Raw genomic sequence first — 48,135 nt, 5'->3', positions numbered from 1 at the left:
GGTTCGGGCAGCGGCTCGGGCTCGGGCTCGGGCGGAGGCTCGGGCTCGGGGGGCGGCGGCGCGTCCGGCGGCGGCTTCGACTCGGCGATCGCGGGCGCCGCGGATGCGGCCGGCTCGGTCAGCCTCGCGCCCGGCATGATCGTTCGCGACGCCAGCGGCCGAGTCATCGGCCGCGTGAGCGATTTCCAGGCGGCCGCCAACGGCCTCATCGAGACCGTTCTGGTCCGCGTCGGCGACCGCATCGCCGCCTTGCCGGCGAGCAACTTCACCGTCTCCGGCGATGCGCTCGTCTCGACGATGAGCCGCGGCGAGGTGCGCCGCGAGGCGGCGGAGCAGCAGCCCGCGGAGTGAGTTGAGCTCCGGCGCCCTCGCCCTCCACCCCAACGGCGCCGGCTCACGCCCGCCCGGCCGCTCCCCGCGCGGCCGGGCGGGTCATCGTTAAAGCAGGGTTTACCAGATCTGTGCGATACGCTTCCCGGGGACGAAGAGATGGGGGCACGGTGGCCAGCCATTCGATATTGAAGCTGATCGGCGAAGGCGGCGAGAGCCGCCGCCGATCGATCCGCAACCGCGTGCTGATGGTGGCGACCCTGCACACCTCATCGCGCGAAATCGCCGTTCGACTTCGCGACGTGTCGGCGACCGGCGCCCGGATCGAAGGCGCCGAGCTGCCGCGGCCGGGCGCGGACGTGATCCTGAAAAGAGGCGCGTTCGAAGGATTTGCGCGGGTGGTGTGGACGAGCGGCAATGTCGCCGGCATCGAGTTCGATGAACCGATCGAGGAGACCGAGCTGATGCTCCGGCTCAACGGACTGCCACCGGCGAGTGCGCCCGACCCGGACCAGTTCCGTCGCCCGGGCTTCGGCCACAAGCAGCAACATCCGTCGCTGTCCAACGGCCGCGGCTGGGTCGGCGCGCCGAGGCGCGTCTAGCCTCACCCCTTTCCCGTCGCGCCTTGCCTGTGTACCCGTCGCGTCCCGGATGATGTCTGGCGCGAAAGGGCGATGAGGTGCACGGACAGGAAAGCGAAGACGGCGACCTTGTCGGCGAACCGCGCGACATCGCGATTCCGGCCGACGTGCTGGAGGCGGTGCGCACGCTGATCCGTTGGGCGGGCGACGATCCCGACCGCGAGGGCCTGCTCGACACGCCCGGCCGGGTCGCCCGCGCCTGGCGCGAATATGCCAAGGGCTATGCCGAGGATCCCGGCGCTCACCTCGCGCGCACCTTCGAGGAGGTCGGCGGCTATGACGAGATCGTGCTGCTGAAGGAGATCCCATTCCAGTCGCATTGCGAGCATCACATGGCGCCGATCATCGGCAAGGCGCACATCGCCTACCTGCCCAACGACCGCGTCGTCGGCATCTCCAAGCTCGCCCGCGTCCTCCACGGCTATGCGCGCCGCCTGCAGGTGCAGGAGCGTCTCACCGCCGAAGTCGCCGATTCGATCTGGGAGCATCTTCAGCCGCAGGGCGTTGCGGTGGTGATCGAGGCTTCCCACGCTTGCATGACCGCGCGCGGGGTGAGGACTCCGGGAGTGATGATGACGACGAGCCGAATGATGGGAGTCTTCCGCAAGGATGAGCGCAGCCGCCGCGAAGTGCTCGCCCTGATGGGATTCTAGCCTTGCGAGCGTGGCGTTCGGGCGCATTCGGCGCCCTGTTGATCCTCGCGGCGTGTGGCCCCTCCCAGCAGGACAGGGGCCTCACCGAGGAGGAGATCAACGCGCTCGGCCTCGGCGCCAACAAGAGCGTAGCGGCGGAGCCGACGCCCGCTACGATCGGCCTCGAGACGGTCGAGCCCGCGGACCTCGCCGCGGCGAATCTCCGCCCCATCTGCATGCTTCGGATCGGCGGTGAGCCGGTGCTCGCGACGGAGCAATATCGCGCCCTGGCGCACCGCCATGGCCGGACCGTCGAGCTTCGCGTCGAGGGGCCGGTCGGCGCCACCGGCGGCTTCTTCCAGAATGACGCGATCAGCATCAGCGTCGGCCGGCCCTACGACCGCGCCGAGCCCGACGGGGTCGCCACCGGCCCGGCCCGCGCCCGTCTCAACGACCGGCAGCGCGGCACCTCGACCGAGGTCGACGCCGACTGGAGCTGCGGGACCTGAAAGAAAAAGGGCGGATCCTTTCGGACCCGCCCTCTTGTCTCAGGCTTCGCTGGTCTCCGCCGGGGCTTCCTCGCCCTCGGCCTCGGTGGCCTCCGGAGCGATCTCGCCGGGCTCGAGGCCCTCGACCCGCTCCTCGGTGAAGCCGGCGACGTCCTTCTCGAACATCTGCGCCATCACGTCGACGCCCTGCGCCTGGAGCTCGGCCTCTTCCGGCGAGCGGGCGACGTTGACGTGGATGGTGACGCTGACCTCCGGGTGCAGGGCGATCTTCACGTCCTGCATGCCGATCGCCTTGATCGGGCGGTCGAGCACGATCTGGTTCTTGGCGACCTTGTGACCCTCGGCCTCGAGCAGCTCCGCGAGGTCGCGGGCCGACACCGAACCGTAGAGCTGGCCGGTGTTGGAAGCCTGACGGATCAGCTGCACGGTGGTGCCGTCGATCGTCTTGGATTCCTTCTCGGCAGCCGAACGGCGCTCGGCGTTCTGCGCCTCGATCCGCTCGCGGTTGGCCTCGAAGACCTTCTTGTTGGACTCGTTGGCGCGAAGCGCCTTGCCGCGCGGAAGGAGGAAGTTGCGGGCGTAGCCGTTCTTCACCTTCACCACGTCGCCGATGGCGCCGAGCTTCTCGATGCGCTCAAGCAGGATGACGTCCATGCTCTAAGCTCCTTATTTCACGACGTAGGGGAGAAGGCCGAGATGGCGCGCGCGCTTGATCGCCTGGGCGAGCTCGCGCTGCTTCTTGGCCGACACCGCGGTGATGCGGCTGGGGACGATCTTGCCACGCTCGGACACGAAGCCCTGGAGCAGACGGACGTCCTTGTAATCGATGCGGGGCGCATCCTTGCCCGAGAAGGGGCAGGACTTGCGGCGACGGAAAAACGGGCGTGCCATGGATTAAGCCTCCACTTCTTCTTCGCGGGCGCGGCGCGGGCCGCGATCGCCGCGGTCACCACGATCGCCGCGGTCGCCACGCTCGCCGTCACGGTCGCGGCCGCGCTCGCGGTCACGCTCGCCGCGGCGCATCATGACCGAGGGACCAGCTTCATGCTCGTCGACCTTCAGGGTCATGTAGCGGATGACGTCTTCGTTGATCTGGGTCTGGCGCTCGAGCTCGGCGACGACCGGGGCCGGGGCCTCGAAGTCGAGCAGAACGTAGTGCGCCTTGCGGTTCTTGGCGATCCGATAGGCAATGTTGCGGAGACCCCAGGTCTCGGTCTTCACGACCTTGCCGCCATTGTCCTCGATGATCTTGGTGGCGGATTCCGCCAGCGCGTCGACCTGGCCCTGGGCCAGGTCCTGACGCGCGAGAAATACATGCTCGTAGAGCGGCATGTTCGCGTCTTCCTTGTCTTGGCCGATCGCTGACGCCGCCCAATGCGGACGCCCCTCCGGCTGTCGTCTCAAAGCAAAACCGGGGCGCAAAGGCATGAGCCTCGCCCCGGATGCGCGGCACATGGCCGGAATGGCGCGAAGAATCAAGTCTCCAGAGACGATGGTTGGACGGGAATGGCCCGGTAGACGGTCCTCGCACCCGCCGTCAGCGCCGAAAAGCGAGCCTGAAGCTCCACCACAGCAAGGCCAGGATCGCCGCGCTGATGGCCGCGCCCCAAAACCAGTAGGGCAGAAGCAGGGCATCCGCGATGGCGCCCGTGTCCGATCGTTGAAGCTGGCCGCCGACGCTTCCCCCCGGGTTGAACAGATAGTCGAACTGTCTCCACACGCTGATGCACGCCTGCACGCCGAGGAGCTGGATGAAGAAGGCCTGCCAGGATCGAGATCCGCGCAGCGCGAGCAGGACGATCGCCAGTCCCAGCGCCGGGAGGACCAGCCAGCCGGTGAGCGACCGCACCCAGATGAGTGTCGACAGGATCAGGGCGACACCGAGAACCGCCAGGGCGTTGCGCGTCGCGGTTGGCGAGCGCGAGGAGACGATCAGCAGCGCTCCGGCGACCGCCGGCCCGAGGGGTCCGCTTGCCGCGACCAGCGCATCGGTCAGCCCGTAGCCGTCGGCGGGGCGAAGCGACTCGGCAACTCCGGAACCGTCGGCGAAAATCAGCAGGCGTTCGAACCCCCGGCCGGTGAGCATCGCGGCGATGCCATGGCCCATTTCGTGAAACCATGTCGCCAGGATCGTGAACGGATAGAGCAGCAGGCTGCCGAGAGCGGTCTGCCACAGCAGGATCGAGGCGAGCGCGATGCCCGCCAGCACCGCGACGCGCTGTCTGTGCTCCTGGTCGGCGAGGCTGCTGGACATCGAGGACTCCCCTGTTCCCGATCTCAAAGCAACCGGCGGCGCTCGTCAACCTTCAGAGATGCTCAGAAGCGCCGGGAAGCGAATGGGCGCAAACCCGTCGTAATCCCCATGCGCTTGCGCCTCGCGGCCGGCCTGCCTACCAGCCGCGCGAAACAGGAGGCTCGAGACATGCGCGCATTCATTTTCCCCGGGCAGGGTAGCCAGGCCGTCGGCATGGGCAAGGCGCTCGCCGAAGCGAGTCCCGCGGCCCGCGCGGTGTTCGAGGAGGTGGACGAGGCGCTCGGGCAGAAGCTCAGCGCGCTGATGGCCGAGGGGCCGCAGGAGGAGCTGACGCTCACTACCAATGCCCAGCCGGCGATCATGGCCAACGCCATCGCGACCCTGCGCGCCTCCGGCATCGACCTTGCCGCCAAGGCGGATTTCGTCGCCGGCCACAGCCTCGGCGAATATAGCGCTTTGTGCGGCGCGGGGGCGTTCGATCTCGCCACCACCGCGCGGCTGCTCAAACTGCGCGGCCAGGCGATGCAGGAAGCGGTGCCGGTGGGCGAGGGGGCGATGGCGGCCCTGCTCGGCGCCGACCTCGCGCTCGCCCAGGCGATCGCCGATGCAGCCGCGGAAGGCGAGGTGTGCACCGTCGCCAACGACAACGATCCAAGCCAGGTCGTCATCTCCGGCCACCGCGGCGCGGTCGAGCGCGCGCTCGGAATCGCCAAGGAGAAGGGTGCCAAGCGCGCCGTGCTGCTGCCGGTCTCGGCACCGTTCCACTGCCCGCTAATGCAGCCCGCCGCCGACCGCATGGCGCAGGCACTTGGCGACGTCGCCATCGCCGCGCCGGCGGTGCCGGTCTACGCCAACGTCACCGCGGCGCCGGTCAGCGACCCGGCCGAGATCCGCCGCCTGCTCGTCGAGCAGGTCACCGGAATGGTCCGCTGGCGGGAAAGCGTCGCGGCGATGGCCGCGGCCGGAGTCACCCATTTCGTCGAGCTGGGCGGCAAGGTCCTCGGCCCCATGGTCAAGCGCATCGCCCCCGACGTCACGGTTACCAGCGTCATCACGATGGACGACATCGACGCCCTGGTCGGCGAGATCTGAATTCAGGAGAGAAAAACATGTTCGATCTTTCTGGTATGACCGCTCTCGTCACCGGTGCGTCCGGGGGCATTGGTTCGGCGATCGCCAAGGCGCTGGCGGGGCAGGGGGCGCGGGTGGCGCTTTCGGGCACGCGCGAGGACGCGCTGAAGGCGGTCGCGGCGGAGCTCGGCGCCGATCATGCGATCCTGCCGTGCAACCTGTCCGACGCGGCCGCGGTCGACGCGCTGGTGCCGGCGGCGGTCGAGCAGCTCGGCCAGCTCGACATCCTCGTCAACAATGCCGGCGTGACTCGCGACAACCTCGCCATGCGCATGAAGGACGAGGAGTGGGACCAGGTCATCCGGGTCAACCTCGAGGCGGCGTTCCGCCTGTGCCGCGCGGCCATGAAGCCGATGATGCGCGCCAAGTTCGGCCGAATCATCTCGATCACCTCGGTCGTCGGAGTGACCGGCAACCCGGGGCAGGCCAATTATGCCGCGTCCAAGGCCGGCCTCATCGGCATGTCCAAGGCGCTCGCCCAGGAAGTCGCCAGCCGCAACATCACCGTCAACGCGATCGCCCCCGGCTTCATCGCCTCGGCGATGACCGATGCTCTGCCGGACGCGCAGAAGGAGGCGCTGCTCGGCCGCATCCCGGTCGGCAAGCTCGGCGCCGGCAGCGACATCGCCGCGGCGGCCGTTTACCTCGCCAGCCGCGAGGCGGGCTACGTCACCGGCCAGACCCTGCACGTCAACGGCGGCATGGCGATGATCTGAGAAAGGCCTAAGCTCTCCCTGGCAGCCGAGTCGCGGCTGCCGGAGGGGAGAGGCCGATGCTCGTCGCAGCCGTTGCGCTTTTCGCGGCCGCCCAGGCGGAACCGCTCGATCCCGATCTCGCCTGCATCGTCGACCGGATCCCGGCGGCGACCCGGGCGGCGACGATCGCCGAGGCGATGTCCGGCACCGGCGGTCGAGTCCGCGACGCCTTCCGGCAGGCCACCGACGCCTGCGCCCGCGACCGCGCCTGGGCTGCGGACTATGCGGCCGCGGCCGGGCGGATCGCGATGGCGCTCGTTCTCGGCGAAGAGGCGGAGGCGGTCCTGCGCCAGAACGAGATCCCGCCCGACCTCATTCACAACTGGTTCGCGGCGCAATCGGCGGATGTCCGGCGAAGCGAACCCAGCGACGAGATCGGGACGGCGCTGATCGAGCATGTGCAGGCGCAGGGCATTCCGCTTGCGCGGCTGCAGGCGCAAGGAACCATCATCGGCGTCATGCTCGGCGCCCTCAACAAGATCGAACGGATCGGCGCCGGCCTCGAATGAGGTTGAGCCGCCACATTCTCGCCCCACTTGCGCACCGCCCGGCACAGCGGCTAGGGCGGGGGCAACAAAGCACAAGCTGGAGGAAGGCTGGTTATGAGTGACACCCCCGACCGCGTGAAGAAGATCGTGGTGGAGCACCTGGGCGTCGACGCCGACAAGGTGACCGAAGAAGCGAGCTTCATCGACGATCTGGGCGCCGACAGCCTCGACATCGTCGAGCTGGTCATGGCGTTCGAAGAGGAATTTGGGGTCGAGATCCCCGACGACGCGGCCGAGAAGATCACGACGGTCAAGGACGCGATCGACTATATCGAGCAGAACAAGGGCTGAACGCCTCGGCGGGCCGCCTCCGGCCCGCTCTGCACGATTTTAAGAACGGCTCTCCGTCCTTGTGCCGGGGAGCCGTTTGCCTATTTGGGGCGTGTTCGTAGATCGCCCGCTGGCCCAGCAGCCAGCATAGCTGATTAGACAAAAGGGAGTTCGGCATGCGCCGTGTGGTCGTAACCGGTCTTGGTCTCGTGACGCCGCTGGGCGGCGACGTGGAGACGAGCTGGCGCAACATCCTGGCGAGCAAGAGCGGCGCCGATCGGATCACCAAGTTCGATCCCGAGGATTATGCCTGCAAGATCGCCTGCGAGGTGAAGCCGGCCGACCATGAATATGGCTTCGACCCCAACAAGCGCGTCGATCACAAGATCCAGCGCCAGGTCGATCCGTTCATCGTCTACGGAATCGACGCCGCCGGCCAGGCGCTGGAAGATGCCGGCCTCACCGACATGAGCGAGGAAGAGCGCTACCGCGCCGGCGTGTCGATCGGATCGGGCATCGGCGGCCTTCCCGGAATCGAAAAGGAATCGCTGGTCCTCCACGAGAAGGGCCCGCGCCGGGTCTCGCCCCACTTCGTCCACGGCCGACTGATCAACCTCATCTCCGGCCAGGTCTCGATCAAATATGGCTTGATGGGGCCCAACCACGCCGTCGTCACCGCCTGCTCGACCGGCGCCCACTCGATCGGCGACGCCGCGCGCATGATCGCGATGGACGATGCCGACGTGATGCTCGCGGGCGGCGCCGAGATGGCGATCTGCCCGATCGGAATCGCCGGCTTCGCGCAGGCACGCGCGCTGTCGACCCAATTCAACGACGAGCCCGAGCGCGCTTCGCGTCCCTATGACAAGGACCGCGACGGCTTCGTCATGGGCGACGGCGCCGGAGTCATCGTCCTCGAGGAATATGAGCGGGCCAAGGCGCGCGGCGCCAACATCTACGCCGAAGTCGTCGGCTACGGCATGTCGGGCGACGCGTATCACGTCACCGCGCCGCACCCCGAGGGCGCCGGCGGCTTCCGCGCCATGCAGGTCGCGATGAAGCGCTCCGGCCTCGATCTCGGTGACATCGACTATATCAACGCCCACGGCACCTCGACCCCGCTCGGCGACGAGCTCGAGCTGGGCGCGGTCCGCCGACTGTTCGGCAACCATATCGGCGACCTGTCGATGAGCTCCACCAAGTCGGCGATCGGCCACCTGCTCGGCGGCGCCGGAGCGGTCGAATCGATCTTCTGCATCCTCGCGCTTCGGGACCAGGTCGTCCCGCCGACGCTCAATCTCGACAATCCGAGCGAGGGCACGGCGGGAGTCGACCTCGTCCCTCACGTCGCCAAGGAGCGCAAGGTGAAGGCGGTGCTGAACAACAGCTTCGGCTTCGGCGGCACCAATGCCAGCCTGGTGATGAAGGCGGTCTGAGCCCGGCGCCAAGCCGATGAACGAGGATCCGCCGCCGGCCCCGCCCGAGCCGCCCGCGCCGCCGCCGGCTCCGGCCGCGCCGTCGGGCACGTCTCTTCGCGACCGAGTCGAACGGGGCGGTAGCGCTTCGCCGCGGCCGCGCCGCAAGGGCCGGCGCGTCCTCGCCTTCGCCATCCTCGCGGCCGTCATCGGCGTCCTGATCGCCGGCGGCCTGCTCATCGGCGGGTGGAGCGCCGGCGGCCCCGCGCGCGCCGCGACTCCGGTGATGATCGCCCAGGGCTCCAGCGTGGCCGGCGCGGCGGAGACGCTGGAGCAGGCCGGCGTGATCGGCTCGGCGCGCATGTTCCGCCTGCGCGCGCGCCTGCTCGGCGGCGGCGCGCCGATTCAGGCGGGCGAATATGAGATTCCGGCGGGTGCCAGCGAAGCGGCGATCATGAACCTGCTTCAGAGCGGGCGGACGCTTCAGCGCTTCATCGTCGTGCCCGAAGGCATGCCCTCGGTGATGGTCCACGACCGGCTCATGGCCGCCGACGTCCTGACTGGCGACGTGCCGGTGCCGGAGGAAGGCTCGATCCTCCCCGACACCTATTCCTATCAGCGCGGCGAGAGCCGCGCCGCGGTGGTCGCGCGGATGCAGGAGGCGATGCGTCGGACCTTGGCGCGGCTCTGGCAGCAGCGCGGCGCCAACAGCGTCGTCACCAGTCCGCGCGAGGCGATCATCCTCGCCTCGATCGTCGAGAAGGAGACCGGCAAGCCGAGCGAGCGCCGCGCCGTCGCGGGGGTCTATTCAAACCGCCTGCGCCAGGGGATGAAGCTCGATGCCGACCCGACGGTGATCTACCCGGTCACCCGCGGCCGCCCATTGGGCCGCCGAATCCTGCGCTCGGAGCTCCAGGCCGACAACGGCTACAACACCTATGCCCGGGCCGGCCTGCCGATCGGCCCGATCGCCAATCCCGGTCGCGAGTCGATCGCCGCCGTGCTCAACCCCGAGCCGCACCGCTATCTCTATTTCGTCGCCGACGGCACCGGCGGCCACATCTTCGCCGAGACCCTCCAGCAGCATAACGCCAACGTCCAGCGCTGGTACGCCATCAGGCGCGCCCGCGGGGAGATGTAGAGTACTTTCCCTCCCGCTTGCGGGGGATTGAGGGGTGGGGATGTCGGGACCACTACGGGGCTGGTAGAACAGCCCCACCCACAGCGCCTCCCGCAAGCGGGAGGGGAGCTTAGCCCTCGACCCGCCTTCTGACGCTGTCGCCCGCGTGCCGGGCCTCGACCACCGCGACCGGCTCCACCGTCACCTTGCCGGTCGAGCGGCAGGCGTGGATCAGCATGAGGTCGTCGATCATCACGCCGCCCTCGTCGCCGGCGATGACGATGTCGCCGCGCGTCAGCGGGCCGGTAACCGCGACGCCGATGTCGCGCTGCATGTCGAGGTCGCGCGGCGCTCGGACGCCGCACGGGGTGAGCGCGAGCTGGATCAGGCCCGACGCGTCGACTCCGGCATGACTGCGCCCGCCGGCGAGATAGGGCGCATGCAGGAGCTTCATCGCGACGGCGGCGGGGTCGCATTCGGCCTCGTCGACCCGGCGCAGATGGCTCAAGGGCACGCAGCCCATCTCGCTCATCAGGCAGGCGCCTTCCTCATGGCCGGTCAGGCGCGCGCCCATCGGCATGCAGGCGAGGCGAGTCGCCTCGATGTTGCTGTCGGCAAAGACCGGGACCTTGGCCTCGCACACGACATGAGTCGCCTCATGGGGCTCGACCAGCTCGATCGTCTCGACATAGCCGACGCGATAGTCGGCGGCGCAATAGCCCCACGCCCAATGCTCGGAATATTCGAGGACGTGGAAGCCTTCGCCGGGCAGCAGCTCCGAAACGGCCTCGCCCTCGGCCGACGGCTGCGGCCACACCATCGTCGGGCGCGATCCGCAGGCGCGGGGCAGCGCTCGGGCATAATGGGAGGAGATCACCTTCCCAGCGAGAGCGATGTCGGCGATGTCGCGGCGGTAGCCATGAACGCGCGGGTCGAGCCGGAGCGAGCGTCCCTCGAGGCCGAAATGGAGCTTTTCGACCTTCGTTCCAGCGTCAGTGCTGGAGGATGAGCCCGCGTTCCTTGGCAGCTCGGCTTCGGGCGGCGCTGCTGTGGTCCTGCTCGAGGTTGCGTTGGAAGCGCTCAAGGAATTCCTGTCCAGTGCTGGTTTTCGCGACGAATACGTTGCGCCGATCGGTCTCGTCGCGAACGCGGCGCAGATAGCCGAGCGACCCCAGCGTGTTCAAGGCGCGCGTGATGACCGGCTTGGACACTCCGAGGATATTGGCGAGCCCGCGGACCGTATGGGGCCCGGGGGTCTCATAGACCAGCAACATCAGCGCCATCTGCCGGTTGGTCAGATCTGGCTGGCCTGAGCGCACGTAGTTGATGAGCGTGCTCATCCAGTTGGTGAGGGCTTGATTGGGCACTTGAACTGACTCCGAAACGGCGTCGCGTCACCTTTGACCTAGAAAACCAAAGAGCGTCCGTTTCGTTTCCAACTCAAAGTAATTCAGTTCGTTACGCCTCCGTATCGCTTCCTCAGCGCCTCCCATGCGGCGCGCAGCCCGAGCGCCTCGCCGCCCTTCGGCCGACCCGGTTTGGCCGACGGCCGCCAGGCGAAGGTGTCGAAGTGAGCCCAGGCGATTTTGTCGCCGACGAACTTCTGCAGGAACAGGGCCGCGGTGACCGATCCTGCGAACGGCGTGTCGCCGGCGTTGGAGAGGTCGGCGACGTCCGAAGAGAACAATTCCTCATAGGCCTTCCACAAAGGCATCCGCCACAGCGGGTCGGTGACCGCCTCGCCGCCGGCGAGAAGGTCGGCGGCCAGCTTGTCGTCATTGGCGAACAGGGCAGGGAGGTCAGGGCCGAGCGCGACCCGCGCCGCGCCGGTGAGGGTGGCGAAGTCGATGACCAGCTCGGGCTTGTCCTCGCAGGCGCGGGTGAGCGCGTCCGCCAGGATCAGTCGCCCCTCGGCGTCGGTGTTGCCGATCTCGACGCTGAGCCCCTGGCGGCTGCGCAGGATGTCGCCGGGACGGGTCGCCGCCGCCGACACCGCATTCTCGACCGCCGGAATGAGCAGATGAAGTCGGACCGGCAAATTGGCGGCGATGATCAACTGCGCAAGCGCAAGCGCATGGGCCGCGCCGCCCATGTCCTTCTTCATCAACCGCATTCCGGACGATGGCTTGATGTCGAGCCCGCCGGTGTCAAAGCACACGCCCTTGCCGACGATGGCGATTCGGGGATGGCGCTGGTCGCCCCACTCCAGCTCGATCAGCCGCGGCGCGCGCTCATCGGTCGCGGCGGCGCCGACCGCGTGGATCATCGGATAGTGCTCGGCCAGTTCCTTGCCGCTGGTGACCTTGAGCTTGACCCCTCCCGCCGCGGCGACGGGCTCGGCCGCCGCCTCCAGTTCCGCCGGGCCGAGATCGCCGGCCGGCAGGTTGACGAGATCGCGCACCAGATGGGTCGCCTCGGCGATCCGAACCGTCTCCTCGATCCGCGCCGGCTCGCCGCTGAGCAGGACTCGCGGCCCCTTGGTCTGCTTCTCTTTCTTGAAGCGGTCGAAACGATATTGAGCGAGCAGCCAGCCGAGCACCGCCGGCCCCGGCGACCCTTCCGCGAGCCTGTAGGTCCCCTCGGGTAGGCTCTCGGCGGCCTTGGCGAGGCACCATTCGCTGAGGGACTCGCGGTTGGCGACTCCGAGCAAAGCCGACCAGTCGTCGCGCTCGCCGGGCAGGATGGCGATCTGGAAGCCGTCGCCTTTGAACCCCTGCGCCTTGGTCGCCTGGCGAACCCGCTCCGGCTGGCCCTTGAGCCAGTCGTCGAAGCTCTTCTTGTCGGTGAGGTGGAGGGCGATTGCGGCCTGCCCGCGGTCGGGCTGGAGAAGCGAAGCGAGATCGGTCATCCGTACCGATTAGCGGCTCAGCGGCACTCCGAACAGGTCGTGCTCGTCGGCGTCCTCGACGAGGACCTTCACGATATCGCCCTGCTTGAGCGCGCCGGCGTCACGCAGGTGGACCTCGCCGTCGATCTCGGGGGCGTCGGCCTTGGAGCGGCCGGTTGCGCCGCCCTCGTCACCGACGGCGTCGATGATCACGTCGATCTCGCGGCCGACCTTGGCGGCGAGCTTGGCGGCCGAGATGGCCGCGCTCTTCGCCATGAAGCGGGCGTAGCGCTCCTGCTTCACGTCCTCGGGCACCGCGCCCGGAAGCACGTTGGCCGCCGCGCCCTCGACGGGCTCGAACGGGAAGGCGCCGACGCGGTCGAGCTGCGCTTCGTCGAGCCAGTCCAGCAGATACTGGAAATCCTCCTCGGTCTCGCCGGGGAAGCCAGTGATGAAGGTCGAGCGGATGGCGATGTCGGGGCAAATGGCCCGCCACGAGCGGATCCGCTCGAGCACCTTCGCCTCGTTGGCCGGCCGCCGCATCGCCTTGAGGACGTTGCGGCTGGCATGCTGGAACGGGATGTCGAGATAGGGGAGCACAAGCCCGTCGGCCATCAGCGGGATGACCTGATCGACGTGGGGATAGGGGTAGACGTAGTGGAGCCGCACCCAAGGCGCGATCTTGCCGAGCTCGCGGACGAGGTCGGTCATGTGGGCGCGGGCCTCGCCGCCCTTCCACGGCCAGCTCTTGTGCTTGAGGTCGACGCCATAGGCCGAGGTGTCCTGGCTGATGACCAGGAGCTCGTTCGTGCCCGCCGCGACCAGCTTCTCCGCCTCGCGAAGGATGGCGTCGGGGCGGCGGCTGACGAGGTCGCCGCGAAGGCTCGGGATGATGCAGAAGGCGCAGCGGTGGTTGCAGCCCTCGGAAATCTTCAAATAGCTGTAATGGCGCGGCGTCAGCTTCAGCCCGGCATCCGGAACGAGGTTGAGGAAGGCGTCCGGCGGCACCGGCGCCGCCTCGTGGACCGCTCCGACCACTTCCTCATATTGGTGGGCGCCGGTCACCGCGAGCACGTTGGGGAACTTGGCGCGGATCATCTCCGCTTCCTTGCCCATGCAGCCGGTGACGATGACCCGGCCGTTCTCGGCGATGGCCTCGCCAATCGCCTCGAGGCTCTCTTCCTTGGCGGAATCGAGGAAGCCGCAGGTGTTGACCAGCACCACGTCGGCGCCGGCATAGTCCGCGGACATGGCATAGCCGTCCGAGCGGAGCTTGGTGAGGATGCGCTCGGAATCGACGAGGTTCTTGGGACAGCCAAGCGAAACCATGCCGACTTTCGGCGGAGAAGGGAGCACGCGTGCCATGAAGGCGCGCGACATAGGCGCGGCGGGCGGAAATTACCAGAGCCGCGAATCGATCATCGCCATTCCCGCGAAATCGGGAATCCAGCTTGGTTTCAGCCTCTTAGGCGATAGAGTGGCGTCGGGGGACATGGCCATGGCTGGACAAACAAGCTACCGGGACACGCCGCTGTGGCAGGCGCTCGCCGCGATGCGGATCGAGCGGGAAGGCGCCGCAGCCACCTTCGCGCGCCGCCTCGGCCGCAAGCAGGGCTGGGGCAAGCGCCACACCTATGCGGTGATCGAGGAATATCGCCGCTTCCTCTATCTCGCCGCGACCGGGGACCGGCCGGTCACACCGTCGGACGACGTCGACGCGGCATGGCACCTCCATCTCACCTACACCCGCCATTATTGGGACGAATTGTGCGGCCGCATCCTCGGCAGGCCGCTTCACCACGATCCGACCGAGGGAGGCGCCGCGCAACAGCAGCATTTCATCGAGCAATATGCCGCGACGCTGGACCGCTACGAACGCGTATTCGGCGTGCCGCCGCGCGGCGACGTATGGCGGCCACCGAACGATGCATCGGGAGGCGACCGGCTCTGGCTGCGTCTGTTCCGCTAGCCCGCCCGATGGACGCGCGCGGCTGATCTGCTAATCGCGGTGGAAACAAGAAAGGAAACCGCTTGAATCAGTCGCCTTCCGCGCCCTTCCTGGACGACCTCGCCGACCGTTACGCCCGCTCCACGGAGAATTTGCGCGAGGCTCTGCGCAATTTCATCCAGCACGGGACGAGGCCCGATCCGGAATGGCGCGCGTCCGGCGCGTTCACCTACCCGGAGCTGCGCATCCATTATGCCGGCGATCCGGCCAAGTCGAAGACCGGCCGAGCCTGGGGGCGCCTGGGTGAAGCCGGCAGCTATGCGGTCAGCGTCACCCAGCCGGCGCTGTTCCGCGACTATCTTGCCGAGCAGCTCGACTTCCTGCTGAGCAATTACGACATCCGCATCGAGATCGGACAGAGCGCCCAGGAGATTCCGTTCGCCTACGTGCTCGGCGACGGCGTCGACGTTGCCGATGTCATGGCATCCGACCTCGTCCGCTCCTTCCCGGCGCCAGAACTCGCCCATATCGGCGACGAGGTTGCGGACGGCGTGTGGATCCCCAAGGCGGGCGAGCACCACCCGCTCGCCTTGTTCGACGCGCTGCGCACCGACTTCAGCCTCGCGCGCCTGCGCCACTATACCGGCACGGCGCCTGAGCATTTCCAGCGCTACATCCTGTTCACCAACTACCAGCGCTACGTCGACCATTTCATCCGCTGGGGCGTCGGGCAGGTGCAGGATCCCGAGAGCCGCTTCACCGGCCTCGCCGGCGCCGGCGGCATGATGATCACCGGCGACTATGGCGACGCCGAGGGCGCGGTCGCCGACAGCACCTTCAAGCGCTTCCAGATGCCTGCCTATCACCTGATCGGCGAGGGCGGCACCGGTATCACGCTGGTCAATATCGGCGTCGGTCCGTCCAACGCGAAGACGATCACCGACCATCTCGGCGTGCTTCGTCCCGAGGCGTGGATGATGATCGGCCATTGCGGGGGCTTGAGGAGTTCGCAGAAGATCGGCGACTATGTCCTCGCCCACGCCTATCTGCGCGACGACCATATCCTCGACGCGGTGCTTCCGGCCGCAGTGCCGATCCCACCCATCGCCGAGGTCCAGCAGGCGCTGCAGCAGGCCGCGCTGACGATCTCGGGCGAGGACGAGGAGGCGCTCAAGGAAAGGCTGCGCACCGGCACCGTCGTCACCACCGGCGACCGCAACTGGGAGCTGCGCTATTCATCGTCGGCGCTGCTGTTCAACCAGAGCCGCGCCGTCGCGATCGACATGGAGAGCGCGACCATCGCCGCCCAGGGCTACCGCTTTCGGGTGCCTTACGGCACCCTGCTGTGCATCTCCGACAAGCCGCTCCACGGCGAGATCAAGCTGCCCGGCCAGGCCAACCGCTTCTACGAGCGGGCGATCGAGGAGCATGTCCGAATCGCCATCCTCGCCTGCGACCTGATGCGCCAGAACAGCCGCCGGCTTCACAGCCGCAAGCTCCGCGCCTTCAACGAGCCGGCGTTCAGGTAGGGCGGCCCGCGGGAATGACGTCCGGATGCTTGTCGGCCTCGCGGAAGCAGGTCGGCACGATCTCTACGATGATGTCGCCGGGGCACAGCATCCTCGCGCCTTCTTCCCAGAAGCCGACCGGAAGCCCGTCGCGCACGATGCGCACGCCCAGCCCCGGTTCGAGGTCGCCGAGCGATTTGCCGAGCTCCGAGTCACGCACCTCGCGCTCGACGAGCTGAACCCGTCCCGACATGCTGGCGAGGTCGGCGATATAATCGTGGACCACCGGGCCCTCCGCCGAGCCGGCGAGGAGAAGGCCGGCGAAGCTCACCGGATTGACCACGGTGGTGGCGCCGGCCTGCCGGGCGAGCAGCTCGTTGTCGGTATTGCGTACCTTCACCGTGATCTTGAGCTTGGGCGCGATGTGGCGGGCGGTCAGGGTGACCAGGATCGACGTGTCGTCGCTGCCCGCGGATACGATCAGCGCCTTCGCCTGCTCGATCCGAACCGCCTGCAGAACCTTGTCGCGAGTCGCGTCGGCCTTCAGAACGGCGCAGCCCAATTCCTCCGCGTCCTGGAGCGCCGCTTCGTCACAATCGATCACGACGATCCCCCGCAGATCGGTCCCGCGCGCGATGAGCTCCTTCACCGCCTCGGTGCCGCTCACACCATAGCCGACCACGACGACGTGGTCCCGAAGGGCGTTCTGAATCCGCTGCATGAGCCATTTGCTCCAAACGCGTTTGATGACGAAGGTATAGGCGGTGCCGGCCAGGATCAGGATGAAGAACACCCGGATCGGCGTCACGATCAGCGCATCGAACAGCCGCGCCTGGTCGGTGACCGGCACGATGTCGCCATAGCCGGTCGTGGTCGCGCTGATCATCGTGAAATAGATGATGTCGCTGAAGCTGACATGGCCGTCGAGATTGTCTCTGAGGCTCTCGCGCTCGATCCAGTGGAAGCCGATGATGAAGGCGAGCAGGAACAGCATCGCCGCGACCCGGATGCCGAACTGGGCCCAGGGGCCAAGCGAAGACTGCCGCCGCAGCGTCATGTGCCGCAGGTCCTGTCCGCGGCGGCCAAGCATCAGCTGTACAGGCTCCCCAGCGCGGCCAGCGAGGGCTCGTGGGTGAGGTCGAGGTGGAGCGGCGACACCGCGACATAGCCGTCGGCGACCGCCTCGAGGTCGCTCTGGTGGCCCGGAGTCTGCTCCATCGGCGCGAGGCCGAACCAGTAATAGCGGTAGCCGCGCGGGTCCTGGCGTTCGACGATGCGCAGCCGTCCATAATCGCGGAAGCCCTGGCGAACGACGCGCACGCCGCGCACCTGCTCGGGCGGCAGGGCCGGGAAGTTGACGTTGATCAGGGTGCGGTGGTCCATCGGCCGGCCGATGATCGGACGCAGCACGCGCTCGGCCCAGGCCTCGGCCGCGCCGAACGGCACGGAATCGCCCATGCCTTCGCGCGAATAGACCTGGCTCAGGGCGATCGACGGAATGCCGGCCAGCGCGCCCTCCATCGCCGCCGACACCGTGCCCGAATAGGTGACGTCCTCGCCCAGGTTCGCGCCGCGGTTGACGCCGGACAGGATCAGGTCGGGCGGATTGTCCTTCATGATGTGGGCGATCGCCATCATCACCGAGTCTGTCGGCGTGCCGGTCACGCAGAAGCGGCGCTCGCCCAGCTTCCTCAGCCGCACCGGCACGGTCAGCGTCAGCGAATGGCCGGCACCCGATTGCTCCTCGGTCGGCGCGACCACCCAGATGTCGTCGGAGAAGAGAGCGGCGATCCGCTCCAGAACCTTGAGGCCCGGCGCGTTCACGCCGTCGTCGTTGGTGAGCAGGATGCGCATCGGCGTCAGGCTATGGCGGGTCGTCCCTTCGAGGGCAACCATGCGCGCCCTCCCGGCGTTCGTCCGCAAAGTCAGGAGGAGATCAGATGCAAATCCCCCATAACGCCCATGTGCTCGTGGCCGACGGCCGCAAGCTGCTCTTCTTTCGCAACGAGGGCGACGGACAATATCCCAACCTGCAGGTCGAGCGCGAGGAGCATCACGATGATCGCGAGGCCCGCGAGCATGGCACCGACCGGCCCGGCCGCGCTTTCGCCGCCGCTGGCCGCCCGCCCAGCGAAGGCGGACCGATGATGGGCGCGGCTAACCGCAGCGCTTATTCCGAGACCGACTTCAAGCAGCTGGAGGAGGACCGATTCGCGCACGAGGCGGCGGACCTCTTGAAGAAGAAGGCACTCAACCACGAGATCGAGCATCTCATCGTCGTCGCCCCGCCCAAGACCCTGGGCGAGATGCGCAAACATTATCACAAGGAAGTCGAGCAGCGGATCGCCGGCGAGATCCCCAAGGACCTCACCAACATGCCGGTCCCCGACATCGAGCGGGTCATCCAGGAATCGTGAAACCGGTCCCGGCGCATGCTGGGACCTGTCTATTCAATCAGCCAATGAGACCGGCTTAGGCTTCGGCTGTATCCGGGCCGCGCCTGGCCAGCCGGCGGCGGGCGACCAGAGCCGCGGCGGCCGCGCCGAACAGCAGGACCATCGGCGGCGCCGGGACCGGCACGCCGCCGGTCGAGGTCGAGGTCGAGCCGCCGCTCGACGTCGATGAGCTGCTGCTGGAACTGCTGCTCGAACTGGAGCTGGAACTGCTCGACGTCGAGGTTGAGCTGCCGCCGAAGCTCGACGAACTCGTCGAGGAGCTGGTCGACACGCTGCCGCTCGACGAGGAGGTTGACGACACGCTCCCCGATGAGGTCGAGGTCGAGCTGCCGCCGGTCGAGGTTGAGGTCGAGCTGCCGCCGGTCGAACTGCCGCCGGTCGAGGTCGAGGTCGAGCCGCCGGTGCTGGTCGACGACACGATGACGTTGTTGTTGTTGCCGCTGCGCGCGTTCGCGAAGGCGCTGGAGAACAGGCTCGCCGAGAAGAAGCCGTTGGCGAACGCCCCCGCATTGCTGTCCGCTGCGACCACCACCGGCACCTGCGCGAAGCCCGACGACGACGGCACCATCGGCGGCATCGGCGGCGGCGGGACCGGAATCGGGATCGGCGGAGTCTGGGCGATGGTCCGAGTGGTCACCGCCGGCGCGGGCGCCGCGACGCAGGCGGCGCGGCGCACCGTGCGGCGGACGACTCGGCGCTGCACGGTACGGCGCTGCTGGACCGCCGGCGCCTTGGTGCGCTGGACGACAGCCGGGCGCTCGGGCGGGTTCTGCTGCACGTGAACGGCGCCGCCGCCAATGATCGCGCCGCCGCAGGTGCATGCGCAAAGTTTCGCAAGGGCCATCCGAACAGACATATCTGCCTCTCTTCTCGTCCGCCGTCCGGGCTGGGGTCGCCCGTCCGTGGTCGTATGAGTGGAGATGCAAATAGGCGCTTAAGTGCAAGCGGATTAACCCTTTTCGGGCTTCCGCAGGGCCTCTGGGGGCGAATCCGTCCCGTTACCGGACGCTTGCGTTTGGCTGGTGAACGGCGCGAACGATTCGAACATGGATTAGAGCGCGTTCACCATTCGGGATCGTCGCCCGAGTCGCGCCTGTATCGGCAAGAATTTCTCCACAATAATGCGATGAATAGATTTTAATCGACATTAGAGTGACTTGCCGCGCACCCCCGGCGCGCGTATAGGCGCGCTGGGGTGGGAGGGCGAAAAGCCAAATAAACGTCAGCCCCTGCTGCCTCAGGTTCGTAGCGCCGGTCCGTTGACCGGTCGACGAGGAGTGGAGGGGTATGGCGACTGCTCATAGTGACGCGTTTGCGCGGTACAGTACGGCCTATCGGCCGACGGCCAACGAAGAGTTCATGAACCCGGACCAGCTGGCCTATTTCAGGACCAAGCTGCTCGGCTGGAAGGAGGACATTCTGCGCGAGGCCGCGGAGACGATGACCCAGCTCAAGGACGGCCCGATCCAGGAGGCCGACCTCAACGACCGGGCATCGAGCGAGACGGATTGGGGTATCCATCTCCGCACCCGCGACCGCCAGCGCAAGCTCATCGCCAAGATCGACAGCGCTCTGCGCCGCATCGAGACCGGTGAGTATGGTTTCTGCGAGGTGACCGGCGAGCCGATCTCGCTGGCGCGACTCGAGGCCCGGCCGATCGCGACGATGACGGTCGAGGCGCAGGAACGCCACGAGCGCAACGAACGCGTCTCGCGCGACGATTGAAGCGGAAGGGCCGGGCAACCGGCCCTTTTGTTTTGGGATTATGGGCGGCCGAGCTGTGAGGCCGCTCTGAGGCCGCTCGCCTTCATTCGTCCCGTCACCCCCGCGGATGCGGGGGCCCGGCTTCCTGCTTCGGATTTCGTCTGAAGCGAGCTGGATTCCCGCTTCCGCGGGAAGACAGGATGTCGTTCGACTCGGGCCTAGTGGCCGGTCATCTCGTCCCTGAGCCTCAGCTTTTCCTTCTTGAGTCGGGCGAGCGTGGTGTCGTCTGGATGTGGGCGGAGGTTTTCCTCCATGATGCGCGCGTCGAGGTTGGCATGCTTTGACATCAAAGCGTCCATGTGCGCGTTCTGCATTCCCATCTCCTTTTTCCTCTGTGGGACCCGGCCATGATAATGCGCCGGCGCGCCTTCTGTCTCGCACGATCCGACAAATATGTGTTTAAGTGCGGTGATCCGTTGACGCCCATTTTGGGAGTCGGGCGAGGCGTGGGAGCGGCGCGATGAACGACCGGGACGAACCGACGCAGCAGGATGCGGCGTTGCGGCTGGAGACGCTGAAGATGGAGCATCGCGACCTCGATGCCGCGATCGAGGCGCTTCGGGTCTCGGTCGCCGCGGACCAGCTCCAGCTCGCCCGGCTCAAGAAGCGCAAGCTCAGGCTGCGCGACGAGATCGCACTGCTCGAGGACATGGCCGTCCCCGACATCATCGCGTAATTGCGGGGCCACCCGACACGACTGTGTGCCAGCTTGATCCGCACTCTGGTTAATTTGGCCGAATGAGGACTTCGCGCGTTGGCGACCCTATGGCAGCGTCCAGATCCATGACCGAGAACCTTCGCCGCACGGAGCTCACGCCCAAGCTCGTCGACTCGCTTTACACCGAGGCGATGGTGCTGGCCGACGAGGCCCGCTCCTATTTCGACATCAACGACGATGCCGGCCGAATCGAGCTCGATCCGCTGACCCGCGTCGGCTTCGCCTGCGAGTCGCTCAAGGTGACGACCCGGCTGATGCACGTCATCGCCTGGCTGCTGACCCAGCGCGCGGTTCGGGCCGGCGAGCTGACCCCGGTCGAGGCGCACACGCCCGACCGCCGCCTCGGCGACGCGCCGCAGACCGACCATATCCTCTCGCGGAAATTCCCCGAGACCGCGCGCATGCTGATCCGCCAGAGCGAGGAGCTGTTCGAGCGGGTCCGCCGACTCGATTTCGTCACCGCGGCGCCCGAGCAGGACGGAAGCCCCGCGCGAAGCCTGATGAGCCGCCTCGAACGCTCGATCTGAGTCGCGGCGCCGGGTTCAATTTGCCTCATCGCGGATGTAGGCCGGGGGCATGGCCCCGTTCGCCTTCACTTATGGCCCGCGCCTGATCGCCGGCCCCGGCCGCTCGGCCGAGCTCGGCTCGCTGCTCCCGCCCGGCTGCTGCCTGTTCGTTACCGATGCGACGGTGCGCGAGCTGGGCTTGGCGGATGCCGCGCTCGCCACGCTCGATGAAGCCGGGATCGAGACGGTCATCTTCGACGCCGTCGAGCAGGATCCGTCGCTTGCCACGCTCAATGCGGCGGTCGAGGCCGGGCAGGGCTGCGCGTCCGTCGTCGGCTTCGGCGGCGGCAGCCCGATGGATGTCGCCAAGCTCGCCTCCTACCTGATCGCCACCGGCGAGGACGTCGACACATTATGGGGCGTGGGCAAGGCCATTGGGACGCGACTCCCGCTGGTTCAGGTGCCGACCACCGCGGGCACCGGATCGGAGGCGACCGCGGTCACCGTCATCACCGTCGGCGGAAGCGAGAAAAGGGGCGTCAACAGCCCGAGCCTGCTCGCCGACTGGGCGATCCTCGACGCGTCTCTCACCCTGTCGATGCCGCGCGGAGTTACCGCCGCGACGGGCATCGACGCGATGGTCCACGCGATCGAGGCCTATACCTCGGCGCGCCTCAAGAACCCGATGTCGGACCTGCTCGCGCGCGACGCGCTGCGGCTGCTGGGCGGCAACCTGCTCCGCGTCTGCGAGTCGCCCGACGACCTCGACGCCCGCGCGGCGATGCTGCTCGGCGCCCATCTCGCCGGAGTCGCTTTCGCCAACGCGCCGGTCGCCGGGGTGCATGCGCTCGCCTATCCGCTCGGCGGCCACTTCCACGTGCCGCACGGCGCCTCGAATGCGCTGATGCTGACTCATGTGCTCGGCCACAACATGCACGCCGCGATGCCGCTCTATGCCGAGCTCGGCCCGATCATCGACCCGTCGCTGGAGAGCCTCGGCCAGCAAGGCCGGGCCGCTGGCTTCGTCGACACGCTCGCCCGCCTGTCGAGCGAGGCCGGCGTGCCGCAGCGCTTGTCGCAGGTTGGGGTCGGCGCCGAGCATCTCGACCTGCTCGCGTCGGAGGCGATGAAGCAGGAGCGGCTGCTCATCAACAATCCATGCCCGATCACCGAGGCCGACGCCCGCCGCCTCTACGAGGCCGCGCTTTGAGCCGCGAGCCGCTGAAGGGCAGGGACGCTTATCGCGTGTGGCGCGAGATCGGCACGCGCTGGGCCGACAACGACGCCTACGGCCACGTGAACAACACCGTGTACTACACGTGGTTCGACACCGCGGTGAACGCCTGGCTGATCGAGGCCGGGCTGCTCGATATCGGCAAGGGCGATCCGATCGGCCTCGTCGTCGAGACCGGCTGCCGCTACGCCGCGCCGCTCGCCTATCCCGAGCCGGTCGAGGTCGGCCTTGCCGTCGAGCATCTCGGGCGCTCGAGCGTGCGCTACCGGCTGGGCGTGTTCGCCAGGGGCACGGCCGAGGCCGCCGCCGAGGGCCATTTCGTCCATGTCTATGTCGGCCGCGCCGACCGTCGTCCCTCGACGCTTCCCGCCGCCTGGCGCGAGAAGCTGGAGGCGATCGCGGCGCCAGCCGAACCCATCAAGGAGGAACAAGATGCCCGACCGGATGGACGGCGGCTGCGTGTGCGGCCGGATCCGCTACTCGGCGCGGATCGAGACTGACGAGGCCTATCTGTGCCACTGCCGGATGTGCCAGCGCGCCACCGGCAGCGTCTCGATCGCCTTCAAAAACCTGAAGAAGGCCGACGTCGACTGGGTCCATGAGCCCGACTGGTATGCGAGTTCGCCGATCGCCCAGCGGCCCTATTGCCGCGAGTGCGGCACCTCGTTGGGCTTCGCCTTCCCGGACAGCGAGAATATCGACCTTACCGTCGCCTCGTTCGACGATCCGTCGCGCTTCCGGCCCAAGCACCATTTCGGCGCCGAGAGCATCCACCGCGCCTGGCTCAACACCGAAGGCCTGCCCGAATATGCGACTAAGGACTATCAGCCACTGGTCGACCGCTGGGTGAAGGCGACGGGAAAGATGCCGGAGTGACGATGCAAGCCACCAACCACCATTTCACCGCTCCCGACGGCCAGTCGATCGCCTGGCACGAAATGGGCGATCCGGACGGGCATCCGGTCGTCCTGCTCCACGGCCTGTTCTCCAACGCCTTCACCAACTGGATTCGCTACGGCCATGCCGAGGCGATCGCGGCGCAGGGGCTGCGGGCGATCATGCCGGACCACCGCGCTCATGGCGACAGCGCCAAGCCGCACGATCCCGCCGCTTACCCGAAGGACGTGCTCACCAGCGACGCGCTCGCCCTCGTCAATCATCTCGGCCTCACCGACTATGACCTCGTCGGCTATTCGCTCGGCGCCCGCACCGCGACCCGGATGGTCGCGCGCGGCGCCAAACCCCGGCGGCTCGTCCTCGCGGGCATGGGCCTCGAAGGCCTGCTCGGCACGACCGGACGCGCCGACCATTTCCGCGACATCCTCACCAACCTCGGCAAGCACGAGCGCGGCTCGCCCAAATGGATGGCCGAGGCATTCCTCAAGACCACAAAAGGCGACCCGCAGGCTTTGCTGCTCCTCCTCGACACCTGGGAGCATGTCCAGGAAGCCGATCTCGCCAGGCTCACCATGCCGACGTTGGTCGTCGCGGGCGCCGAGGACCAGGATAACGGTTCGGCGCCGGCGCTCGCCGAGCGGCTTCTACACGGCACCTATCAGGAGGTGCCCGGCGGCCACATGAGCAGCGTCACCCGTCCGGAGCTAGGCGCCGCGATCGCAGCTTTTCTCGGCGCTTGACCCGTGCGGCCCGGCGGGAGCAAGGGGCAGTCCATCGCAAAAACATAATCACCTGAACGACAACCCCAATGTCGAGGATGCGTAATATGAAAGCCCAAGCCTCCCTGCTCGCGCTTGCCGCCTCTTTGTGCCTGGCCGGCTGCGCCGCCGCTTCCGCTTCGCAGGAGCCGGCGACGGCCTCCGACGCGCCTGCCGCCCAGCACGCCGCCGCGCCCGCGCAGGAGGCTCCCGCCGCCGCGCCGACCGTCGCCGACGCCGAGACCTTCGTCGCCATGGCCGAGCGCGAGCTGTCGGAGCTGTCGGTGATCGGCGCCCGCGCCGCGTGGGTCAACGCGACCTACATCACCCCCGACACCGACGCGCTCGCCACCCATTTCGGCACGCTCGACACCGAGCTGCGCGTCCGTCTCGCCAACGAGGCGGCGCGCTACGCCAACGTCCCCGGCCTCAGCTACGACACCCAGCGCAAGCTCAACATCCTGCGGACCGCGCTCGTCCTTCCCGCGCCGACCACGGAGGGCGCCGCCGCGGAGCTGAACCGCCTGTCCACCGACCTCCAGTCGCAATATGGCCGCGGCCGCGGCACCATGAACGGCGAGACGCTGACCGGCAACGAGATCGAGGCCCGCATGGGCACGGTCCGCAACCCCGCCCATCTCCAGGAGATGTGGACCAGCTGGAACGACAATGTCGGCGCGCCGATGCGCGACGAATATCAGCGGCTGGTCGATATCTCCAACACCGGCGCCCGCGAGCTGGGCTTCGACGACACCGGCGCGATGTGGCGCTCCAAATATGACATGACGCCGGCCGAGTTCGAGCAGCTCACCGAGCGGCTGTGGAACGAGGTGCGTCCGCTCTACGAGGCGCTTCACTGCTTCACCCGCGCCGGCCTCAACCGCCAATATGGCGACCAGGTCCAGCCCGAGAACGGCCCGATCCGCGCCGATCTGCTCGGCAATCTGTGGGCTCAGGAATGGGGCAACATCTACGACGTCGTGGCGCCGCGCGGCGCCTCCGGCCGGCCCGCCTACGACCTCACCCAATTGCTCACCCGCGCCAACTACACGCCCGAGCGGATCGTCCGCCAGGGCGAGAGCTTCTTCTCGTCGCTCGGGTTTGCGCCGCTCCCGGAGAGCTTCTGGGAGCGCTCGATGATCACCCAGCCGCGCGACCGCGAGGTCCAGTGCCACGCCAGCGCGTGGAACGTCGACAATGTCGACGATCTGCGCATCAAGATGTGCACCCGGGTCAACGGCGACGATTTCGTCACCGTCCACCACGAGCTCGGCCACAATTACTACCAGCGCGCCTACAACCAGCAGCCGTTCCTTTACCTCGACAGCGCCAATGACGGCTTCCACGAGGCGATTGGCGACATGATCGCGCTGTCGGTCACCCCGGAATATCTCGTCCAGACCGGCCTGCTCCGCCAGAACCAGCTGCCGACCCCGGAGCAGGACCGCGCGCTTCTGCTTCGCCAGGCGCTCGACAAGATCGCCTTCCTGCCGTTCGGCCTGCTCGTCGACCGCTATCGCTGGGGCATCTTCAACGGCTCGATTACGCCGGCCAACTACCAGCAGGCGTGGGACGCCATGCGCCTGCAATATCAGGGCATCCGCCCGCCGGTCGCGCGGACCGAGCAGAATTTCGACGCCGGCGGCAAATATCACGTGCCGGCGAGCGTGCCCTACACCCGCTACTTCCTCGCCCGAATCCTGCAGTTCCAATTCTACAAGGCGGCGTGCGACCAGGCGGGCTGGACCGGGCCGCTCCACCGCTGCTCCTTCTACGGCAACCGCGAGGTCGGTGAGCGCCTCAACCAGATGCTCGCCATGGGCGCGTCGCGGCCGTGGCCGGAGGCGCTCGAGGCCTTCACCGGCAGCCGCGAGATGTCCGCCCAGCCGATGGTCGAATATTTCCGGCCGCTGCTCGGCTGGCTCGAGGAGCAGAATCGCGGGCGCCAGTGCGGCTGGTAGGCTGATCGGGCGGCGGCAGGCCGCCGCCGCTTGATGCACGGCCAAGTCGCCTGCATGATCCCCCTCTTTCGATAGGGGGAGGGGGATCATGACCATCGGTCTTGGCGCGGCGCTTCTGTTCAGTTTGCAAGGGGTGGTCCTGGCAGGCGGCGCCCATTCCGCGGCCGCCGGGCCGGTCTCGACCCACCCGCTCGCGGTCAACGAGGTCCTGCTCGAGGTCCAGGCGACTGGTACCGCGACCGCGCCGGCCGATCAGGCGATCTTCACCGTCAGTGTCGCGGGCACCGGGGCCGACATGGACGCCGCCAACGCGGCGCTGGAAGCGCAGGTGGCGGCGCTGACCCAACGGGCGGGCCGCCTGGGAGTCGCGCCGGGGGACATCGCTCCGCCGGACTTCCGCACGATGGGCTTCGCCGGGAATACGACCGACACGATGGCGGCCGCGGCGATCGAGGCGGCGGGCGACGTCGACTCGGAAGAAGCGTCCGCCCAGGCGAACCGCACCCTGGCGGTCACGGTTCGGCGCCTCGACAGGCTCGACCAGGTCCGCCAGGCGATCACGACGGGCGGAGCCGTGACGATCGGCAGCGAGGCATATCGTCTGGACGACGACGACTCGGCGCGCAGGCAGGCCCGGCGGCGTGCCATCGTGCAGGCCCGCGCCACCGCGGAAGATCTCGCCGACGCGATGGGCATGCGCCTCGGCCGGCTGGTGCGGGCGAGTGAGCGCGCGGCCCCAGAAGGCGATATGATGCAGGCCTATCGGGCGATGTTGAGCATGATGGCGGGCGCCACCTCCAGCGACCGGGAAGTCGAAGTCGACGTGCCGATGTCCTTCGATTTCGCGCTCGTACCACGTTGAGCTTGAGAGGATCGGCGGCCTCCCCCATGATCCGTCGCTGAATCAGGGGGAGAAACCATGCAGATTCTGTTGCTTGCGGTGCTCGCCGCGACGATCCAGCCCGGCCTTCCGGCAATGCCCAGCGGCGCTTCGAATTCGAGCCCGGTCCCGGTTCAGCCGCTTCGGCCGGGCGAGATTCTTCTCGAGGTGAATGCTGTCGGCAAGGCGACGCAGCGGGCCGACACCGCGCAGATCACGGTCACCGTGACCGGCACCGGTCCCCGGCAGGCCGACGCCCGTGCGGCGGCGGATGCTGAGGTCCAGCGGGTGCGCAGCATGGCGCTCGCCGCGGGGATCGGCGCAGCCGACATCGACGATAGCGGCGCGCCGCCTCCGATGATCATGACCGTCCCGTCCATTCCGCGCGACCCGGCGGCGGGTCCACCTCCGCGGATCGAGCGCCAGCAACGCAGCATCGTCATCCGGACACGCAACGTGGCGGCCGCCGAGGCCCTGGCCGACGCTCTTCGTGAAGATGACGATGCGCGGGTCGTCGGCCCCACCTTCAGCGTCAGCGACGAGACGCCCGCTCAGCGTCGGGCGAGCGCAGACGCCATCGCGGTCGCCCGCGCCGAGGCCGACAATTATGCCGCCGCGCTCGGCATGCGGGTGGAGCGCGTGGTTCGGGTGACGGAGCGAATGGGCTTCGACTTCATGGATCTGTTGATGAGCGAGCGTCAGCGGCGCGGCCCGTCCGCCCTCGGTCGGCTTCCCGAGGAGGACGGCGCCGACATTCCGGTCGTCGCTTATGTCGGCGTCGACTTCGCGCTGGTGCCGCGCTGACGGCGTCGCGACGCTGGTCAGCCCCGCCGCTCCTGATCTATGATCGCGCTCGCTCCGCGCACGGGGGCGCGGGCGAGCGAGGGGGACGGTCATGAGAGGTTCGATCGGGCTCGGGCTGGCGTTGCTGCTCGCGGTCGCGCCGGCCGCGTCGGCGCAGGGACCGGTGGCGACTGTTCCGCTCGCCGCCGGCGAGATGCTGCTGGAGCTGACCAGCATGGGCAGCGCGACCGGGCGCGCCGGTTCCGCCGAGATTGCGATCCAGATCGCGATCTCCGCCGCGGACGATCGCGAGCTTCGCCGCCAATATGACCGGATCGTGACCCGGCTGCGCACCGCCGCGCGCGACGCCGGCGGAGAGATCGAGATCGGCGAGCTGATGTCCTACCGCGACATGATGATGGAGAATGCCGCGGACTACGTCACCAATATGGCCGACTTCGACGTCGCCGGCGAGGGGGAGGCGGCCAGCTCGGGTTCCGCCTCAGCGGTGATCCGCCTTCGCGACCTGGCCCGGATCGCGGCCCTGATGCGCACGCTGGAAGGCATCGAGGGCATTTACAGCGACACCACCTACCGCTCGTCCGACATGTCCGCGGTACGCCGCCAGGCGCGCGACAACGCTATCGCGGCGGCCCGCGCCGAGGCCGATTCCTACGCTGCGTCGCTGGGCATGCGAGTCGCCCGAATCGCGCGGGTGACGGAGCGGGTCGAGGTAGACTTCATGTCGCTGATGATGGGCGGCGACCCGGCCATCGCCAATCTCGCCACGAGCGGCGCGGCGGGGAGCGATCCCAACGTCCCTGCCCATGTCCGGGTCGGGGTCGACTTCATCCTCGCGCCGCGGTGATCCGCGCCGGCGCCATCGCGACGGCAGTGGCGCTCGCTTTGGCTCCGGGCGAGGCGTCGGGGCAGGGGCGGTGGGCTCCCGACTCGGCCGAGAATCGCCAGGTACTGCCCACGTTCAACTATGCGACGGTGGAAAGCGTCCTCGACGAGATCGGCGCTCGGCACGAACGTCGCGGCACGCCTGCGCGGCCGAGTCTGCTCGTCACCTTCGCCAGCGGGCGGCGCGCGGCGATCGTGTTCGGCGCCTGCTCGGGCGACGGCAATGTCTGCCGGGCGATCAGCCTTCAGGGCGGCTGGGAGCGGCCGCAAGGCGCCAGCAGCGAGCGCGCCGCCGCCGCGATTCTCGCCTTCAGCCAGCGTTACGCCTTCTCGCGCGCCTTCATGCTGCCCAACGGCAATCTCGCGCTTCAGCGCTACCTCACCGCCGATTACGGCTTCGTGCGCGGCAACCTCGCCGTGAACCTGCTCGCCTTCGCCGCCCAGATGGACCTGTTTGCCGAGGAAGTGCTGGCGCCGCTGTCGCGATAGTTTCGTCATTGCGAGCGCAGCGAAGCAATCCAGAACCACGCCTGGATTGCTTCGTCGCTGACGCTCCTCGCAATGACGAAGGGGCTTAGAGCTGGCCCAGCATGTGCTCGGCGCCGGAGACGCCGTAGCCGCCCGGCTCCTCGACGTTGAGCTGCTTAACGACGCCGTCGTCGACCACCGCCGACCAGCGCTGGCCGCGCGTTCCCATTCCGAATTTCGAGCCGTCCATAGTGAGGCCGAGCGCCTGCGCGAACTCGCCATTGCCGTCGGCGAGCATGGTCACGTCGTCGGCCCCGTTGGCCTTCTGCCAGGCGCCCAGCACGAAGGCGTCGTTTACCGCGGTGCAGGCGATCTCGTCGATGCCCTTGGCCTTCAGCTCGCCGGCCTTTTCGACGAAGCTCGGCAGGTGGCGCGCCGAGCAGGTCGGCGTGAACGCGCCGGGCACCGAGAACAGGGCCACCTTGCGGCCGGCGAAATAATCGTCGGTCTGCACCGGCTGCGGCCCTTCCGCCGTCGCCTTGACGAGGGTCATGCTGGGAATGCGGTCGCCGACTTGAATGGCCATGTGTCTCGCTCCTGTGCTTCGAGTCTCGGGCGCCCTAGCAAGCGCTCCCCGTCTCGGCCAGTGGCGCCGCCATCGACCGCGGCCTATATCGGGCGGATGGAGACGCCCCGCTTCGTCACCGGCCAGTTCCTGCTCGCCATGCCCGGCATCGGCGATGCGCGCTTCGAGCGCTCGGTGATCGCGATGTGCGCCCATGACGAGGACGGCGCCCTCGGTATCGGCCTCGGCCGGATCATCCCGCGCCTCGGTTTCCACGACCTGCTCGGGCAGCTCGACATCGATCCGGGCGTCGCGCCCAACGCGCCGATCCATCTCGGCGGCCCGGTCGAGCCGTCGCGCGGCTTCGTCATCCACAGCCGCGACTGGGGCGGCCAGGAGAGCATCGACGTCGCCGGACGCTGGACATTGAGCCCGACCATCGACGTGCTGCAGGCGATCGCGGCGGGGAAGGGGCCGACCCGCTGGGTCGCCGCTCTCGGCTATGCCGGCTGGGGCGGCGGACAGCTCGAGGAGGAGCTCACCCGCCACGGCTGGTTCGTCGCGCCGGGCGACGACGACCTGCTGTTCGAGGGCACGGCCGAGAGCCGCTGGAACCAGGGCTTCAAGGCCGCCGGCATCGATCCCCGCCTGCTCGCCTCGGACTACGGCACCGCCTGAGCGGGGGGCGCTGGTTAACAAGCCGCTAACCCAGTCCGGTCAAGCGACTTTATCTAACTCTCCCTCATTAGCCTAGGAGCGGCCCGCAAAACGGGTCGGCCAGGAGCGCATATGGCTATGCGTGAGGGACCGAGAGTGACGGACCAGCCGATCGGCGGCGGCGTGCTGCGCCGGCTTGCCAGGGACAAGAAGGGCAACACGCTCGCCATCGTCGGCGCAGCCCTCGTTCCGCTCACCGCGATGATCGGGTCGGGCGTCGACATGAGCCGCGCCTATATGGCCAAGGCGCGCCTGCAGAGCGCCTGCGACGCGGCGGCGCTCGCCGGGCGGCGGGTGATGACCGGCGACCAGATGAGCACCGCGGTCAACGACGAGGCGCAGCGCTTCTTCAATTTCAACTTCCGCCAGGGCCAGTATCAGACCGCCGCCTTCACTCCGGTGGTGGCGCGCTCGGGCCCGGGCACGATCCGGGTGACCGCGGCGACGACCATCCCGACCACGATCATGCGGTTGTTCGGCTACACGACGCTGCCGCTCAACGTCACCTGCGACGCTTCGCTGAATTTCGTCAACACCGACGTCATGCTGGTGCTCGACACCACCGGCTCGATGCTGTGCACGCCGGAAGAGAGCGGCAATTGCGGCCGCACCTCCGAGATCACGACGTCGCGAATCCGCGCGCTGCGGGAGGCGGTCCTCGCGCTCTACGACGCGCTCGCGCCGACCCAGGCCCAGCTCGAGGCCGCGGGCATGCGGCTTCGGTTCGGAATCGTGCCTTATTCCAGCACGGTCAATGTCGGCAGCCTGCTCAACCCGGGCCATGTCGCCAGCAGCGTCGAATATCAGACCCGCGTGCCGATCTACGTCCAGTCGCAGAGCACTCAGACGATCAACAACGTCAACTCCGGCACCTGCAACAGCTACCGGCAGGATCCACCGGTCGAGGATGTGACGTTCCCGGTGACGGGCCGGACGGTCTCCCATTCCAACGGGACCTGCACGGTCACGACCCGGCAATATGACCGACCCGCGACCGCCACGTTCGGCTTCTGGTATTATGAGCGCTCGGCGCAGGACACGTCCGGCTACAAGACGTTCGCCAACAATGTCGCGCTGCCGACGCGCACGCCCGGCACCAACCAGACTGCCGACGTGTGGAACGGCTGCATCGAGGAACGCGCGACGACGTCGGCGATCAATCCCAATTCGGGCATGGCGATCCCCGGCCAGGCGGCCGATCTCAACATCAACCTGGTGCCCAATTCGGAAGAGACTCGGTGGCGCCCGCAATGGGCGGAGGTCGAATATTTCCGCGGCGACGCCGGCGGCAACCTGACCAACCGGCCGTCGCGGGTCGGCGCGCGCTACGACCAGATCGCCGGCGAGCCCGCTTGCCCGGCCTCCGCGCGCCGGCTGCAGGCGTGGACGCGCACCAACATCCAGAATTACGTCAACGGCCTGCGCGCCGAAGGAAGCACCTACCATGACGTCGGCATGATCTGGGGCGCTCGGATGATCTCCAATGCCGGCGTGTTCGCCGACAGCCCGGACACGCACGCGAACATGCCGGTCGCGCGCCACATCATCTTCATGACCGACGGTGAGCTTGCGCCGAGCAACCTCGCTTATTCGGCCTATGGCATCGAATATATGGACCAGCGGATCACCGGGAACGGCGCCGCCAACGCCCAGCACGGGCGCCACATGCAGCGCTTCCGGATGATCTGCAACGCGGCGCGAAGCCTCAACGCGCAGATCTGGGTGATCGCCTTCGGCACCAACCTCACCGCCGAGCTGCGCCAGTGCGCGAGCAGCAACGACCATGCGTCGACGTCGGGAAATCGCGCCCAACTCATCCAGCGCTTCACCGAGATCGGCCAGAATATCGGTTCGCTGAGGCTGACCCGGTGATCCTGCCCAGGTCCTTCCGCAGGCTCGCGCGCGACGAGCAGGGCGCGACGATCATCGAGTTCGCGATGATCCTGCCGGCTTTGTGCCTGATCCTGATGGGCACGTTCGAGCTCGGCTACCGCATGTATGTCTCGTCGGTGCTTCAGGGCGCGCTTCACGAGGCGGCTCGCCTCGCCACCGTCGGCACGATGAGCACGACCCAGGTCGACGCGCATGTGAAGCAGCGGCTTCACTCGTTCAGCCATGCCGCGACGATCACCACCTCGGTCGACAGCTATGACGAGTTCACCCAGGTGAGCGTGCCGGAGCGCATCTCCCAGGACACTGTCCCGCTCGGCCAATATAATGCCGGCGACTGCTACGAGGACTACAACAACAACCAGCGTTACGACCTCGATCGCGGCCGCGCGGGCATGGGCCAGGCCGACGACATCGTCCGCTACCGGGTGAGCATCAGCTATCCGCGCATGTTCCCGGTTGCCGGCTTCTTCGGCTGGAGCGACATCGATACGGTCGCCGCCGATACCGTTCTGCGCAACCAGCCCTTCGCCGGGCGGACCATTCCAACCCCCGTGGTACGCTGCTCATGACCGACGCCACACGCACTCCTGGCCGCCGGCGCGCGCTGCCGCGCGACCTGCGCAACTGCAACAGTGGCCTCGCGCTGACCGAGTTCGCCCTGTCGCTGCCGATCCTGCTGGCGCTCAGCCTCTACGGCTTCGAGACCGCCAACCTGGCGATCGCCCATTTGCGGGTCAGCAACATCGCGACTCTGACCGCGGACAACGCCGCGCGCGTCCGCGACAGCATCGACGAGGCCAATATCGTCGAGCTGATGACCGGTGCGAAGATGACCGGGTCCGGAATCGACTTCGCGGCCAACGGGCGGATCATCCTCAGCGACTTCGAGCGCACCCAGAACAACCGCCAGTGGATCCGCTGGCAGCGCTGCGACGGCGCGCTCAACGTCAATTCCAGCTACGGGCGGCCGAAGAACGCCAACAATGGCGACATCACCAACGGCACCGAGAATCTGGGCGCCGACCGGGTGACTCCGTCGACCGCTCCGAGCAGTCCCAATCACGCCACGCTGACCGAGATCGGGCCTGCCGGTCGTCAGATCTCGGCTTCGCCCGGCACCGCGGTGATGGTCGTCGAAGTGGTCTACAATTATCAGCCGATTGTGTCCGAGCGGCTCTTCGGCCCCCGGCAGATCCGCTACGAGAGCGCCTACAACGTGCGCCAGCGCAACGATCATTCGCTGCGTAACGCTGGCCGCGTCACGCCGCGCAGCTGCAACACCTTCCAGGCCTGATCGTCGGGCGGGCAGGGCCGCCCGTCTATCCGGTCGGCTGCTGCTCGGTTGCGGGCGCGGTGGCCGGCTGAGCCGGCGCCGCTGGAGCGGGGCTCGCCGGCGCGACTCCAGCCTGGACCCCCCAGCCGGTCCCCGAGGATTGCCCCTGGCCCCCCCAACTGCTGCCCGAAGCGGCGGATTGCCCGCCCCAGCTGCTGCCGGACTGGGCGGGCGGCGGAGGCGCCATGACCGGCACGTTTGCGGGCGCGGCGCCGGCGGCGGCCGTGCCGGGTTGGAAGGCGGCCTGAGCGCGCGCCTGGACCGCGGAGTCCAGCTGCTCGCCTTCCGTCGTCCGGTTCGCGAGCGGCGGCATGGCCGCGGCTCCCGGCGCCGTTGCGTCGCCGAACTGGGAAGGCGCGGAGGATGACCCTTGCGCGGTGACCGGAGTTGCTTCGGTCGGGGAGGGAGCCGCGCTGCCGTCCCCCGACGCCCAGCCGATGGCGAGGCCGCCGACGATGACTGCAGCAAGAAGGCCGACGTCCCTGAACTCCATATCTCGTACCTCCGCGAGCGGCGAGGGTAGGGGAGTACGGTTAAGGAGCGGTTTTCAGCCGGCACCCGAACCGCGCGGGCGCTTCCCCTGGAAACATATAAAGATATCTTTATATTTGAAATTCGGTCGCGCCCGCGCTAGGGCGCGCGTCACAACCGCCCATTTTTCGCACATTCAGGAGCAGTCCCTTGGCCACGCAGCCCAAGTCCAACTTTGACGACTATGTCATCCGCGACCTCAGCCTCGCCGATTTCGGCCGCAAGGAGATCGAGATCGCCGAGACCGAGATGCCCGGCCTGATGGCGCTGCGCGACGAGTTCGGCGCGTCGAAGCCCTTGAAGGGCGCGCGCATCACCGGCTCGCTCCACATGACGATCCAGACCGCGGTGCTGATCGAGACTCTGGCTGCTCTGGGCGCCGAGCTGCGCTGGGCGACCTGCAACATCTTCTCGACCCAGGACCATGCCGCCGCCGCCATCGCCGCGTCGGGCGTGCCGGTCTTCGCCGTGAAGGGCGAGACGCTCGAGGAATATTGGGATTACGTGATCCGCATCTTCGACTGGGGTCAGGACCAGACCTGCAACATGATCCTCGACGACGGCGGCGATGCCACCATGTTCGCCCTGTGGGGCGCGCGCGTCGAGGCCGGCGAGACCCTGTTCACGCCGTCCAACGAGGAAGAGGAAATCTTCGTCGCGACCCTGAACCGCTTCCTGAAGGAGCGCCCCGGCTACCTCACCAAGACGGTCGAGGCGATCAAGGGCGTGTCGGAAGAGACCACCACGGGCGTCCATCGCCTCTATGAGCTGGCCAAGAAGGGAAAGCTCCCGTTCCCGGCGATCAACGTCAACGACAGCGTGACGAAGTCGAAGTTCGACAACCTCTACGGCTGCAAGGAGTCGCTGGTAGACGCGATCCGCCGCGCCACCGACGTGATGCTCGCCGGCAAGGTCGCCGTGGTCGCCGGCTTCGGCGACGTCGGCAAGGGCTCGGCCGCCTCGCTCCGCAACGGCGGCGCCCGCGTCCTCGTCACCGAGATCGATCCGATCTGCGCCCTGCAGGCGGCGATGGAGGGCTATGAGGTCGTCACCATGGAGGATGCCGCGGCCCGCGCCGACATCTTCGTCACCGCGACCGGCAACATGGACGTGCTGACGCTCGACCACATGCGCGCGATGAAGAACATGGCGATCGTGTGCAACATCGGCCACTTCGACAGCGAGATTCAGATTTCGGCGCTCAACAACATGAAGTGGACCGAGATCAAGCCGCAGGTCGACGAGGTCGAGTTCCCGGACGGCAAGAAGATCATCGTCCTCGCCAAGGGCCGCCTCGTGAACCTCGGCTGCGCCACCGGCCACCCGAGCTTCGTCATGAGCTCGTCCTTCACCAACCAGGTGCTGGCGCAGATCGAGCTGTGGACCAAGGCCGAGACCTACGAGAACAAGGTCTACGTCCTGCCGAAGCATCTCGACGAGAAGGTCGCGGCGCTCCACCTCGACAAGCTCGGCGTGAAGATGACCACGCTCAGCCAGAAGCAGGCCGACTATATCGGCGTTCCGGTCGAGGGCCCGTTCAAGCCCGAGCATTACCGCTACTAAGGCTTCGAGCGAGACGAACGAGAAAGGGGCGGCGCGCAGGCACCGCCCCTTTTTTTGTGCAGCGTCCGTCGGCGCTAGCGGCCGTAGGAGTCGATCGCCTCGAACAGGGCGGTGACCGCCCGGCGCTCGGCGGCATCCAGCTCGGGCCGCCATACGTCGAAGATGAGGATGATGCGGTCCTCGCCGCTGTCGTTCCACGCCTCGTGCTCGACCGTATCGTCGAACACGAGCAGCTTGCCGGGCTCCCATTGGCGCGTCTCGCCGCCGACGCGGAAGCCGCAGCCCTCCGGCACGATCAGCGGCAGGTGGCAGATCAGGCGCGCGTTGAGCATGCCATGATGGGGCGGGATGCGCGCGCCGGGGCCGAGCCGGGAAAACAGGACCGAAGGCGCACGGACCGTGATGTGCGGAAGCGCGAGCTTCTCGACCGCGGCCAGCGTGCGCGTGAAATGCGGCGCGAGGCCCGCCACGGACGCGCCTTTCTCCCAGATATAGAGCGTGCTCCAGGCCGGGTTGTCGAGAAGCCCGTGGAAGTCGCTGCGCGGCCGGCTCGGGTCATTGACCAGATAAGGCGTGAAGCCCTCCGTGCCGCGCGCCAGCCAGGCGTCGAGCTCGCCGCGGATCACGCTTGTCGCGGCCTCGATCTCCGCGGCCCAAGGAAGCTCTGACCGCTCATAATAGCGCCGCTGCGGAAGCCCCGGATAATAATAAGCCGACGGCTGCTGCAGCTGCAGGTTCGTGGTGCGGCGCCCGGTGAGAAGGTCGAGCGAGTCCTGGAAGCGAGGAGGACGACTGCCGGGCGGCAGGCCGGCGTCGACCAGCGATCGCTCGAGATAGTCCTCGAAGCGCCCCTCCGCCGCCGCGATGCCGCGCTGGGCGCGCTCGATGATCGGCTTGAGAGACATCGGCAGCGGGCCGCCGACGGCCGCGGCTGCGCTCAGCACGGCCTTGTAGAACGCCGCGGCCGCGCGGTCGTCCCCGGCGGCGTGGCGGGCGTCGGCCTTGGCGGCCAGGGCCTCGATGTCGCGGGGATCGGCGGCCAGCCGGCGGTCGATCTCGGCTTCGTCAGCGGTCATCGCGCCTCTCTATCGCACTGGACGGACAAAAAAAGGGCCGCCCGAAGGCGGCCCTCAAAGGGTTGGGTGTGGGGCGACTTAGAAGTCGACCGTGGCACCCGCGTAGAAGTAGCGGCCGATCGGATCGTACGGATCGCCGCCGCCGCCACCGAGCAGCCCGAAGGGCGGCTGGGTGTCGAACAGGTTGTCCACGCCCATGTAGAACTGGAACCGCTCGCTCGGACGGATGTTGAAGCGGATCGCGTGGTAGAAGGTGTCCGGGTACATCAGCTCGTCCGCCGCACGGGCGTCCGGGTTGGTGGCCGGACGGCCCTGGAACTCCTCGAAGTTCGTCGGCGCGGCCGTGTAGGTCTCACCGATGAAGTTGACCGAGTAGCGCAGGTCGAACGGACCGGTGCCGACAGTCGCCGAGAAGTTCGCCGCCCACTGGTGGTCGCCGAGGTTGTCGAGGTTGCGGGTCGCGATGTCCGGATTGGTCGGGCTGATGAAATCGTTCCGCTCAATCACGTAGGTCACGATGGCACGCGTATCGAGGCGCACACCGTTGCCGAACCGGCGACGGTAAGCGACTTCGAAGTCGACGCCTTCCGCTTCGCCGCGGGCGAAGTTGACGCCCGACGACAGAACGCCCGGGGTAGCGAAGAAGAACTGCTCGAGCTCCGGGGTGGTCGGATCGTCGACGCCCCGACGGGTCACCAGGTCGCAGAACTCGTTCGGCTGCGGCAGGTCGAAGCACTGGTTCAGCACCGTCTGAGCACCAACCGTCTCGATGCGGTTCTTGAGCTCGATGCTGTAATAGTCAGCCGTGATCGACAGGCCAGGCACGAAGGACGGGGTGACGACCACACCGAAGGTGTAGCTGTCCGCCTTCTCCTCGGAGAGGAACGGGTTGCCGGAGATCGCGATCTCGGTGGTCTGACTGCGTGCCAGCGTGTTCACGAACGTCGCCGGGATACCGGCTGCGTCGCAATTCGCCTGACGCTGGGTCGGGTTCGCGCCGCCGTTGCGGTTCTGCGCATCGCACGGATCCGCCAGGAACGCGAAGCTCTGGGTCGGCGGCGTGAACAGGTCACCGATCGTCGGCACGCGCACCGCGCGCGAGAAGTTCGCACGGAAGCGCACGTCGCGGACCGGAGCCCAGGTGCCGTTGACGTTCCACGCGAAGGTGGTGTCCGCACCCGTATTGTAGTCCGAGTAGCGGGCCGCACCGGTGACCGTCAGCTCATGAGCGAACGGAACGTCGCGCAGGAGCGGCAGCTCGAGCTCGCCGAAGCCCTCGATGACCTCGAAGGCCGGCGGATCGAACGTCGGGAACGCGTTGAAGAAGGTCGCGCCGGCACGGGACAGCGGGTCCGCCTGCTGGAACGCCTCTTCACGCCGATACTCGCCGCCGAGCACGAAGCGAGCCGGGCCGCCCGGGAACTCGAACAGCTGCGACAGGTCGCCGCCGACAAAGGCAAGCGCGTTGTACTGCGTCGCCGAGCCCTCGAGGGTCGAGGTGTAGGTGACATAGTCGAGCGCCGCCTGGCTCGGACGGCCGAAGCCGAACGGGTTCAGCGGGACGCAAGCCGGGTCGTCGTTGGTCGGATCGGCGTCCGCGTTGACGCGGCAGACGATCTGGCCCGACGCGTTGCGGACGGAGTCCGTGGCGCGCAGAAACGGACCCTGGTCGACGAGGTTGCCGTCGGCGTCGATGTCGAAGATCGCAAGGTCGTTCTGCGCCGACGTGGTCTGTTCGAAGCGACCGTAGTTGAACGAGACTTCGTAGTTCCAGTCGCCGTTGAACTCGCCGCCGATACCGGCGACGGCGCGGAACGTCTCGCGCTCGACGAACTGGCGGCGACCGCCGAAGTCGATGTTGAAGCGCGACAGCGGAATCGTCTCGGTCGAGGCGGCACCGCCAAGGCAGCGGCCGATCGACTGGAGATCAGCGATGTTCGCCGAAGTCAGGAACGGGTTGTCGCAGCGGAAGCCGCGGCCAAAGCCGAAGAACTGCGGGAAGCTCGCCTGGAAGAAGGTCGGCTGACCCTCCTGCAGCGATTCGATGTAGACGTACTTGGCTTCCATGAACGGCTGGAACGCCGGGCTCAGGTCGAAGCGGGCCAGGAAGTTGGCCGTGTAGCGGTCGAGGCCCGGAGCGATCTGGCCGGTCTCGCGAAGGGTGGAGCCGAGGCCGCCGCCGATCGTGTTGGCGCCGCCGAAGATGCGCTGGTCCCGACCCGCGGTGTTGGTGACGACGTTGCCGTTCTGGTCGAACACGACGACGCGCGGAAGACCGTTCGGGGTGCCCGGGTTGATACAGCGGCCGGCAAGCGCCGGATTGGCGAGGATCGCCGGGTCGCGGCAGGTCGCGGCAGTCACGCCGACGGCGGTGAGCAGGCCGCCGGTCGAGATGTTACCGTTGCGGACGCCGCACTGGAAAGTCGTGTCCGGGAAGCCGTTGGTGCCGGTCGGGCCGTCGCCGCCGATCGTCTCGGCCGCTTCGAACTGGCAGCGGCCGGAGGCGGCGCCGGTCAGCGAATCGCGCTGGGCGAAGTAGAGCGCGTCGGCGTGCACATATTCGAGGTTGACCGCGACGTTGAGGCGGTCGTCGAACAGGTTCTCGCCGGCGGTCAGCGACGTGAAGTAGATGCCGCGGTCGCCTTCGGACGAGATGCCGGCCTGCGAACGCAGGCGGATGCCTTCGAAGTCGCGGCGAAGCACGAAGTTCACGACGCCGGCAATGGCGTCAGAACCGTACACGGCCGAGCTGCCGCCCGTCACGACGTCGACGCGCTCGATGAGGTCGCTCGGGATCGTGTTGACGTCGACCAGGAAGTCGCCAACGCTCGACGTGATGTGACGACGGCCGTTGACGAGGACCAGCGTGCGCTGGGTGCCGAGGCCGCGAAGGTCGAGCAGGTTGAGGCCGGTCGTGCCGATGAAGCGGGTCGAGTTGGCCTGGCTGAAGGTCGAGCGCAGCGACGGAAGGTCGTTCAGCGCATCGCCGACGCTGACGTCGCCCTGCGAAGTCAGCTCTTCGGCGCTCACCGAGGTCACCGGAACGTTCGATTCGACGTTCGGGCGACGGATGCGGGTGCCGGTGACTGTGATCGTCGATTCCTGGCCGGCCTGAACGTTGGTGCCGCTCTCGATCTCGACCTCGGACTGACCCGGCTGGCAATCCACATCGGTGGGATCGTTAGGGTCGCAGACCGGCTGCGTCTCGGCGCCCGGCTGGGCGTAGGCCGGCGTCGCGAGCGCGAGCGCCATGCCGATAAACGATGCGGAGCAGAGCGCGCTCCGGCGGAGCGTGACTGTCTGTCTCATAGAATCTGGAATCCTTTCGATTTTCAAAGGGGCAGCCTCAGATTCCGGGAGGCTGGGCGAGCCGAGCGTTGCGATCAAGCAGGATGGTCGTTCCGTTCACAGAAAGTTCAGGACTGTATCACTTCTGCAACATAGCTGAGGCGGGCCTGCCAGGGGCGCGTTTCCCGCCCGCCGGACTCCTTTTCAGCGCCTTTCCGAAACCGCCTTGGCCTGTCTACAAGGGCGGCCGATGGTCACTCTGTCCGCATCCGCCGCCGCCCTGCTGGCCGTGTTCGCCGGCGGCTGGCTGGCGGTCGCCTTGTGGGCGACGTTGCGCGGACGCCGCACTGCTGTGCTCGCAACGTCGCAGCGGCGCGACATCGCCCGGCTCGGCGGCCTGCTCGCGTCGGGGCCGGCGGTGCCGCTGGTCGTGCGGCGCGACGGCACGCTGGAAGGGGGCGAGCGGCTGCCCGCAATGCTCGGCCTGGCGAGCTTGCCGCGTCGGTTCGCCGAGCTGGCCGGAGAGAGCGGCGCGTTCGCTCCCGCCGAGGCCGCCCTGCTGGCGCAGCGCCTTGCCGAGGCGTCGCGGGGCGGCGCCGCCGCCGTCCTCGTCCTGAGGCCGGCCAGGGGCAGCCGAATCCTGCGGTTCGAAATCTCCCCGGCGCCGGCTGGCTTCGGAAGCAACGCCGCAGTGATGTGGGTGGTCGACGTGACCGAGCAGGAGCGCCGCGCCGACGCTCACGCAGCCGAGGCCGAGCGCCAGGCGGCGGCGCTGCAGGCGCTGTCTGGTCTCATCGAAGTTGCGCCGTTCCCGATCTGGCACCGCGGCCCGGACCTCAGGCTGGCGCTCGTCAACAGCGCCTATGTCGCTGCCGTCGAAGGCCGCGACGCGGTCCAGGTCGTCCATGACGGCATCGAGCTGATCGATGAGGCGGGGGGGCGCAACGCGGCGCGCGAGGCGGCCGAGATTCGCGAGCGCGGCGAGCCGGTCCACCGCATCGTTCCGGCCACCATCGCGGGCGAGCGACGCATGATGCATATCGTCGAGCTGCCCGTCGGTCCGTCCGGAGTCGCCGGCTTCGCGATGGACGTCGAGGAGCTGGAGCAGACCCGCGCCGAGCTCGCCCGCTTCGTCCAGGCCCAGCGCGACATGCTCGACCGCCTGTCGGCCGGCGTCGCCCAGTTCGCCAGGGACCGAAGCCTGATCTTCTTCAACCAGCCGTTCGCCCGGCTGTTCGGCCTCGGCGGCGAGTTCCTTGCCGACCGGCCGGAGTTCGACCGGGTGATCGACGCGATGCGCGACGCCCGCAAACTGCCCGAGCCGCGCGACTATCCCGGCTGGAAGGCCGAGCGGCGCGCCTGGTTCACCGAGGGTCTCGCGGCGATCGAGGAGGATTGGGAGCTCCCCGACCGGCGCCACTTGCGCGTCCTCGCCCAGCCGCTTCCCGACGGCGGCCTGCTCGCCATCTTCGAGGACCGCACCCGCCAGATGATGCTCGAATCCGACCGCGAGCGGATGCAGCAGGTCCAGACGACGACGTTCGACAATCTGACCGAGGGCATCGCCGTGTTCGCGTCGAGCCGGCGCCTGAAGCTGTGGAACGACCGCTTCCTCACCTTGTGGGGGCTTGCCGAGGCCGATCTCGCCGAGCGGCCGATGGTCGAGGCGATCGCCGCCCAGATCGGCAAGCTGGTCAAGCGCCCGCGCCAGGCGGTGCTGGTGCGCGACCTGATCCGCGCCGCCATCTCAACGCGGCGTCCGCGCAGCGGCCGCCTGCAGCTCAAGGACGGCCGTGAATATGAGCTCGCCGCCATCCCGATCCCGGCCGACGACGTGCTCTTCACAATCCTCGACGTCACCGACAGCGCGCGCGTCGAGACGGCCCTCAGGGACCGCACCATGGCGCTGGAGGAGGCCGACCGGGTCAAGACCGCCTTCGTGTCCAACATCAGCTACGAATTGCGCACGCCATTGACCTCGATCGCCGGCTTCGCCGAGATGCTCGACGGCGGCTATGCCGGCGAATTGGCGGGGGCGGCCAAGGACTATGTCGGCGCGATAATCGCCAGCGTCGGCCGACTGTCGGCGCTGATCGACGACATTCTCGATCTGACCCAAAGCGACATGGGGAGCCTGCTGCTCGCCGAGGACGAGATCGACCTTGCCGACCTTGGCGAGGCCGTCGCGGCGCAGGCCCGCGACGTCGCGGAGGCCAAGCAGATCGAATTCGATGCGCGGATCGATGCCTCGGCGGGCACGATCACCGGCGACCGCCGCCGCCTCAGCCAGGCGATGCTCAACCTGCTGCGCTACGCGATCCGGTTCACCCCCGCTGACGGCCGCGTCACGCTGGCCGTCCAGGGCGGCGAGTCCGAGGCGCAGCTCATCGTTTCCGACAACGGCCCCGGCATCCCCCCGGCCGAGCAGGCGCGGGTGTTCGATCGCTTCCAGAGCAGCGCGGCGCAGAGCGATGGCGGCATGGGCCTCGGCATGCCGCTCGCCCGCCAGTTCATCGAGGCGCATGGCGGCACAATCAAGATGACGTCGGAACTCGGCGGCGGCACGACTTTCCAGGTGACTCTGCCGCGCACGGAAGGGCAGCGCGCGGCCCATCGCGCGCTGGCCGCTCCGCCGGAGGGCGAAGCGCAGGCATCGGCTTGACCATGATCCATCTTCCCGACGAACAGGCGACCGAGGCGCTGGGGCGACGGATCGCGCCGTTGCTGCGGCCCGGCGACGTCGTCGCTTTGTTCGGCACGCTCGGCGCCGGCAAGACCAGCCTGTCGCGCGGCATCCTCCTCGGGCTCGGCCATGAAGGGGAGGTCGGCAGCCCGACGTTTCCGATCGTGCAAACATACGAGCCGCCGGACGTTTCGCTGCCTGTGTGGCACGTCGATCTCTATCGTATCGAGGACCCGCACGAACTCGAGGAGCTCGGACTGGACGATGCACTGCTCGACTCGGCGCTTCTGATCGAATGGCCCGAACGGCTGCCGCGTCTGTGGCCCGGGACGCTCGGGCTGAATTTGGAGCATGACCCCCGTGGAGGCCGCAACTTGACAGCGTCCGTGCCGACCGCTTGGGAGCGCCGATGGCCTCCACGATGATTCCGCCGGTCCAAGCGCCTGATTTCCTTGCGGCGCATGGCTGGGCCGGCGCTGAAATCCGTCCGCTTGCCGGCGATGCGAGCTTCCGCCGCTATTTCCGCGTGCACCGCGATGGCGAGACCGCCGTGCTGATGGACGCGCCGCCGCCGCACGAGGACCCGCGCCCCTTCGTCGCGGTCGCCGAGTGGCTCGCCCATGCCGGCCTGTCGGCGCCGTGCGTCCTTGCCGTCGACTATGAGCAGGGCCTGCTCCTGCTCGACGATTTCGGCGACCAGCGCCTGCGCGAGACGCTGGACGCGACCCCGGAGCGCGAGCGCGCGCTTTACGCCCAGGCGACGGACCTCCTCGTCCATCTCCACGCCTTGCCATCGATGCCGGGCCTCAAGCCGCACGCGCTGGAGGAATGGCTGGGCGAGATCACCCTGTTCACCGACTGGTATTGCCCGGCGCTCGGGCTGGACGTCGACAAGGACGGCTATCGCGACGCCTGGACCGAGGCGCTCGCGCCGGTCGCCGCCGACGGGCTCGGCCCGGTGACGGTGCTGCGCGACTATCACGCCGAGAACATCATGCTGATCACCGGGCGCGAGGGCATCCGCCATTTCGGCCTGCTGGACTTCCAGGACGCGCTCGCTGGCCACCCGGCCTATGACCTCGTCTCGGTGCTCGAGGACGCCCGCCGAGACGTGACTCCCTCGGTCGAGCGCGAGATGCTGGCGCGCTACCTCGAGGCGACCGGCCACCCGGCCGGCTTCGAGCGGGCCTATTGGGCGCTCGCCGCCCAGCGCAACACCCGAATCCTCGGCGTCTTCACCCGCCTGTGGAAGCGCGACAACAAGCCGCATTACACCAGCTACCAGCCGCGCATGTGGGGCCTGCTCGAGCGCGACCTCGAGCATCCGGGCCTCGCGCCGGTGAAGGCGTGGTTCGACGCCAACGTGCCGCCCGAGAAACGCGCGGCGGCCTGGATTTCGGAATGAACACATATGTGAAGCCGCTGGCGCTTCGGCCCGCCCCGAGCGTCGACGTTCCTGAAGTGGCGATGGTGATGGCCGCCGGCCTCGGCAAGCGCATGCGCCCGCTCACTGCGACCCGGCCCAAGCCGCTGGTCGAGGTCGCCGGCAAGCCGCTCATCGACCATGCCCTCGACCGGCTCGAGGCCGCCGGCGTCAAGAAGGTGGTGGTCAACGTCCATTACCTCGCCGACGCGCTGGAGGCTCATGTCGGCAAGCGCCGCGGGCCGATGAAGATCGTCATCTCCGACGAGCGCGAGCAGCTGCTCGAGACCGGGGGAGGGCTGGTCAAGGCGATGCCCGAGCTCGACGCCGATCCGTTCCTCAGCGTCAATTCCGACAATCTGTGGGTGGACGGCCCGGTCGACAGCATGAAGCTGCTCGCCGCCAATTGGGACGACGCGCGCATGGACGCCCTGCTTCTGCTCGTGCCGCTGGCGCGGGCGCATTGCCATGGCGGCCGCGGCGACTTTCACATGGGCCCGACCGGCGCGCTTCGCCGCCGCCGCGCCAACGGCGTCGCACCGTTCGTGTTCACCGGAATCCAGCTGGTCTCGAAGCGCCTGTTCGAGGGCGAGCTTCCAGAAGGGCCGTTCTCGACCAACATCCTGTGGGACCGGGCGATCGATTCGGGCCGCCTCTACGGCACCGTCCACCAGGGCTTGTGGTTTGACGTCGGCCAGCCGCAGTCGATCCGCCGTGCCGAGGATATTCTGGCGGCGGCATAAGGCTTCGCGCCGACAGCCCTCGACTTCGCTTGCAGCGAGCGGATAGCTTGGCGAGGTGACCCGCCCGAGCCTTTTCACGATCCCGCCTCACCGCTCCTTCTCCGACGCGCTCGCGGCGGGGCTGCTGGCGCGGTTCGGCGGCGAGCCGACCGGGCTCGCGCGCGGTATCGTGCTTCTGCCCAACAACCGCGCCGCCCGCGCTGTCAGCGACGCGTTCGTCCGGCGCGCCGGAGGCGGCCTGCTGCTGCCGCGGCTCGTGCCGATCGGGGATCCGGAGCTCGACGAGCGGATCGGCGGGGCACTCGACCCGCTGGGCGCCGAGCCGATCCCGCCGGCGCTCGATCCGACCGAGCGGCAGATGCGCCTCGGGCGCCTCGTCCAGCGCCATCGCGGCGTCGATGCGGCCGAGGCGCTGCGCCTCGCCGGCGACCTTGGCCGGACGCTCGACCAGCTGATCATCGAGGAAGTGGCGCCTGCGCGGCTGCGCGACATCGCCGCCGACCTGCCCGACCTCGCCGTCCACTGGCAAAGCTCGCTGGCGACTCTCGAGCTGATCCTGCGCGACTGGCCGGCGGAGCTGGCCAAGCTCGGCCGGATCGATCTCGCCGAGCGGCGCAACCGCCTGCTCGCCGCGCTCGAGCGGCGCTGGCGGGCCGCCCCGCCGGCCGCGTTCATATGTGCCGCCGGAATCACCACCTCGGCGCCGGCGGTGGCGCGGCTGCTGCGCCGGGTGGCGCTGCTGGAGCAAGGCATGGTCGTGCTCCCCGCGCTCGACCTCGCCATGCCCGACGACGAATGGGAGATGCTCGGTCCGCTGGACGGCGAAGGCGGCCGCCAGCGCCGCGCCGCCGAGAGCCACCCGCAATTCCATCTGAAGCTGCTGCTCGACCGGATGGGTTTCGCGCGCCACGAGGTCGAGGGATGGCGTTGGGGCGGCGGCCGCGATGCCCCGGCGGTTCGCAGCCGTGCGATCGGCAACGCCATGGCCCCTCCCGAGGCAACCGCGAAATGGGCGGAGTTGAAGCCCGCCGAGCGCCGGTTGAGCGGCGTCAGGGCGCTGGAACTCGCCGATCCCGCCGAGGAGGCGCAGGCGATCGCCATCGCCTTGCGCGAAGCGCTGGAGATCCCGGGGAAGACGGCGGCGCTGGTGACGCCCGACCGCAAATTGGCTCGGCGGGTGTCGGCCCATCTCAAGCGCTGGGGAATCGAGGCGGACGACAGCGCCGGCCGACCGCTGTCGCAGACGCCGCCCGGCACCCTGTTGCTCGCCATCGCGGCGGCGGCGGTCGAGCGCTTCGCGCCGGTGCCGCTGCTGACCCTGCTTAACCATCCGCTGGTTCGCCAGGGCGAGGCGCGGCTGCCGTGGCTCGACGGCGTGCGCCTGCTTGACCTCGCGCTGCGCGGGCCGCGGCCGGCGGCGGGGCTCAGCGGAGTCTCGGCCCATCTCTCGGAGGGCGAGGGCAGGGCCGCGCGTAAGCGCAGGCGCGCGCTGCCCTTTTGGGAGGAGGAGGCGAGGGCGCTGCTCCAGCCGTTGGAGGATGCGGCGCAGGCGCTTGCCGACGACCAGGAGCGGCTGTGGCACCCGCGCGAGCGCGCCGAGGGACTCGGCCAGATCCTCGCGAGCATCCGCGAGACCGCGGGCGCTCTCGCCGGCGACGGGGTGTGGCGTGGCCCGGCGGGCCGTGCCGCCGCGGAGCTGCTCGCAGCATTGGAGGATGCGGCGGTCCATGGGCCCGAGCGCGTCGAGCCGGCGTCGCTGCCGGCCTTGCTCGAGCGGATAATGGACGGGCAGGCGGTGCGGCCGCCCTTCGGCCAGCATCCGCGCCTGTTCATCTGGGGCCTGCTCGAGGCGCGGCTTCAGCAGGCCGACCTGATGATCCTCGCGGGCCTCAACGAAGGCACCTGGCCGGCCGCTCCGGCGCCCGATCCGTGGCTCGCGCCGCGTATCCGCGCCGATCTCGGCCTGCCGTCGCTGGAGCGACGCATCGGGCTCGCCGCTCACGATTTCGCCTGCGGCATCGGCGCGCGCCAGGTGCTGGTGACTCGTGCGCGCCGCGACGCCCGCTCGCCCGCCATCGCCTCGCGCTTCTGGCTGCGCATCGAGGCGATGACCGGCGGAGTCACCCGCGAGCCCAATCATGGCCGCTGGGCCAAGGCGCTCGACAGGCCGGCGGCGTTCAGTCCGGCCGCCCGCCCGGCTCCGGCGCCGGCAGCGAAGGACCGGCCGCGCCTCCTCTACGTCACCGACGTCGACCGGCTGAAGGCCGATCCCTACGCCTTCTACGCCAAGCGCATGCTGCGTCTTGCCGCGTTCGATCCAGCCGACGCCGACCCGACCGCCGCCTGGCGCGGCACTGCGGTCCATGCCGTTCTCGAGGCGTGGATGAAGGAGGACGAGTGCGATCCCGCGAGGCTGCGGCCGCGGGCGGAAGCCCTGCTCGACGATCCCGGCGTCCACCCGATGCTTCGCGCGCTGTGGCAGCCGCGGCTGATGGAGGCGATCGACTTCATCGCCGCGGAAATGGCGAACGGCCGCTCGGCAGGGCGGCGGCCGATGCTCGCGGAGAAGGACGGCAAGACCGAGATCGCCGGAATCGAGCTTCACGGCATCGCCGACCGAATCGACCGCTGCGGCGACGAGGGGCTGGCGATCGTCGACTACAAGACCGGCAAGCCGCCGAGCCGCAAGGCGGTCGACGAAGGCTTCTCGCTGCAACTCGGCCTGCTCGGCCTGATCGCCGAGCGCGGCGGCTTTCCCGGCGCCGACGGGCGGGCCGAGCGGTTCGAATATTGGTCGCTCGCCAAGGACAAGGGCAAGTTCGGCTATGTCGTGTCGGCCGATCTGCGCAGCGGCATGGCTCCGGGCGATTTCGTGGCCTCGGCTGCCGCCAGGTTCACCGAGGCGGCGGACAAGTGGCTGACCGGCGCCGAGCCGTTCACCGCCAAGCTCCACCCGGCCTATGCGCCTTATGGCGATTACGATCAGCTCATGCGCCTCGACGAATGGTACGGCCGCGAGGAGTGAGGGATCAGATTCCCGGCGTGTCCGGCAACGGCGCCTGCCGCGGCGGCGCCGGCCGGCTCGGCGTCGGCCTTGGCTG

Annotated in this window: 50 protein-coding genes and 1 pseudogene; 35 read left to right on the top strand and 16 right to left on the bottom strand. The window is 68.4% G+C overall.

What is annotated here, in order from left to right; genetic code table 11:
• From G7B71_RS09025 to G7B71_RS09010, 4 genes and pseudogenes are all read left to right on the top strand, one after another.
• Positions 1-351 (top strand): annotated as a pseudogene (locus G7B71_RS09025) (hypothetical protein); the annotation flags it as partial.
• A 149-nt stretch (positions 352-500) separates the two neighbouring features.
• On the top strand, positions 501-932 hold the full coding sequence (locus tag G7B71_RS09020; protein ID WP_166040060.1) for a PilZ domain-containing protein: 432 nt from the start codon (positions 501-503) through the stop codon (positions 930-932).
• 77 nt (positions 933-1,009) lie between these two features.
• On the top strand, positions 1,010-1,624 hold the full coding sequence (gene folE / locus G7B71_RS09015; RefSeq protein WP_166040058.1) for a GTP cyclohydrolase I FolE: 615 nt from the start codon (positions 1,010-1,012) through the stop codon (positions 1,622-1,624).
• Positions 1,625-1,626: 2 nt separating this feature from the next.
• Positions 1,627-2,112: a hypothetical protein gene (locus G7B71_RS09010; protein ID WP_166040057.1), complete on the top strand. Its 486-nt coding sequence runs from the start codon at positions 1,627-1,629 to the stop codon at positions 2,110-2,112.
• Between the two features lie 39 nt (positions 2,113-2,151).
• Here the strand turns inward: G7B71_RS09010 and rplI are convergent, their stop codons facing one another.
• The 4 genes from rplI to G7B71_RS08990 form a co-directional block, all read right to left on the bottom strand.
• On the bottom strand, positions 2,152-2,766 hold the full coding sequence (rplI, locus tag G7B71_RS09005) for a 50S ribosomal protein L9 (RefSeq protein WP_166040055.1): 615 nt from the start codon (positions 2,764-2,766) through the stop codon (positions 2,152-2,154).
• Between the two features lie 12 nt (positions 2,767-2,778).
• Positions 2,779-3,003, bottom strand: coding sequence for a 30S ribosomal protein S18 (rpsR, locus tag G7B71_RS09000; RefSeq protein ID WP_085218763.1), 225 nt, complete (start codon positions 3,001-3,003; stop codon positions 2,779-2,781).
• Between the two features lie 3 nt (positions 3,004-3,006).
• A complete protein-coding gene (gene rpsF / locus G7B71_RS08995; protein WP_166040053.1) occupies positions 3,007-3,444 on the bottom strand; it encodes a 30S ribosomal protein S6 in 438 nt (145 codons plus the stop codon).
• Positions 3,445-3,649: 205 nt separating this feature from the next.
• The gene (locus G7B71_RS08990) at positions 3,650-4,366 is read right to left on the bottom strand and encodes a M50 family metallopeptidase (RefSeq protein ID WP_166040051.1); all 717 of its coding nucleotides are present in this window, start codon (positions 4,364-4,366) and stop codon (positions 3,650-3,652) included.
• 168 nt (positions 4,367-4,534) lie between these two features.
• Between G7B71_RS08990 and fabD the strand changes: the two genes are divergently transcribed.
• From fabD to mltG, 6 genes are all read left to right on the top strand, one after another.
• A complete protein-coding gene (gene fabD / locus G7B71_RS08985) occupies positions 4,535-5,458 on the top strand; it encodes an ACP S-malonyltransferase (protein WP_166040049.1) in 924 nt (307 codons plus the stop codon).
• A gap of 17 nt (positions 5,459-5,475) precedes the next feature.
• Positions 5,476-6,213, top strand: a complete 738-nt coding sequence (gene fabG / locus G7B71_RS08980; protein ID WP_166040047.1) for a 3-oxoacyl-[acyl-carrier-protein] reductase — start codon at positions 5,476-5,478, stop codon at positions 6,211-6,213.
• 56 nt (positions 6,214-6,269) lie between these two features.
• Entirely contained in the window at positions 6,270-6,761 is a 492-nt protein-coding gene (locus G7B71_RS08975) for a hypothetical protein (protein WP_166040045.1), read from the top strand.
• A 93-nt stretch (positions 6,762-6,854) separates the two neighbouring features.
• Positions 6,855-7,091, top strand: a complete 237-nt coding sequence (locus G7B71_RS08970) for an acyl carrier protein (RefSeq protein ID WP_166040043.1) — start codon at positions 6,855-6,857, stop codon at positions 7,089-7,091.
• 155 nt (positions 7,092-7,246) lie between these two features.
• A complete protein-coding gene (gene fabF, locus G7B71_RS08965; protein WP_166040041.1) occupies positions 7,247-8,506 on the top strand; it encodes a beta-ketoacyl-ACP synthase II in 1,260 nt (419 codons plus the stop codon).
• 16 nt (positions 8,507-8,522) lie between these two features.
• On the top strand, positions 8,523-9,626 hold the full coding sequence (mltG, locus tag G7B71_RS08960; protein WP_166040039.1) for an endolytic transglycosylase MltG: 1,104 nt from the start codon (positions 8,523-8,525) through the stop codon (positions 9,624-9,626).
• Between the two features lie 109 nt (positions 9,627-9,735).
• On the opposite strand, the gene G7B71_RS08955 is transcribed toward mltG, so the two are convergent.
• From G7B71_RS08955 to rimO, 4 genes are all read right to left on the bottom strand, one after another.
• A complete protein-coding gene (locus G7B71_RS08955) occupies positions 9,736-10,482 on the bottom strand; it encodes an NlpC/P60 family protein (protein ID WP_166040037.1) in 747 nt (248 codons plus the stop codon).
• Positions 10,483-10,597: 115 nt separating this feature from the next.
• Positions 10,598-10,945, bottom strand: coding sequence for a MarR family transcriptional regulator (locus G7B71_RS08950; protein ID WP_166040075.1), 348 nt, complete (start codon positions 10,943-10,945; stop codon positions 10,598-10,600).
• 110 nt (positions 10,946-11,055) lie between these two features.
• Positions 11,056-12,453 (bottom strand): leucyl aminopeptidase family protein, encoded by a 1,398-nt coding sequence (locus tag G7B71_RS08945; RefSeq protein ID WP_166040035.1) that lies wholly within the window; start codon positions 12,451-12,453, stop codon positions 11,056-11,058.
• A gap of 9 nt (positions 12,454-12,462) precedes the next feature.
• Complete coding sequence (gene rimO, locus G7B71_RS08940; protein ID WP_166040032.1) at positions 12,463-13,797, bottom strand: 30S ribosomal protein S12 methylthiotransferase RimO; 1,335 nt, start codon at positions 13,795-13,797, stop codon at positions 12,463-12,465.
• A gap of 133 nt (positions 13,798-13,930) precedes the next feature.
• Here rimO and G7B71_RS08935 point away from each other — a divergent pair, with 133 nt between their 5' ends.
• On the top strand, positions 13,931-14,401 hold the full coding sequence (locus G7B71_RS08935) for a hypothetical protein (protein ID WP_166040030.1): 471 nt from the start codon (positions 13,931-13,933) through the stop codon (positions 14,399-14,401).
• 62 nt (positions 14,402-14,463) lie between these two features.
• Entirely contained in the window at positions 14,464-15,909 is a 1,446-nt protein-coding gene (locus G7B71_RS08930) for an AMP nucleosidase (protein ID WP_166040028.1), read from the top strand.
• Here G7B71_RS08930 and G7B71_RS08925 read toward each other — a convergent pair.
• Both G7B71_RS08925 and surE read right to left on the bottom strand, forming a co-directional pair.
• Positions 15,902-16,978, bottom strand: a complete 1,077-nt coding sequence (locus G7B71_RS08925; protein WP_166040025.1) for a potassium channel family protein — start codon at positions 16,976-16,978, stop codon at positions 15,902-15,904. The genes G7B71_RS08930 and G7B71_RS08925 overlap by 8 nt on opposite strands.
• Entirely contained in the window at positions 16,978-17,742 is a 765-nt protein-coding gene (gene surE, locus G7B71_RS08920; protein ID WP_166040072.1) for a 5'/3'-nucleotidase SurE, read from the bottom strand. Before surE ends, G7B71_RS08925 begins: the two co-directional genes overlap by 1 nt.
• Before the next feature lie 86 nt (positions 17,743-17,828).
• Here surE and G7B71_RS08915 point away from each other — a divergent pair, with 86 nt between their 5' ends.
• On the top strand, positions 17,829-18,305 hold the full coding sequence (locus G7B71_RS08915) for a host attachment family protein (protein ID WP_166040023.1): 477 nt from the start codon (positions 17,829-17,831) through the stop codon (positions 18,303-18,305).
• 55 nt (positions 18,306-18,360) lie between these two features.
• Here the strand turns inward: G7B71_RS08915 and G7B71_RS08910 are convergent, their stop codons facing one another.
• Positions 18,361-19,188 carry a PEP-CTERM sorting domain-containing protein gene (locus tag G7B71_RS08910; RefSeq protein WP_243406178.1) on the bottom strand — a complete coding sequence of 276 codons (828 nt, stop codon included), beginning with the start codon at positions 19,186-19,188 and terminating at the stop codon, positions 18,361-18,363.
• Positions 19,189-19,631: 443 nt separating this feature from the next.
• Between G7B71_RS08910 and dksA the strand changes: the two genes are divergently transcribed.
• Positions 19,632-20,069, top strand: a complete 438-nt coding sequence (gene dksA, locus G7B71_RS08905) for an RNA polymerase-binding protein DksA (protein ID WP_166040019.1) — start codon at positions 19,632-19,634, stop codon at positions 20,067-20,069.
• Positions 20,070-20,266: 197 nt separating this feature from the next.
• On the opposite strand, the gene G7B71_RS08900 is transcribed toward dksA, so the two are convergent.
• On the bottom strand, positions 20,267-20,422 hold the full coding sequence (locus G7B71_RS08900; RefSeq protein WP_166040017.1) for a YdcH family protein: 156 nt from the start codon (positions 20,420-20,422) through the stop codon (positions 20,267-20,269).
• 146 nt (positions 20,423-20,568) lie between these two features.
• Between G7B71_RS08900 and G7B71_RS08895 the strand changes: the two genes are divergently transcribed.
• From G7B71_RS08895 to G7B71_RS08845, 11 genes are all read left to right on the top strand, one after another.
• Entirely contained in the window at positions 20,569-20,784 is a 216-nt protein-coding gene (locus G7B71_RS08895; protein ID WP_166040015.1) for a DUF465 domain-containing protein, read from the top strand.
• 107 nt (positions 20,785-20,891) lie between these two features.
• The gene (locus tag G7B71_RS08890) at positions 20,892-21,353 is read left to right on the top strand and encodes a DUF1465 family protein (protein ID WP_207774754.1); all 462 of its coding nucleotides are present in this window, start codon (positions 20,892-20,894) and stop codon (positions 21,351-21,353) included.
• A gap of 49 nt (positions 21,354-21,402) precedes the next feature.
• On the top strand, positions 21,403-22,542 hold the full coding sequence (locus tag G7B71_RS08885) for an iron-containing alcohol dehydrogenase (RefSeq protein WP_166040011.1): 1,140 nt from the start codon (positions 21,403-21,405) through the stop codon (positions 22,540-22,542).
• Positions 22,539-23,066 (top strand): thioesterase family protein, encoded by a 528-nt coding sequence (locus G7B71_RS08880; protein ID WP_243406177.1) that lies wholly within the window; start codon positions 22,539-22,541, stop codon positions 23,064-23,066. The genes G7B71_RS08885 and G7B71_RS08880 overlap by 4 nt, the downstream gene beginning before the upstream one ends.
• Positions 22,999-23,442 (top strand): GFA family protein, encoded by a 444-nt coding sequence (locus G7B71_RS08875; RefSeq protein WP_166040007.1) that lies wholly within the window; start codon positions 22,999-23,001, stop codon positions 23,440-23,442. Before G7B71_RS08880 ends, G7B71_RS08875 begins: the two co-directional genes overlap by 68 nt.
• A gap of 2 nt (positions 23,443-23,444) precedes the next feature.
• Positions 23,445-24,203: an alpha/beta fold hydrolase gene (locus tag G7B71_RS08870; protein ID WP_166040070.1), complete on the top strand. Its 759-nt coding sequence runs from the start codon at positions 23,445-23,447 to the stop codon at positions 24,201-24,203.
• An 86-nt stretch (positions 24,204-24,289) separates the two neighbouring features.
• Positions 24,290-26,182, top strand: coding sequence for a M2 family metallopeptidase (locus G7B71_RS08865; protein ID WP_166040005.1), 1,893 nt, complete (start codon positions 24,290-24,292; stop codon positions 26,180-26,182).
• A gap of 88 nt (positions 26,183-26,270) precedes the next feature.
• Positions 26,271-27,044 carry an SIMPL domain-containing protein gene (locus tag G7B71_RS08860; protein ID WP_166040002.1) on the top strand — a complete coding sequence of 258 codons (774 nt, stop codon included), beginning with the start codon at positions 26,271-26,273 and terminating at the stop codon, positions 27,042-27,044.
• 57 nt (positions 27,045-27,101) lie between these two features.
• Complete coding sequence (locus G7B71_RS08855; protein WP_166040001.1) at positions 27,102-27,866, top strand: SIMPL domain-containing protein; 765 nt, start codon at positions 27,102-27,104, stop codon at positions 27,864-27,866.
• Between the two features lie 91 nt (positions 27,867-27,957).
• On the top strand, positions 27,958-28,713 hold the full coding sequence (locus G7B71_RS08850; protein WP_166039998.1) for an SIMPL domain-containing protein: 756 nt from the start codon (positions 27,958-27,960) through the stop codon (positions 28,711-28,713).
• Positions 28,710-29,240, top strand: a complete 531-nt coding sequence (locus tag G7B71_RS08845) for a YbjN domain-containing protein (RefSeq protein WP_166039996.1) — start codon at positions 28,710-28,712, stop codon at positions 29,238-29,240. Before G7B71_RS08850 ends, G7B71_RS08845 begins: the two co-directional genes overlap by 4 nt.
• 85 nt (positions 29,241-29,325) lie before the next feature.
• Here G7B71_RS08845 and G7B71_RS08840 read toward each other — a convergent pair whose 3' ends face one another.
• Positions 29,326-29,805, bottom strand: a complete 480-nt coding sequence (locus G7B71_RS08840; RefSeq protein ID WP_166039994.1) for a peroxiredoxin — start codon at positions 29,803-29,805, stop codon at positions 29,326-29,328.
• 96 nt (positions 29,806-29,901) lie between these two features.
• On the opposite strand from G7B71_RS08840, the gene G7B71_RS08835 reads away from it, so the two are divergent.
• From G7B71_RS08835 to G7B71_RS08820, 4 genes are all read left to right on the top strand, one after another.
• Positions 29,902-30,462: a YqgE/AlgH family protein gene (locus G7B71_RS08835; protein WP_166040069.1), complete on the top strand. Its 561-nt coding sequence runs from the start codon at positions 29,902-29,904 to the stop codon at positions 30,460-30,462.
• Positions 30,463-30,597: 135 nt separating this feature from the next.
• On the top strand, positions 30,598-32,373 hold the full coding sequence (locus G7B71_RS08830; protein ID WP_243406176.1) for a Tad domain-containing protein: 1,776 nt from the start codon (positions 30,598-30,600) through the stop codon (positions 32,371-32,373).
• Positions 32,370-32,963 carry a TadE/TadG family type IV pilus assembly protein gene (locus G7B71_RS08825; protein WP_166039992.1) on the top strand — a complete coding sequence of 198 codons (594 nt, stop codon included), beginning with the start codon at positions 32,370-32,372 and terminating at the stop codon, positions 32,961-32,963. The genes G7B71_RS08830 and G7B71_RS08825 overlap by 4 nt, the downstream gene beginning before the upstream one ends.
• Positions 32,960-33,688, top strand: a complete 729-nt coding sequence (locus G7B71_RS08820) for a pilus assembly protein (protein WP_166039990.1) — start codon at positions 32,960-32,962, stop codon at positions 33,686-33,688. The genes G7B71_RS08825 and G7B71_RS08820 overlap by 4 nt, the downstream gene beginning before the upstream one ends.
• A 25-nt stretch (positions 33,689-33,713) precedes the next feature.
• Here the strand turns inward: G7B71_RS08820 and G7B71_RS08815 are convergent, their stop codons facing one another.
• Positions 33,714-34,040, bottom strand: a complete 327-nt coding sequence (locus G7B71_RS08815) for a hypothetical protein (protein ID WP_166039989.1) — start codon at positions 34,038-34,040, stop codon at positions 33,714-33,716.
• Positions 34,041-34,408: 368 nt separating this feature from the next.
• On the opposite strand from G7B71_RS08815, the gene ahcY reads away from it, so the two are divergent.
• Positions 34,409-35,821: an adenosylhomocysteinase gene (gene ahcY, locus G7B71_RS08810; protein WP_166039987.1), complete on the top strand. Its 1,413-nt coding sequence runs from the start codon at positions 34,409-34,411 to the stop codon at positions 35,819-35,821.
• A gap of 74 nt (positions 35,822-35,895) precedes the next feature.
• Here ahcY and G7B71_RS08805 read toward each other — a convergent pair whose 3' ends face one another.
• Together G7B71_RS08805 and G7B71_RS08800 are read right to left on the bottom strand one after the other, a co-directional pair.
• Positions 35,896-36,897, bottom strand: a complete 1,002-nt coding sequence (locus tag G7B71_RS08805; protein ID WP_166039985.1) for an aspartyl/asparaginyl beta-hydroxylase domain-containing protein — start codon at positions 36,895-36,897, stop codon at positions 35,896-35,898.
• Between the two features lie 78 nt (positions 36,898-36,975).
• Positions 36,976-40,206, bottom strand: a complete 3,231-nt coding sequence (locus G7B71_RS08800; RefSeq protein ID WP_166039983.1) for a TonB-dependent receptor — start codon at positions 40,204-40,206, stop codon at positions 36,976-36,978.
• 229 nt (positions 40,207-40,435) lie between these two features.
• Between G7B71_RS08800 and G7B71_RS08795 the strand changes: the two genes are divergently transcribed.
• From G7B71_RS08795 to addB, 5 genes are read left to right on the top strand one after another with little or no spacing between them, the layout of a single operon-like run.
• A complete protein-coding gene (locus tag G7B71_RS08795; protein WP_166039981.1) occupies positions 40,436-42,847 on the top strand; it encodes a PAS domain-containing sensor histidine kinase in 2,412 nt (803 codons plus the stop codon).
• Between the two features lie 2 nt (positions 42,848-42,849).
• Positions 42,850-43,293: a tRNA (adenosine(37)-N6)-threonylcarbamoyltransferase complex ATPase subunit type 1 TsaE gene (tsaE, locus tag G7B71_RS08790; protein WP_166040062.1), complete on the top strand. Its 444-nt coding sequence runs from the start codon at positions 42,850-42,852 to the stop codon at positions 43,291-43,293.
• Positions 43,278-44,273, top strand: a complete 996-nt coding sequence (locus G7B71_RS08785) for a phosphotransferase (protein ID WP_243406175.1) — start codon at positions 43,278-43,280, stop codon at positions 44,271-44,273. Before tsaE ends, G7B71_RS08785 begins: the two co-directional genes overlap by 16 nt.
• Complete coding sequence (locus G7B71_RS08780; RefSeq protein ID WP_166039979.1) at positions 44,270-45,034, top strand: nucleotidyltransferase family protein; 765 nt, start codon at positions 44,270-44,272, stop codon at positions 45,032-45,034. The genes G7B71_RS08785 and G7B71_RS08780 overlap by 4 nt, the downstream gene beginning before the upstream one ends.
• Positions 45,035-45,089: 55 nt before the next feature.
• Positions 45,090-48,059 carry a double-strand break repair protein AddB gene (gene addB / locus G7B71_RS08775; protein ID WP_166039977.1) on the top strand — a complete coding sequence of 990 codons (2,970 nt, stop codon included), beginning with the start codon at positions 45,090-45,092 and terminating at the stop codon, positions 48,057-48,059.
• Positions 48,060-48,135: the final 76 nt, after the last annotated feature.

The organism is Sphingosinicella sp. YJ22 (assembly GCF_011320075.1).
Lineage (GTDB): Bacteria > Pseudomonadota > Alphaproteobacteria > Sphingomonadales > Sphingomonadaceae > Allosphingosinicella.
Note: the sequence above shows the minus strand (reverse complement) of the source record. Positions and strands in the feature narration are given on the sequence as shown.

Bases quoted from the DNA above. Each gene is read 5' to 3' on its own strand.
- G7B71_RS08990 (WP_166040051.1), bottom strand. From the start codon at position 4,366: ATGTCCAGCAGCCTCGCCGACCAGGAGCACAGACAGCGCGTCGCGGTG.
- G7B71_RS08870 (WP_166040070.1), top strand. From the start codon at position 23,445: ATGCAAGCCACCAACCACCATTTCACCGCTCCCGACGGCCAGTCGATC.
- G7B71_RS08890 (WP_207774754.1), top strand. From the start codon at position 20,892: ATGACCGAGAACCTTCGCCGCACGGAGCTCACGCCCAAGCTCGTCGAC.
- G7B71_RS08780 (WP_166039979.1), top strand. From the start codon at position 44,270: ATGAACACATATGTGAAGCCGCTGGCGCTTCGGCCCGCCCCGAGCGTC.
- G7B71_RS08800 (WP_166039983.1), bottom strand. From the start codon at position 40,206: ATGAGACAGACAGTCACGCTCCGCCGGAGCGCGCTCTGCTCCGCATCG.
- G7B71_RS08815 (WP_166039989.1), bottom strand. From the start codon at position 34,040: ATGCCGCCGCTCGCGAACCGGACGACGGAAGGCGAGCAGCTGGACTCC.
- G7B71_RS08805 (WP_166039985.1), bottom strand. From the start codon at position 36,897: ATGACCGCTGACGAAGCCGAGATCGACCGCCGGCTGGCCGCCGATCCC.
- surE (WP_166040072.1), bottom strand. From the start codon at position 17,742: ATGCGCATCCTGCTCACCAACGACGACGGCGTGAACGCGCCGGGCCTC.
- G7B71_RS08795 (WP_166039981.1), top strand. From the start codon at position 40,436: ATGGTCACTCTGTCCGCATCCGCCGCCGCCCTGCTGGCCGTGTTCGCC.
- G7B71_RS08935 (WP_166040030.1), top strand. From the start codon at position 13,931: ATGGCTGGACAAACAAGCTACCGGGACACGCCGCTGTGGCAGGCGCTC.
- rpsF (WP_166040053.1), bottom strand. From the start codon at position 3,444: ATGCCGCTCTACGAGCATGTATTTCTCGCGCGTCAGGACCTGGCCCAG.
- G7B71_RS08885 (WP_166040011.1), top strand. From the start codon at position 21,403: ATGGCCCCGTTCGCCTTCACTTATGGCCCGCGCCTGATCGCCGGCCCC.
- G7B71_RS08925 (WP_166040025.1), bottom strand. From the start codon at position 16,978: ATGCTTGGCCGCCGCGGACAGGACCTGCGGCACATGACGCTGCGGCGG.
- fabG (WP_166040047.1), top strand. From the start codon at position 5,476: ATGTTCGATCTTTCTGGTATGACCGCTCTCGTCACCGGTGCGTCCGGG.
- G7B71_RS08840 (WP_166039994.1), bottom strand. From the start codon at position 29,805: ATGGCCATTCAAGTCGGCGACCGCATTCCCAGCATGACCCTCGTCAAG.
- rplI (WP_166040055.1), bottom strand. From the start codon at position 2,766: ATGGACGTCATCCTGCTTGAGCGCATCGAGAAGCTCGGCGCCATCGGC.
- G7B71_RS08895 (WP_166040015.1), top strand. From the start codon at position 20,569: ATGAACGACCGGGACGAACCGACGCAGCAGGATGCGGCGTTGCGGCTG.
- G7B71_RS08850 (WP_166039998.1), top strand. From the start codon at position 27,958: ATGAGAGGTTCGATCGGGCTCGGGCTGGCGTTGCTGCTCGCGGTCGCG.
- tsaE (WP_166040062.1), top strand. From the start codon at position 42,850: ATGATCCATCTTCCCGACGAACAGGCGACCGAGGCGCTGGGGCGACGG.
- fabD (WP_166040049.1), top strand. From the start codon at position 4,535: ATGCGCGCATTCATTTTCCCCGGGCAGGGTAGCCAGGCCGTCGGCATG.
- G7B71_RS08910 (WP_243406178.1), bottom strand. From the start codon at position 19,188: ATGGCCCTTGCGAAACTTTGCGCATGCACCTGCGGCGGCGCGATCATT.
- G7B71_RS08855 (WP_166040001.1), top strand. From the start codon at position 27,102: ATGCAGATTCTGTTGCTTGCGGTGCTCGCCGCGACGATCCAGCCCGGC.
- fabF (WP_166040041.1), top strand. From the start codon at position 7,247: ATGCGCCGTGTGGTCGTAACCGGTCTTGGTCTCGTGACGCCGCTGGGC.
- G7B71_RS08835 (WP_166040069.1), top strand. From the start codon at position 29,902: ATGGAGACGCCCCGCTTCGTCACCGGCCAGTTCCTGCTCGCCATGCCC.
- G7B71_RS08865 (WP_166040005.1), top strand. From the start codon at position 24,290: ATGAAAGCCCAAGCCTCCCTGCTCGCGCTTGCCGCCTCTTTGTGCCTG.
- G7B71_RS08945 (WP_166040035.1), bottom strand. From the start codon at position 12,453: ATGACCGATCTCGCTTCGCTTCTCCAGCCCGACCGCGGGCAGGCCGCA.
- mltG (WP_166040039.1), top strand. From the start codon at position 8,523: ATGAACGAGGATCCGCCGCCGGCCCCGCCCGAGCCGCCCGCGCCGCCG.
- G7B71_RS08860 (WP_166040002.1), top strand. From the start codon at position 26,271: ATGACCATCGGTCTTGGCGCGGCGCTTCTGTTCAGTTTGCAAGGGGTG.
- G7B71_RS08785 (WP_243406175.1), top strand. From the start codon at position 43,278: ATGGCCTCCACGATGATTCCGCCGGTCCAAGCGCCTGATTTCCTTGCG.
- G7B71_RS08915 (WP_166040023.1), top strand. From the start codon at position 17,829: ATGCAAATCCCCCATAACGCCCATGTGCTCGTGGCCGACGGCCGCAAG.
- G7B71_RS08875 (WP_166040007.1), top strand. From the start codon at position 22,999: ATGCCCGACCGGATGGACGGCGGCTGCGTGTGCGGCCGGATCCGCTAC.
- G7B71_RS08970 (WP_166040043.1), top strand. From the start codon at position 6,855: ATGAGTGACACCCCCGACCGCGTGAAGAAGATCGTGGTGGAGCACCTG.
- G7B71_RS08950 (WP_166040075.1), bottom strand. From the start codon at position 10,945: ATGAGCACGCTCATCAACTACGTGCGCTCAGGCCAGCCAGATCTGACC.
- rpsR (WP_085218763.1), bottom strand. From the start codon at position 3,003: ATGGCACGCCCGTTTTTCCGTCGCCGCAAGTCCTGCCCCTTCTCGGGC.
- G7B71_RS08975 (WP_166040045.1), top strand. From the start codon at position 6,270: ATGCTCGTCGCAGCCGTTGCGCTTTTCGCGGCCGCCCAGGCGGAACCG.
- G7B71_RS08900 (WP_166040017.1), bottom strand. From the start codon at position 20,422: ATGCAGAACGCGCACATGGACGCTTTGATGTCAAAGCATGCCAACCTC.
- G7B71_RS08820 (WP_166039990.1), top strand. From the start codon at position 32,960: ATGACCGACGCCACACGCACTCCTGGCCGCCGGCGCGCGCTGCCGCGC.
- rimO (WP_166040032.1), bottom strand. From the start codon at position 13,797: ATGGCACGCGTGCTCCCTTCTCCGCCGAAAGTCGGCATGGTTTCGCTT.
- dksA (WP_166040019.1), top strand. From the start codon at position 19,632: ATGGCGACTGCTCATAGTGACGCGTTTGCGCGGTACAGTACGGCCTAT.